Origin of the sequence: Pontibacillus salipaludis, from assembly GCF_014642405.1 — a bacterium.
In the GTDB taxonomy this organism is placed as follows: Bacteria; Bacillota; Bacilli; order Bacillales; family BH030062; genus Pontibacillus; species Pontibacillus salipaludis.
In genome coordinates, this window is record NZ_BMIN01000024.1 from 1 (window position 1) to 55476 (window position 55476).

A 55476-nucleotide genomic window follows, 5' to 3' on the forward strand; every position below is an offset into this window, starting at 1 on the left:
GAGCCAAGATCAAACTCTCCATAAAGTTAGAGTTTGCCTAGCATCAAATAAATGATTACTGGCTTTAAAAAATAATTTAAAGACATTGACGTTACATGTTGTTTCGTTCAGTTTTCAAAGATCAAATGTTTCTTCTGGTGGGCCTGAGTGGACTTGAACCACCGACCTCACGCTTATCAGGCGTGCGCTCTAACCAACTGAGCTACAGGCCCATATTAATAATGGAGCGGGTGATGGGAATCGAACCCACGACATCAGCTTGGAAGGCTGAGGTTTTACCACTAAACTACACCCGCATATAAAGTTTTCCGATGGTCGGGAAGACAGGATTCGAACCTGCGACCCCATGGTCCCAAACCATGTGCTCTACCAAGCTGAGCTACTTCCCGCAAAAGAAAATGGCGCGCCCGAGAGGAGTCGAACCCCTAACCTCTTGATCCGTAGTCAAACGCTCTATCCAATTGAGCTACGGGCGCATGTTGTTTTTTGAAGCGACAAGATTTATTGTATCACGTCTGTTTTATCAATGCAAGAACTTTTTTAAATTTCTTTGTGACTTCAATGGTGCGGTCGAGAGGATTTGAACCTCCACGGGGTGAACCCCCACTAGGCCCTCAACCTAGCGCGTCTGCCATTCCGCCACGACCGCTCATCAATCATGAGCTTTAAACGCTTGATAGCGAAGATCGCTTGCATTAATAATGGTGCGGGTGGAGGGACTTGAACCCCCACGTCGAGAGACACTAGATCCTAAGTCTAGCGCGTCTGCCAATTCCGCCACACCCGCACGGTGTGTATAAGTGGTGAGCCATGGAGGATTCGAACCTCCGACCCTCTGATTAAAAGTCAGATGCTCTACCAACTGAGCTAATGGCTCTTCATATTAATGGCTGGCCCAGCTGGATTCGAACCAGCGCATGACGGTACCAAAAACCGTTGCCTTACCGCTTGGCTATGGGCCAATATAAGTGGCGGTCCGGACGGGACTCGAACCCGCGACCTCCTGCGTGACAGGCAGGCATTCTAACCAACTGAACTACCGGACCAAAAAATAAATGGTGACCCGTACGGGATTCGAACCCGTGTTACCGCCGTGAAAGGGCGGTGTCTTAACCACTTGACCAACGGGCCAGGTAAGAAATGGCGGAGAAGGAGGGATTTGAACCCTCGCGCCGCTTACGCGACCTACACCCTTAGCAGGGGCGCCTCTTCAGCCACTTGAGTACTTCTCCACTGGCTCCAACGGCAGGATTCGAACCTGCGACCGATCGGTTAACAGCCGATAGCTCTACCACTGAGCTACGTTGGAATAAGAATTAATGAAGTATTTGTTTTTTCGGCTCGTTTTGTTTCGCCGACAATTAAATACTTTATCAGATGTTGTTTTTGTTTGCAAGGATTTTTTTAAAAGAATTTCAATCGGCTTGAATGAGTTCTTTTTGTTTTCCTTTGCGACTTTTATATGTTACAACACTTTTTAATGAGTGTCAATAACATCCCCGAAAAAATTAAAATCACTTATTCGGTTAAAGTGCCGTATCGATGACGGCTATAATAATTTAACACGTGGCTCGTCCAAGGTCAATACATTATTCTATCTTTTTTAACTTCCCTTTGCATTTTCCACACCTATACTTCGATGTATTCACCCTTTTCATACGTTTATAGCTATGCCCACACTCCTTGCATTGATAGATATGGTTAGGCTCTCTGTATTGGGAAGGCAATGCCTTACAAAATCGCGGAGACCCCGTTCTCTTTAATAAGGCTCTAAATTCTGGATCACGATGTTGATATCCTTTCCCTTCTATATGAAGGTGATAGTGACATAACTCATGTTTGATTATCCCTTCAAATTCTTCTTCACCTAACTCTGAAAGGTATTTAGGATTCAATTCTATTCTCCTGTGAGCTGGTAAGTAGCGACCTCCCGTTGTACGCAGACGGTTGTTCATCATTACTTCATCATGATACGGCTTACCAAACCATTCTCTTGAGATCCGATCTACCCATCTCACTAACGCTTTATTTTCCATAGTTTCCCCTCCTTTATCACATATAGGCGTTTGTATGCATAACATGAAAGTAACGCTTTATACCTTTCTCAATGACAACATGGCTTTTTACATATTAACAGAAAGGTGGTGTCCTTTATGCCTGGTTGGTTACAGCGACAACTGATGAAAGCATACCAGGAAAAGAATTCTTATCAAATCAAGATGCTTAATCAGTGTTGGTATTTCTATAGAAAAAAACACTGCTCGTAAGCAGTGCTTTCTTCTATTATTCAGCAGGCCCTAACATCGATAAGGCAATCCGCTCTTTTTTCTTATCTACATCTTCGACCCATACGGTTACTACGTCTCCAACCGCCACAACATCTAATGGATGTTTAACAAAACGCTTAGCAAGTTTAGAGATATGAACCAAACCATCTTGTTTTACTCCAATGTCTACAAATACGCCAAAGTCTACGACATTACGCACTGTACCTTGTAACTCCATGCCTTGTCTTAAATCTTCCATTGAAAGAACGTCTTTCTTTAATAAAGGAGTTGGTAAGTCATCACGAGGGTCACGGCCAGGCTGAACTAAAGCTTCTAATATATCTTGGAGTGTAGGAACACCAATCTCTAGTTGGCTAGCAGCCTCGTTTACATTTAGGTTCTTAACCTGGTCATTTAGTTGATCTGTTCCTAGGTCTTCTACAGAACATCCCATTTTCTTCAGCAATTCTTTCGTAGCTTTATAACTCTCAGGGTGAATAGGTGTACGATCTAAAGGTTCATCCCCATCAGGTAACCTTAAGAAACCTATACTTTGCTCATATGTTTTAGCTCCAAGGCGAGGGATTTTCTTTAGCTGATTTCGGTTTGTAAACTTCCCTTGCTCTTCTCTTGCCTTCACAATATTATTCGCAACCGTTTTGCTAAGGCCTGATACATATTGAAGCAGAGAAGGAGAAGCCGTATTAGCATTCACACCTACCTGGTTCACTGTTGTCTCCACAACGAAAGTTAATGATTGATTTAATTTCTTCTGAGTAACGTCATGTTGGTATTGTCCTACACCAATACTCTTAGGATCAATCTTTACTAGTTCAGCTAGCGGGTCTTGCACACGGCGAGCAATAGATACAGCACTCCGCTCTTCTACTTGTAAATCAGGAAACTCTTCACGCGCTAATTTAGAAGCTGAATATACGCTTGCTCCTGCTTCATTTACGATCATGTATGCAATATCTAATTGATTGTTTTGAATCATATCAGCGATAAATTGTTCCGTTTCTCTAGAAGCTGTCCCATTGCCGATCGCAACTAGCTCGATTGGGTATTCCTTCATGAGTTGAAGAATGACTTTCTCTGCACCTTTTTTATCGTTTTTAGGAGGCGTCGGGTAGACGACCTTAATTGCTTGTACTTTCCCAGTTTCATCTACAACAGATAGTTTACAACCTGTTCGATAAGCTGGATCGACTCCAAGCACAGCACGCCCTTTTAATGGAGGTTGTAGCAATAAGTTCTTTAGGTTCTTCGAAAAGACATCAATGGCCTGTTCTTCTGCCCTTTCAGAAAGAGATGTGCGCACTTCTCTTTCTACAGAAGGTTGAATTAACCTTTTATACGAATCTTCAATTGCTTCCTTCCATAATTGGTTGGTTTCACCCGCTTGTTTCGGAACGAGCTTCCTGTGTAAGTAATCCAATACTATATCTACAGGGGGGTGAATTCCTACTTTAAGCACTCCCTCTTTCTCACCACGGTTAAGAGCAAGAACGCGGTGTGATGCGATGGATCGTACAGGTTCTGAATAATCATAGTACATTTCAAAGATACTTTTCTCATCCAATTCTTTATCCTTATCGGCAGACGCAATTGTACCTTTTTCAAATGTTTTGGTTCTGATGTAGTCCCTGTAAGAAGGTTCATCCGAAATCCATTCAGCAATGATATCATTCACTCCTGCAAGCACATCATCAATCGTATGTAATTCGTGTTCTTCTGAAAGATATTGCTCTGCTTCATTTGATAAATGAAGCATTTCATGGTTCCAGATTGCAAGCGCCAAAGGCTCTAGCCCTTTTTCTTTTGCAACGGTCGCTTTTGTCCGTCGCTTTTGCTTATATGGTCTATAAAGGTCTTCCACCTTCTGTAACTGTTGAGCTTGAAGAATTTCTGAACGTAGCTCCTCTGTCAATTTCCCTTGCTCTTCAATTAAACGAACAACCTCTTCTTTCCTTTTCGAGAGATTTTGTCCATATTCCCACTTTTCTTGAATGGTATTGATCTGCACCTCATCCAAGCCGTTCGTTTGCTCTTTACGATATCTGGCAATGAAAGGGACCGTGTTTCCTTCATTGAGAAGTGAGATGACTTCTTGGATTAAAGAAGATTTTATTGAGGTTTCTTGTGCCACCCACTGTATAATTTGAGCTTCATCGTTCATATAAGTTCCTCCTATTCCTTTTGACCCTATTCATCTATTTTACCAAACTCAATCGCTATTTCCTATTTCACCCTGAAAGAGCTTTCTAGGCACAAAAAAACCTTGTCCTCTTACAGTCTGTAAGGACAAGGTTTTTAACCATATTTCATCGCAATAAAAGTTGTATCATCATCGTATTTGACTGGTTGTTGTTGTTTGAATGAATCCATAATTAGTTCTAGGTTCTTGGATACGAATGTGTTTGAGGATAGTGTTCGTTCATTTACTCCATCAGAAAACATAAAGAAAAGCATACCCGGATGTAACGAGTCTCGCTTAACGTTATAAGGCCTTGGGTAGCCAGACAAATAACCTGCTACAGGTATGTTTCGTTGCTTCTTCCCATGGGCAGGGACAACGACAATACCTATATTTCCAATCGAGGTAAAGGAATAAGTTCCTTCAGAGAAATCCATTCTTAGTATACCAAGCACAGCTCCGCGTTTATCCCTTAAAGTATCATTAGCCTTGTTGATAATGGAATCAATAGACCCATTCACATTTTCTTCGATGACTTCCATAACAGCTTTAGACGATTCGCGAGCATACTCACCGCTACCGAGCCCATCTGCTAACGCGCAAATGAACCCATCCTCTGTCTGCTGATAGAAGTAACTATCACCGCAATAGTAATTCCCTTTTTTAGGCTGTTGAAATACTTTTAAATCAACTTTCGGTTCCTTCGTCAATAGTAAGACTCCGACTCATCTGTCTGCAAGGCTTCTTTCAACTTACGAAGAGCGCGTCGCTGCAGTCTGGATACGTGCATTTGCGAAATGCCTAACTGTTCTCCGGTGTCTTTTTGACTCATGTTATCAAAGTAGGTACACCTTAGAATTTCCTGTTCTCTTTCCGTCAGAATTGGAAGTACTTTCTCAAGTAGCATTTGTTGGTCAATCTGATCAAAGCCTTTCTCAGAGTTCCCAATTAGGTCTAAAATTGTTACCGTACTACCATCGGAATCTGCTTCGATTTTTCGATCTACAGATAGTGCCTTATAGCTCTTACCCATCTCCATTGTTTCTAGTACTTCCTCTTCTGAAACGCCAATATAATCAGCAATTTCAATTACAGAAGGAGAACGTTGGAGATCTGTTGTAAGCTCTTCTGCGGCTTTTTTAATTTTAGGACCAAGTTCCTTGATACGACGCGGGACGTGCACACTCCACGTTTTGTCTCTGATGAATCGTTTAATCTCGCCAATAATAGTTGGGATGGCGAATGATTCGAATGATTTTCCAAACGAAGGATCATATCTGCGGATAGCAGCTAGGAGTCCTAACATTCCGACTTGTACTAGATCTTCGTGAATGGAACTGTTTTTAGAGTACTTTTTCGCGATGGATTGAACGAGATCCTCATATTGAAGTACAATCTTTTCTTGTACAACTTCATCTTCAGGGGTTTCCTGTAAGTGTTTGATCCATTCGTAAACCTCACCATCACGTTTATTGTGTGGTTGAGATTTGGTCGTCATTAAACCCCACCTCATTTTCATGAAGATATTTCGTCATTAGAACGATAACTCCATATTTATTATTGATTTCCACTTTATCCATTAGTGCATCGATTAAGAAGAGTCCAAAGCCGCCTTCTCTCAATTCTTCAATTGAGTCTTCTTCTTGGTAAGGGCCTGTATCTTCTTTCACTTTCTTCAGATCAAAGCTACCACCGTGATCAGCCACCATAACTTCTAAACGGTCCTCATACACTCCAAAACCAAGTGTGATTTCACCTTCGCCCGTTTCATTATAAGCGTGCTTCACAGCGTTCGTAATCGCTTCAGAAATTCCTACTTTAAGATCTTCAATATCGTCATAAGCAAATCCCATACGATTGGCGATGCCCGAAATACTTAGTCTTACAACGCCAACATATTCTGCTTTGGCAGGTATCTTGATTTCAATAAAGTCAAATGTCTCTGTCATTACATTCCACCTCGTACCGTAGAATCTGTTTCAATATCAATGATCTCTGTTAACCCTGTAATTTCAAATAAACGGTATACGCGATCATTCATTTTCACCAACGTTAACTGGCTATCATACTCTTTTGTTGATTTGAGAGCACTGATAAATACTCCAAGTCCTGTACTATCCATGTAGGAAACCCCTTCAAGGTCAACCTTCACGACAGCCTGGTCTTCTTGCGTTAAAGGAAGCAATGTTTCTTTTAATTTTGGTGCTGTATATGCATCAATTTCACCGCTTAGAGTTACGGTTTTTAATTTTTCATTATCATCTACATTAATATTAAGATTCATATTTCCTAAGCCTCCGTTTCTTTTTTCTATATCACGCTATAAAAATTTACCCGTTCTTATTTTGAACTAAACGTCACGTCTTATGATTACCATTGTAAAGTCGTCCCTTAACTGGAAATCCTGCAGTCTTTCAAAATGTTGATAGACTTGCTCCGTAATCTCCTGAGCGGGTAAGTGCTTGTACTGGTGTATAACATCTGAAATCTCATCTCTTTCAATGAAACGCTCACCAGCCCGACACTCAGTCACGCCGTCTGTTAATAGGACAATCATGTCACCTGTTTCTACAAGTGTTTCGTACTGCTTGTATGTCGCACTACGATCCACACCTAATACAAGACCCTTCGCTTCTATCTCTGAGAATTCATCATTCTTAGCTGAATAGTAAAACCCAGGTTCATGACCTGCGGATGAATAATAAAAATGATTAGAGGCTTGATCATATAAGCCATAAAACATTGTTATAAACATACTTGGGTCCACATTTCGTTCAACAACCCAGTTCATACCTTCTAATATCGAACTTGGGTACATCTGTTCATCAGGAAAACTATCCATAGAGTACTTAATCATGGACATGCACAATGCTGCTGGAATCCCTTTTCCGATCACATCCGCTACAGCAATTCCAACTGATCCTTTTTGATCCTGAACGAAGTGGTAATAATCTCCGCTCATTTGTTTGGCAGGATGACTTGTTACACCTATATCCAGTCCCTCTAAGTTTGGCTTCGTTGTAGATAACAGGGTATCTTGCATGTTGGCAGCAACTGAAATCTCTGATTGCAGTTCATACTGTTTCTCCCGTAATGCTTGATACTCTTGATAAGCCAGCCCATAAGAAATCATTGTTTCTAAAAGAAAATTCATTGAATTCATAATGTTATCAGGGATATCAGGGTATAGCTCCGACAAGGCTTGTACGTGCACATCTACAATTTCATCAGGTGATATATTCTGTTGGATTGAATGCTTGCTAAATTGTTCAGCACGATAAAGAGCTTGCTCATTTTGAGTCTCAATATATTGCTTTAACAAGTCCTTATAGCTACTAAGATCCATTTTTAAGGTACTCATCTTGATTTCCTCCTTTAGCGGAGCCATTTCACAACTCTCACTTCAGTCCCTTCCCCCTGCCTTGATATTACATCAAAATCATCCATTAAACGTTTGACACCTGGCAATCCTGCACCAAGTCCACCGGAAGTTGAGAAGCCATCTTCCATAACCTGGCTGACATCACGAATTCCAGGGCCTTCATCCATGGCTACGATTCGTAAACCACGTTCATTAATATCTTCGATTGCTTCAAAACAAACCTTACCTGTTCCAGCATATAAATAAATGTTACGGGCAAGCTCAGAGATAGCCGTTGCTATACGAGCCTGATCCACTGTACCAAAGCCAATCTTTTTGGCAATATCTCGCCCGAGTTGCCGGGCACCTACAATGTCCCATTCCTTTTTAATGTTCACACAGGATTGAAAGTCCATTCACTCACTCCTCCAATTCCTGTCGAAGTTTGATCAACCCTTGTTCAAGATCTAAAGCAGTTGGGACGTCTTGTAAGTGAATCCCTAAGTCAATCAGGGTCATTGCCACTGCAGGTTGTATACCTGTCAGAACAACTTTTGCACCCATTAAATCAGACATCGATACGACATCGCCCAGCACTTTTGCAATGAACGAATCAATAATGTCTACAGACGTCAGATCAATGACAACCCCTGTTGCACCACTTTCGTGAATCTTACTAAGAAGATCCTCTTGAAACTGTATAGCCGTTTGATCATCTAAATCGATCTGGATAGAAATTAGTAAATAATTGTGAAGTTTTAAGATGGGTATTCTCATGTTCATCACTCCCTATCCAAAGAGTCTACTAACTCTTCTATTTCATTGTTCTTACTTTGGATATCTTCAATTCGTCTATTCGTTAACTCTAAAGCTGATTCAAACCCTTTTTTCAGTGAGCTCTTTGTCGGGAACTTGCTCAGGTCGATCCCTAAGTTCACAATCGTTTGAGCAATCTCTGGTCGAATACCTACTAATATACAAGTAGACCCAATTAAACGAACAGCTTCCGCCGCTTGTATAATATGATGGGCAACCATTGTATCTACAACAGGAACACCCGTAATATCAATCAAAACGACGTCCGCATGGTGTTTAATAACACCGTCTAATAAGTTTTCCATAATTAACTTAGCTCGTTCTGTATCGATCGTCCCGATTAGAGGCATGACTGTGATGTTTTCCATAACGGGGATTAGCGGAGCTGATAATTCTTGAAGAGCAACTTTTTGTAGGGAGACGATGTTTTCCCAACTACCAGAGTATTCGTTAACGAGTTGGTTAATAACGGGGTCGACCCACTCATCCACTTTGCCCAATACCTCAGAGAAGTACTGTGTATCAACTTTTGTGGATTGTCCTAAAATATAGTTAATGGTTACACGCCTAAAGGCTTGCATTCCATCAGTTAAATAACTTAACGGCCATCCTAAGTTAATGAGCCGCTCTGCAAATCCTTCAATATCGTTCGTGGCCCCTTGTTTCTCAAGACTTGTAAAGATAACGTTTACAAACTCTCGATTCGTACTCTCAAACAATTCATCTGAGATCGAGGATGTGTAGTCGTGTTTCCGGTGCTTCTCTACCTCTTCAAGCCACATTTTAACAATGTCATTACTATTGTTAAGTACTATTTCCTTCAAATTCGCTTCCATCTCGGGACCCCCTATGATTCCTGTTCCATTTAAGTCAGAATTACATCCATTGTCACACTTTTGTATAAGCTATGCAAACAACTTTGCTTGGTCGTTCATCATTATTTTCAAAAAGCGTTTATCCATTCCACTGTAACACCAACGGTTGAATACGGCTACTCTGAACACTCTCTCTTCATTAAGATTTTTACAGATAATAAAATAAGCTACTCGATTTCGAGTAGCTTATTTTTAAAAGTCAATGAGCCCTAAACTGATTTGTAATGCTTCATCAACCCTGCTCATCATAGCTTCATCTAAATGGGTTATCTTGTCTGTAAGCCTTTGCTTATCAATTGTTCGAATCTGCTCTAACAATATGACTGAATCCCGCTCAAATCCATATCGTTCAGCATCAATTTCTACGTGTGTGGGTAATTTTGCTTTTTGTATTTGCGCAGTAATAGCCGCCACAATAACAGTGGGGCTGAAGCGATTACCAATATCATTTTGAAGAATGAGGACTGGGCGGACGCCTCCCTGTTCTGAGCCAACGACCGGGGAAAGGTCAGCAAAGTAAACGTCGCCTCTTTTTACGATCAAATCTTTACACCCCGCTCACTAAGCGTTCGCAGGTAGTTTCTGCCTCCTCTTCAGCTTGAAAAGCTTCTGAAGCAATGTTTAGATTGATCTTTGCCATTTCCATGTAGCCCTGACGCATCGACTCACGAATATGACGTTTTTTACGCTCCCGCAAATACATTTTCGTTGCCTGGTAAATAAAATCGCTCCGATCACCATTTTCGAGTTGTACCATACCATCTAGCTCTTTTAATAAATGCTGTGGTAATTTCACTACAATTTCTTGTGAACTATCGGACACTAAAATGCACCTCCACCATCAACTAAGCACCTTAATCGGTTCATTTCTTTCTCAATCATACCACCAGATCGTGAGCATTGCAAAGGCTCATTGACGATTTTTACCTAATTTACGCTTTTTTCTGTCAAATTTCACACATCTGCGTCGACTTTACACAGGTCCATACCTTTTTCCATTTGAAAACGTTATCCCATTATAAACATCTATTACTTCTTTATCTTTTAGAAAGACTCTTGGAACGCGCTCACTCATCATACATGGAATTTCGTAATTGATTGTGTCTAGATAGTCAGCTATTTCATCAACCTCAATTTCTTCTTTCCCTTGCTTCCCGATTAGCGTCACCTGAGTCCCCACCGGATAAGCTTGATCCAGCTCCACCATGCATTGATCCATGCAAATACGACCTATAATAGGCATACGCTTCCCATTTATAAGCACTTCTATACCTTGGAGCTTTCGAATCCAGCCGTCAGCATACCCAATAGGAATTGTTCCGATCCACTCCTCCTCAGATGTGGTATAGGTCGCTCCGTAACTGATTGACTCGCCTGCAGGTACTTTTTTGGTATGCACCAGCTTACTATGAAGAGAAAAAGATGAGGACAGCTCAATTGGCCTTATTGCTTTAACTTCTTTGGAGGGGTATAACCCATACATACTTATGCCAAATCTGACGATGTGATTCATCTTTTCTGGGAATCGCATACTTAAGGCACTATTACCGGTATGAACTTCAATAGGCTTATCCCAAAGAGATGTAAATGTTTCCATTAAGGCGTCGAAACGGCGCTGCTGCTCTTCTACATAACTCGTTTCCTCTTCGTCTGCGGTTGCGAAGTGAGTAAATACACCTTTTAATAAGAGGCCATCTCCCTTACATTCCTTTAGGACTTCCTCTAACTCATGAGTCTCCCGAATGCCAATACGCCCCATTCCTGTATCGAGCTTAATATGAAAAGATACAACTTGATCCATGTTCATAGCTTTTATTTCACGTAGCCAGTCTGCTTGGAAGGCTGTAAGCGTTATGTCATATTGAGCCGCAACAGTGACATCTTCGGGCCTAGTCCATCCCATTACGAGAATAGGTGCTGTGATGCCAACCTCTCTTAAACGAACCGCTTCATCTAATAAAGCAACCGCCAAACCACTAGCGCCACCCTCTAAAGCCGCTTTGGCTACTTGCACGTCTCCATGTCCATATGCATTTGCTTTTACCACAGCATAAACTTCGGTCTTTTTCGGCAATTGTTGTTTTAAATTCTGGATATTGCCTTGAATGGCATCAAGCTGAACTTCTATCCAGGAGTCCCTATAATACTGCGCCACAAAGACAGCCCCCTCTCGCATTGTGTTTAGTCTTTATTATTGAATGTTCCATTACGCGTGTCAAATTGGAGTAGGACTTGTGACACAGCCTCCTTACAAACCAAAAGCAGACTCATATAATGGAGCGTCTGAGTCTGCTGGTGGATATAGGGACATTATTTCACTACTTTTCCTTGAACGGATTGAGCAACCTGAATCATTTCTTCTTTCGTAAGATCTTCACTAGCGAGGTAGAAGTTCATCCCTTCATGGCTCCACTCTAGTGTTGATCCAGAAAGAGCCCCCATGGTGAATCCTAAGTCTACAATTTCACCGGAAACTTCAACAGGGACAGTGGCACTAGCTGGATAAGATGTCCATGATTCTTGGATTAGCGTATACGATTTATCTCCTTTAAAGCTCAGGATCACTCGTTTGCCATTTTCCATATCAACTTCTTTTTGCTGATCGAGCTCTGCATTTCCAACGCTCGCTTCTGGATATAGAACCGTAAATGGTGTTGGCTCGTTTTCTACTCCATCAGCCATTACCGGGACCCCAAGAGCTCCGCTTGTCATATTCTTCTCCGTCGTGAAAGCATCATCACTGAACTTTGGATTCAATTCGAAAGAAGAGAATTCGACTTCTACGAGCGGTTTACGATCTTTGTCTAGCACTTTCACCATCACAGGCGTTAAACTCTTCTTATCAAAATAGATTTCTTGGTAAGGTAGATTTTTACTATTTTGATAGTTTGTCTTCGTTTCAAATACATAATACGTTTCTGTTGTCTCAAAGCTAGCATCCTGATCCTTCACTACATCAGCTACAAGTGAGTTATACAAGTAAGGCTGGCTGCTATTGTTTGGCCAATCACTTTGGAACTTAAAGCTCTTATTCAGGGCCGGTGTTAATACGTACACGCCGTCTTCATTTTTCAAAATGATTTGACTGTTTTTCTCATCTTGTTCGTTATTTAGCAGTACACGGTAGTAGTCCTTTTTCTTATGCCATACATCAATTTTATACTTTTGCTCTTCTTCGCCTGTCTTCAATGTCATCGTCGCTTCTGTTTTATAGCCACTCATTTCTTCTAGCTTCTTCTGTAAGGACTGGACAACGTCTTCTTTTGACTTCTCCCCACAAGCTGATAGTACGAGCATAAGCGAGGCGACGATCCAGAGCCAATATCTCTTCTTCATAATTACAACTCCTTTGTCTCATTTGAATGGACAAAGGGAACGCACTCACCTTACTCAAAAAGATGTGTACGATACGTTTTTGAAAGACCGTCAATAAGATCAGTAGCTAACAGGTCATACGTTGAATGGGTGTCTTCTGTTAATAGGTCAGCCGTGGATCCATGCAGAAAGACTCCATTATTCAGCGCTTCTTCGATCGATTGCGGTTGCATCACCATGGCGAGCAGCATGCCAGCAAGAACATCTCCGCTCCCGCCTTTTGCTAACCCTACATTTCCGGTTGTATGAACCCACTGATTCCCTTTTGGAGTGGTAACAAGGGTGAAAGCCCCTTTCAATACAACGAAAACGCCATAACGAGATGCAAACTGCCTGGAACACTGAAAAGGCTTCTGTAGTAATTCAGGAACCTCAACACCTAGTAAGTGAGCCATCTCTCCTGGGTGAGGAGTGAGAATAGTTGGGGACGAACGGGATGCCAGATGAGGTAAATAGGCTTTTAAGGCATACAATCCATCTGCGTCGATGAGAACAGGTGATTCTGCCTGTTTGAGCACTTCTTCTAAAAGCTTTTCCCCTTCTTGGTGCCGCCCCATTCCCATTCCAATGGCGATTCCGTCATAGGCAAATTCGATTCCATCTACAGAGTTGATTTTCCCAGCTTGTTCTTCCAGGGCGATAAATGTAGCTTCCGTTACAGACGATGCAAGGATAGAAATAACATCTTTTACAGTCGCTACTGTCAGAAGCCCCGCTCCCGCTCGAAGTGCTGCCCTTGAAGTCATGGTGACAGACCCAGGCATTTGGAGAGCCCCACCGATTACGAGGCCTTTTCCATGGGAGCCCTTATGAGCAAAAGGCTCTCTTTCTGGTAAACTAGCTACTACATCCTCTTTTGTCCATACACTACATGATTCGGGCTTACTTCGCAGAAGGTGATCAGGAAGACCTATCTCAACAGTTTTCCATTCTCCATAAAAAGGAGCTGTATGTTGTAAAAAAGCTGAGACTTTCGGGTACTGAATAACCATCGTATAATCAGACTGAATCGCTTCTTCAAATGATATCCCTTCATCTGCCGGAATTCCGCTTGGGAGGTCAACTGAAATGACTTTCGCCTCTAGCTGATTCACATACGGAACGATCTCGTCATATGGGGAACGAAGTGGTCCCTTTACGCCGATCCCAAGTAAGGCATCGATGATGACGTTTTTCCCAGAACTAAAGGTTCTCAATGAATTCAGATCTTCAAACGTATGATAGCCATACCCAAATGCTTCATAGATCTTCCGGTGGGTTAACGCATCCCCCTGAATGTCTTCATCACTCGGAATCTGCAACACCTCTACACTGTAGCCTCTTTGAAGCAGTGTACGAGCAATAACGAACCCATCTCCCCCGTTATTGCCTTTCCCAACGAGAATGAGTATCTGATCTTTTGAAGACACTTGCTTTTCAACCTGTGTAGCTACAGCTCGGCCAGCATTCTCCATTAGAATGTGACCTTCAAGCCCCAATTCTTCCATAGCGTAACGGTCCGTATCGTACATTTCTTTTGCGGTGACAATGTGCAAATCGTTCCCTCCTACCCGCACTAAAATCATATGAGACAAAGTATGCGATTATGCAGACTAGCCTGACAAGCTTTTTTATTCTTCTATGACAACCTGAGCAATAGCATTGCTTTTGCTATGTGCAATGGATAACCAAATCTTGAAAGGAAAGTTCTTCACATCTATTTCAGGAGCACCTTGATCCGTTCGTAGAACCGAGATATCTAAAAAAGAGTACTCCTTCCCAATCCCTGTTCCCATTGCTTTAGCAAAAGCTTCTTTAGCTGCAAATCGCCCTGCTACAAATTCAGCTTGTCTTTTCGATGCGGTTATATTTTTTAGCAACTCTTGTTCCTTTTCTGTTAATATTCGTTGTAGAAAGCGTTGATTAGACTCAAGACTTTGTTCTATTCGTCCAATCTCTACTAAATCAACACCAATTCCTTTAATCATCCATACCACCACTTTCCTATATGTATTCATAATAACCCTTTAGGATTTGATCATGCAGTTTGTAACATGAATGTACTGGTTTCATTGTATAATGAAATAAGCTGATATCAACTTATTTTAAAGTAAGGAGAACTGATTATGTTTTTTCGAACAGAATCCTTTCAAGACTTCATTCGCTTCTATCCAATCGTAGCTACCTTAATCGGTATTCACATCTTCCTGTGGTTGACCGGAGATCTTCTGCAAATCTCCTATTTCGTTCAATTAGAGCGCTTAGGAAACGGAAATAATTTAGCCACTGCCGACGGGGAATATTGGCGACTTATTACACCGATTTTCTTCCATGCGGGACTAGCGCACATGATATTTAATTCATTCTCTCTCGTCTTATTCGGCCCTGCCCTTGAACAGATGCTTGGGAAAGGAAAGTTCTTGTTAGCCTATCTTGGGGCTGGCTTTGCTGGTAATGTTGGCACCTTTTTACTCGGACCGGATTATTATCTACATGTTGGAGCATCAGGAGCCATATTTGGGCTTTTTGGCGTCTACCTTTATATGATTTATGCTAAAAAGCACCTCATCGATCAGGCCAATGCTCAGATCGTTTTAACCATTACGGTAATAGGGCTTGTGATGACATTCATCCGCCCAAACATTAACATTTACGGGCATATCTTCGGATTGATTGGAGGGTTAGCCCTCGGACCGATTGTAACTTCTGGGGCTCAGACGTTTACGATGAGCTTTTCTCGTTCTAGACGAAGAGGATCGGACTCCGATATCGGATTCGATCCAAATCGGTGGAATAAAAGACGAATCCCATGGCGAAGATTTCTGCCTAAATTCATTTGGGGGATGCTTGTTATCCTCATTATCGCAGGCTTGTTTGGACGATTCTTCTAGAAAATTAACCATAAAAAGGCTCAGAGCTTATTACTTGGCTCTGAGCTTATTTTTTTACGAAGCGCTACAAGTGCTTTTATTTGTTTTTTCGAATGTTGGTTCTTAGAGACTCAATCGTTTCTTTAAAAAGCTCAAGTTCTTTTTCTGTGAGAGGCCGATCTCCATAACGGACTTTCTGATAAAGATCCGCGTCACCACCTGGTACGCCAAGCCGATTAAACCATTCTTCAATCGTTTCAGATGGGGCACGTCCATTTCCGGTTTTGGTAGCGAAGGCTTCGAAGTTATAGAATAGTTTCCTGGCTTCATCATTTGGGGCACTTCGGAATAAGCGTTTAAAAGAAGAAGACCAAGAAGATTTTCTTTCTGCCGACAGAGTCGAATAAGTAACAGAACGTTCCTCTTCATACGTGTCCTCGCTAGACTCAATCTTTTTATTCCTCATTCGGATAGCGACAACAATTCCGATTACCACAATAATGAAGAGCGCCCCCCAATATAACAAATCAGATAGATCCGGAGCGACGCCAGGGGCAGGTTGGTCTTCCCCTACTTTATTTTCCTCTAGCCCCATATCCGCGGGTTCGATTTCATCGACCCTTTCGTTCCATTCGTCTCCTAAACCAGTCCAGCTAAACAAGAAGAGAATACCCCTTACAATTAAAGCAAAACCTTGCGCAATGAGAGCACCTCCCCCGGTAAAACCGGCTCGAAAAAGATCATAGATGAGAAAGACTCCAACAGCCACCCCTACGAACAGTCCCATTACTGTCGTGGTTCTGCTATATACAGAGTTCTTGTTAGCTTGAGCATCAACACTCAGGACATGACTCCATAAATACCCAAAGACAAGAACCACTAATTGAAGGGCTGCCATATAGTAGACAGATTCCTGGTTAAAGAAAAGAACGTTTAAAATAAGGAAGATGAGCGACGCCATGAGTAAAGCTTGTTCATTGCCAAGCTCAGGGTCTCGCTCATGAACGATAAAACGCCATGCCAAGTAACTACTTAACAGAATGGAAAGGATAAGGTTAAACGGACTAAAATAGGAGGTTACAAGTGCAGTCAACGGAACATAAAAAATAATGATGATAGAACTTGTAGTGAGTTTTAACCCAAGAGACAAAAGCAATTTTGATACCACAACTACGAGCAAAAAGCTCCAAAATGGTAAAGGTTCATTAGGATAGAACAAGAAGTAAATAGGCCCCAACAATAGATAAAAAATCATTGCTTCGCCCATCCATAAGTAGGTTTTCGCAACAGAGGTTCTACGATTGTCCATAGACACCCTCCTTCTCTAACGGATCCTGAAGCGTTGCAAAGTCTCCCTGGTCCTGAACCGCATACACACGGAATTTTTGCCTACTCCATTTATGCGCATACCGCCTCACTTCTTCGCTTTGGCTCCCTAATAAAAAGACGGTTTTCGGCTTGTATAGTTGTTGATCAAACCGGTGAAGCACAACAGAGAACGATATCACGAGCTCTCTTGCTTTAATACGCGCAATGAATTCTAGCGCTTTTTGCAAATGTTCCTTTCCATTCCCCTCAGGTAAATAATAAAAAGGAGGTGTTCCTATCTTGCGAGCATTTATATAGAGTTCAAAAGGATATCCTTTCTTCGTGGCCAACTGACACATATAAGCAGCATAAGAAAGAAGCGCTTCAATGTTAGAGGCCACATTCAAATGCCCACCTGGTGAAGGATCCGTTAAATTAATGACGATACTCCACGTATGGTCCCAATTCTTCTCAAGAACTTTTGTCTGCAACGTTTGCTTTCTGGCTGATGCCTTCCAATGAATGCGATGAAAAGGATCCGAGCTTGTATAATCCCTCGTCCCCATAGGGCTAACTGGGTCTTCAAACGGAGATAGCCGTGCTTGTTGAGATCCAAGCGTCATATGATTACGCTCCTCAATCCCGTAAACAGGCAAAGGTTCCGGATAAACAATGAACTCAAGCCGGTGAAAGGGTAAATAGTACAGGAAGATTTCGTGAAAGTTTAAGAGATGCGGAAAGCTATAATGGATATCTCTTAAAATCGTTACTCCCCGGCGCCTGGCCTCAAATGGGACATACCATTCTGTTTTACCTCTTTCCACAACGGTAAGAGGAACCTCGTACCTCGTCCATTCATCTCCCTGACTTACAACGTACTTCTCTCCTTGAACTTCAGAGCCAACTTTAAATTGAAATCGACCATTTATAATAGGCAAGCGTGATTGGTTTTCAAATGACAGAGGAACTTCTATGCGATCACCAGGAAACATCTTATAAGCGTGCTTCTCATTTTGAAACGTTAACCCTTTTCCGATCAGTCGGTCATAGATCAAACTAAATGAAACGAAAGCCACAACAGCCCCAATCATGATAAAGGCCGCTGAGCGATTAAATACCAAGCTCGTAAATAAGAGGATAAGGCTAAAGGCGAGAACTTTATCATAACTTTGCGTTAAACTTGATCCGAGTTCTTTCCTCCACTGCATTATGTACGTGCTCCTGATTCAACCGGCACCTCAATGGCGTTCAATAGGTCTTTCACTACATCTGTTGGTGTCTTTTGAATAGAGGCTTGCATCGATAAAATGAGTCGGTGTTCGAACACGTATGGAACTAAACTCTTCACATCTTCAGGACTCACATACGACCGACCACGGAGGTAAGCCCGCGCTTGGCTTGCCCTCATTAAAGCGAGCGCTCCTCTTGTACTAATGCCTAATTCAATATCCGAGTGATCTCTAGAACTACGAATTAAACGAAGCAAATAGTCATTCACCACATCTGCAATATGTACTTCCTTCACTTCTTCTTGCATACTGACTAAATCTTCAGGTATTAAGGCCGATTCGAGTGTATCGAGCGGCTCTTCAGTCAAATAGGCTCTCATGATGTCTCTCTCTTCTTCTTCACTCGGATACCCCATATCCACTTTAAATAAAAATCGGTCAAGCTGAGCCTCCGGCAATGGAAACGTTCCGTGGTTGCTTTCAACTGGATTCTGGGTTGCAATGACTATAAAGGGACTTTGAATCGAGAATGTTTCCCCATCAATGGTTGTTTGGTGCTCTTCCATTACTTCTAGTAAACTGGACTGAGTTTTAGGCGTCGCCCTGTTAATTTCATCCGCTAACAATACATTTGTCATCACTGGCCCTTTGCGTAGCTCAAACTCTTGCGTCTTAGGATTAAAGAATTGAATACCCGTTACGTCTGAAGGCAGGACGTCTGGCGTAAACTGAATCCGGCTAAATGTTCCATCTATTACTTTAGCGAAACTCTTAGCAAGCTTAGTCTTACCAGAACCCGGAACACTTTCTAAAAGAACATGCCCACGCGCAATCATACCGATCAACAACAACTCAACAACTTCACGTTTCCCATATATCACACGACCAATTTCATCGATCGCAACATCGACCTTCCTTTTCTCCACCACAATAACACTCTCCCCTGAACAGTATGAAAATTCTCATAACTATACTATAACAAAATTACCCAATTACCAAACAAAGCCCCCTCCGCATCCCTTTAGCGCAATAACGCTTCTCAGCAATGACGCGTGTCTGGCACCCTGCAATCCTTTACAGTACTGGTGCGTGTCTGGCACGCTTTAGTTAACTAAAGCAAGTATGCAAAAAAATCCCCACTCAAATGAGCGGGGATTTTGGAGATCTTAGGAATTATTGCGGTTTGAGTTTTGGTATTTACGGTTACGGTTGCCTTTGTTCTGGCCTTGTGAACGGGATTTGTTATAACCACCGCCAGATTTGCCATTACGGTTGTAGCCGCCTTTACCTTTTGGTCCGCCACCGTTACGGTTATAGCGTTTACCGCCACCGCCACGTTTTTGTTTATCTTTGTGAGCTTGCTTCGTACTAACTGGCGCAAGGTAGCTTAGTTGTACAGGTACGTCTTTACGCTCTTTCGTTAGCATTTTAAGCGCTGCTGCAATTACAGATACAGAATCATGCTGTTCTAGTAATTCAGCTGCTGTGCTCTCATATGACTCAAGGTTATCAGATTCAATGGATTGAACAAGTTTCTCAATCGCGATGTTCTGTTGACCTTTAAGAGCTTGATCATTTGATGGAATTGGAAGACGATCAATCTTACGACCTGTAGTCTTCTCAATTAGGTTAAGGTGAGCCATTTCTCTTGGTGTGATGAAGGAAACAGCGTACCCTTCCTTACCAGCACGACCTGTACGACCAATACGGTGTACATAGCTTTCAGGATCTTGAGGGATATCGAAGTTGTATACGTGTGTAACACCTGAGATATCCAGGCCACGAGCTGCAACGTCTGTTGCTACTAGTACTTCAACCCCACCACGTTTGAATTTCTTCAGAACGCTCATACGCTTACCTTGTGTCAGGTCACCATGAATTCCTTCAGCACGGAAACCGCGGGCACTTAATCCTTCTGTAATTTCATCAACACGCTTCTTCGTACGAGCGAATACGATCGCTAAGTCAGGCGTGTGAATATCAAGAAGACGTGTTAACGTATCAAATTTCTTACCATCATTTACTTCGATGAAGTACTGATCGATCTTCTCAACCGTCATTTGCTTCGCTTTAAGCTTAACTGTTTCAGGCTTCTTCATCATGCTCGTTGCAATTTCATGAATCTCTTTTGGCATTGTGGCTGAGAACAGTAATGTTTGGCGCTGCATTGGAACAGCTTTAAGAATATCTTTGATATCTTCAATGAAGCCCATGTTAAGCATTTCGTCTGCTTCGTCTAATACAGCTGTGTGAATATTGGATAGCTGAATCGTTTTACGACGAATGTGGTCTAATAGACGACCTGGTGTTGCTACAACAATTTGAGGTTGTTGTTTAAGGGAACGAATCTGACGTCCCATATCTGTACCACCGTAAACAGGAAGTACTTTTACACCTTTATATTGTCCGTACTTATTTAACTCTGTCGCTACCTGCATAGCTAGCTCGCGAGTAGGCGCAATAACTAGACCTTGAATCTTCTTCATATTCTCGTCGATCTTCTCGATCATTGGAATACCGAAGGCTGCAGTCTTACCTGTACCTGTTTGCGCTTGACCGATCACGTCTCTTCCATCCATCGCAAGAGGAATTGTCTGCTCTTGGACTGGTGTAGCTTCCTCAAAACCCATCTCTTGGACGGATTTTAAAACTGATTTGGATAAACCTAATGAATAAAAATTTGTCACTTCGTTTTTCTACTCCTTTTTTGTTCTCTCTAGTTATGCCAAAGAGAAGCACGTAAAAAAAGCCATCCTCACAGCTGGAAGAGGGCTTTCGGTACGAGTTGATTTATACTCTATTCTACCACACTGTTTTCAATCCGGCAATTCATGCAAGTTTAAAGTATCCTTACCTTTAGATCAATGGTAAAATAAGATAAACGCTAACGAACTCGGATGGAGGTGGATACAATTGAACAAACCACCATTTAACCCCTATATCGCCATCGTCATCGGAGTCCTCTCCGTATCTACTGCCGCCGTCTTTGTTAAATTAGCTGCGACAGCTCCAGCGTCTATAATCGCTCAATATCGCTTACTATTCGCCGTACTTCTTATGGCTCCCTTTGTGTTAACCAAGCATCGCAAAGAATTTAAATCCATCACCAAACGAGACTGGATCTTATCTATAGCAGCTGGTGTCTTCCTTGCTTTTCATTTTATCCTATGGTTTGAATCTTTAAACTATACCTCTGTTGCAAGTTCTGTCGTATTGGTGACATTACAGCCAATATTTGCTTTTATTGGCACCTTTTTGTTCTTTAAAGAAAGGTTTACAGCTGGTGCTATCCTTAGTATGCTAATTGCAATTACAGGTAGCGTTGTCATCAGTTGGGGAGACTTTCAGATAAGTGGGTTAGCCTTATTAGGTGATATATTAGCACTACTTGGGGCAATGATGGTCACGGGGTACTTCTTACTCGGACAGACCGTAAGAAAACGCCTTTCCCTAATGACCTACACATTTGTTGTCTATGGAATCAGTACCATTACATTATTTATTTATAACATCATTTTACAAAATCCATTTTTCGGGTATCCAAGTCAATATTGGATGATTTTCTTAGCCTTAGCAATCATTCCTACATTTTTGGGCCACACTTTATTTAACTGGTCACTAAAATGGCTAAGCACATCAACCATTTCAATGAGTATCGTATTTGAACCCGTAGGGGCCTCTCTTCTAGCTTACGTCATTCTCGGTGAGACGATTTCGTGGACGCAATGGCTAGGAGGCATGATCGTCATCGTTGGATTAAGCTTATTTATATATAGTACCTCTAAGAAATCCAAACAGATTTCTATTAAGGAAGACATATAAATAACCATATAGTATATAAAATAATTTCATCAGAAAAATTTTTAAAAGCAGGTGAACGCATGAATATTCAACTCATGACAGATGGAGGAGCAGATCTTCCAAAGGACTTACTGGATCGTTATAACGTTCATTTTATCCCTCTTAACATCCATTTTGGAGACGAGCAGTTCCTAGGCGGGGTAGACATCGACTCTGCTACCTTTTACGACAAAATGAGACAAGCTGAAGAGCTCCCTCGTACATCAGCACCAAGCCCATATGCTTTTTATGAAGCATACAAAGCTGTAGACCCAGAAAAGCCAATTCTTATGATTTCATTATCAAAAGAGTTAAGTACAACGTATGAGAATGCTCTCTTAGCGAAAGAGATGCTTTTAGAAGAAGAGCCGGAACGTAAGATAGAAGTCATCAATTCGCGTTCTGCAACTTCAGGTATGACGCTTTTAGTCGATGAAGCCGGAAAACGAATTGAAGAGGGCTATACGATCGAAGAATTAACAGAGCACATGCATGAACGCGTGAGTAAGTTAGCGACTCTTATTTTACTCCGCACAGTTGAGAACTTAATGAAAAGTGGTCGTTTAAGTCGTTTTAAAGGCGCGATTGCAAAGACGCTTAATATTAAGATCTTAATGCATGGCAGTCCTGAAGGGACAATTGAAGTGACTGAAAAAGTGAGAGGAAATAAGAAAGCCGTCCGTCGTTTTGTTGACCAAATCGGAGAGTACTCTAAAAACTTTGAGGATAAAGTCATCGCGATGTCTTACAGCACTGCAGAAGACAAGGCAAAGCAACTCCTACAAGAAATGAAGGATCGCTACTCCTTTAAAGAATCTGTACTTGTAGAAATGGGCCCTCTTATTGCGACCCATGCTGGTGAAGGCGGCTTTGTGATCTCCTTCTTTAAAGATTAAATGAACGATTGAAACCTTAGTGAAATAAGGACAGATTTTGTTACAGGAGAACTGTTATCTCCACAAAAAGGCGCAGAGCCTATAGCTCTGCGCCTTTCGTTTATATGAAGCCGTTTACCCATGATAAGCCTGGTAGCTTGGTTTTGGAGAAAGCAAAGAGAAGATCATTGCGATCAATGGGAATAGAATCATAATCCACAAGATCCCTTCATAACCACCGAACCAATCAAAGTAAAGCCCAAATGGAAGAGGACCAAAAGCAGAACCTAAAACCATAATCGTTTGAGCTAATCCTTTAATACTACCTAAATGCTCTCGACCAAAATAATTCGGCCATACAATACTTAACACGATGCGCTCAAAACCGTTCACAAATCCCCATATGATTCCGTAAAGAATGACTCCAGTTGTAGAACTGACCTGCAATAATATAAATAAAGCAATGATATGTCCAGCAAACGTGATCGCTAACACATAATGCACGGAAACCCGGTCTACTAGGTAACCGACCACAAACGTAACCGGGAAGCCTATAACAGCCATCAGCGTAAGGACGATCGCAGCAATCTCATCGGATAATCCTTTTCCTTGAACAATCGAAACTAAATGGAAGGTAACGCCCGTATTCACAAGCGCAGGGACACTCACACAGAACAAAATAAGCCAAAAAGCCCTCGTTTTCATCGCCTCTTTAAGAGTCCAGTTCTCCTCACTTACCTCTACGTTCGGATTTTGCCGAAGGTCGTTATGCTTTGGTGTACCATCCGGAATCTCACCTATATCCTTCGGTTGATTCCTAACTAAGAAAATCGCAAGAGGCACAAAAATGACCGCCAAGGCTACGCCCCAAATCGTCCAAGTAGTACGCCAGCCAAAATCATTAATAAGCCAAGTATTCAGTGGTGGCAGTAAGGCAGAACTTAAGAATCCACCAATAGCCATGAAGCTTAATGCCCTGCCCCTTTTTCCAATAAACCACTGAGGTACAAGCGTATTCGGAATAAGTGTCATAGACCCTTGTCCAAACAAACGGAGCATAAAGAAGCCAATGAACATCATAATGGCCCCTACCATCACACTGTTCCAGAAGCAAGCGATCGCCAAAAGAAGACCCACCACCGTCATCATCACGCGTTGCCCCACACGATCCACAAATCTCCCTACCATGAAGAGCGTTAACCCGGCGATCAGCGTGGCAGTAGAGTAGAGTCCAGAAACAAATGAACGAGAGTAATCAAAATCAGCTATGTAGCTCTCAATAAATATTGAAACCGAATAGGTCTGTCCTGGACCAGAAAAGAAGACACTTAACCCCGCAATAAATACAATGACCCAACCATAATAAAACGGGGTTTTAACAGGTGCTTGTCCTGTCTGATTTTGTGCACTCATGATGCCTCACCCTTCCATCCATAATCAATTTCACCTCTCCTTATGGTAGGGGTTTCCATATAGTAATGCAAAACATAACCCCTGTAGAACAACACAAAAAAGCCTCCGCATAGGCTTGGAGGCCTTTTACACTTTAAATCCTTTAATGAATGAACCGATCCCTTTCATAAGGGGGCTAAACTGATTCGCCGTATTCGCCATTTGCCCCATGGTAGATAGCATCTTATCTAGATCAAGCTGTCCGTTTTTATCTTGAAAATACTGCATCATACCCGGCGGCTTCTGTTGCTGTCCATATAACGGGGATTGTTGCTGCAGGGAGTAATAAGGATCCCACTGGTTCGGTTGAGGAGGTTTAGCAAATTGTTCATATGGATTTTGGTAGCCTTGGGGTGCCTGATATGGAGAGCCTTGCGAGACGGGAGGTTGACCCGGATAATATTGCCCCTCCCATGGCATATTCATTGGAAAAGGACCATGTGGAGTGTTCGGGAACCTTTGATCATTAGGATATCTTCGCCTCATGACCTGCACACCTCCTATATTTTCTTCTTTATCCACTCATAGCCTATGTAAAAAGAAAGGAAATGTGAAATGTAACGGACTCTTTTTCTATATAAAAAAAGAAGAGGTCTCCCTCTTCTTCTACATTCATCATTTATTCATTAAGGTCTACAGCCCCTTGTCTAAAATAAGAAGTAACTTCATCAATGTTCAATAATTTCTTCAACTTACGCTTTTGATACCCTAAAACCAATTCATCGCCAACATAAGTAGCGGGTGTTCCATATACACGTTTCGCTCGCATTTGTTTGTAGTGTTCCTTATCGGCTGAGATATTCTTCTCCATATACGGAATATCCCAATCTTCCATAAAACGTTTCACATTTTCACAATGATGGCATCCGTCACTCGTATATACTACTACTTGTTGATCCGCCACGATGAGCCCCCTGTCGTTAGTCCCTTAAAGACAACATATATTTCCAAAAACTTAACGTCCATTAGATTCTAATTGAATTTACCCGTATAAATTGAAAATAAACATCTTTTTTGCAACTTTATGTCGAAAATATTAAATTCTAATTTCAACTCGCGTTTGCACAGGTTCTATGTACCCATACACATAAGAAAGAAGTAGCCTATCTTAAGAAGAGACAGGCTACTTTATCAAGAAATGTGCGCATCTCTACGCAAATAATTGTTTAACATCGGTTTCGCCACTTAGTAAATCAAAGCTCTTTCCGATGACGCTATCCTCTGTTAGGACATAGGCTAATACGTTCCCTACATCTTCACGAGGAATGTATCCCATTTCTAAATGCTCGCTCATCTGAACTTTTCCTGTTCCTTGTTCGTTTGTCAGCCCACCTGGGCGTACAATGGTGTAATTCAAGGAAGTTGTACGAAGGTACTCATCTGCACGTCCTTTCGCATACAAGTAGTGCTTCAATTCTTCAGGCCCTACTTCTGGTCGGTCAGCAGCGATCGAACTCAACATGACAAATCTGGAAACGTCCTTACTTTCAGCAAGGTTCATAGCCTTTATTGCACCTTCCTGATCAATCATGATCGTCTTATCAGCGCCCGTATTCGGACCTGAACCTGCTGCAAAGATTACAGCATCCACTCCGTCATATGCATGAGAGAAATCTTTCTCTAAGTCCCCTAAAACCGTTTGGACATTGCGCTCTTCAAAATAAGGAACTTGATCTTTATCACGAACCATCGCAACCGGTTCATGGTTGTAGTAATTCAATTTATCAACGACATGTTTACCAACTTGACCATTTGCTCCAATTACAAGTACTTTCATTTAAGATCATCCTCCTTGTGCAAAGTCTTTACTCCTATTTCCCATGCTTTCTAGATCCTAAACAAGGTGATGCTTTTGGGACTCTTGGGGCAGGGGCCGTGCTCTTGGACTTGAGCCACTCGGTCTGGCCCCGCTCTCAACTTGAGCCGTGCCGCACTGACTTGAGCCCGTATACCTCGACTTGAGCCGACTTCCGCCTATCTTGAGCCAGTCCTCCCCCAACTTGAGCCGGACGCTCTCAGCTTAAGCTGGTCTGCGCTCACTTGAGCCGGTATTTTGAAGGCTTGAGCCGTTCTCGTCTCAGCTCGAGCCAGTTTAGACCGCTCTTGAGCCGTTCTCCCTCGACTTGAGCCACTCGGTCTGGCCACGCTCTCAACTTGAGCCGTGCCGCACTGACTTGAGCCCGTATACCTCGACTTGAGCCACCTTCCGCCTATCTTGAGCCGGTTCTCACACAACTTGAGCCGGACGCTCTCAGCTTAAGCCGGTCTGGGCTGACTTGAGCTGTTATTTTGAAGGCTTGAGCCGTTCTCGTCTCAGCTCGAGCCAGTTTAGACCGCTCTTGAGCCGTTCTCCCTCGACTTGAGCCACTCGGTCTGGCCACGCTCTCAACTTGAGCCGTCCCGCACTGACTTGAGCCCGTATACCTCGACTTGAGCCGACTTCCGCCTATCTTGAGCCGGTCCCCTCCCAACTTGAGCCGGACGCTCTCAACTTAGGCCGGTCTGCGCTCACTTGAGCCGGTATTTTGAAGGCTTGAGCCGTTCTCGTCTCAGCTTGAGCCAGTTTAGACCGCTCTTGAGCCGGTCTACCTCGACTTGAGCCACTCGGCCAGAGCCACGCTCTCAACTCAAGCCGTTAGCTGCTTCACTTGAGCCGCGCTCTCTGAACTTGAACTGCCGCTCCCCTCAACTCGAGCCACAACCCAACTCACCCCATCCACTCCCCCAAACACAAAAAAGCCTATCCCCATAGGGGACAGGCTTTTCATAGAATACTTATAATTCATCAGCATATTTCCCTAATTGTTTCAGCATAGGGATCAATTGCTTCTTCTCGTCGTCAGTTAGGCCACCTGTAATTTTCTCGATTTGTTTCCAGTGGCTTGGGAAGATGTCATTTAATAATTGGCGACCTTCTTCTGTAATCACGGCATATGTGATTCTGCGATCTTTTGGACAAGGCTTTCTTTCTAGTAGTCCTTTTTGTTGCAGTTTATCGACCACATAGGTAATGCTACCGCTTGCTAATAAGATTTTGTCACCAATCTTTTGTAGGGGTTGGTCTCCTTGATGGTAAAGCAACTCTAATACACCAAACTCTGTCGGGTTTAAACCATGAGTTTGGATGTCTTCTTTCACTTGATCTGAAATCGCTCGAGCCGCTTTGGAGAGCACAACAAACAATTTCAGCGATGGATCTTCTTTTTTCTCTTGATAGTTCTGTGATTGATCCATTTCACTCAGCCTTTCTATTAATGGTGCATTAGTATAAAGTATAGCGACCATTTCAATTTATTGTCAATCCTTCTTATGTAGGTTTCCTTGACCTTTTTACTCTTAACAAATCTGTGGCATAATGAAGAATGAAGCTAGTAGCACTATATCACACTCTTAGAAAGCGGTGTATAACAAAATGGTAGAAGATACGGGAGAACGAGTCATCCCAGAATATATGAAACCATCAAATGGAATGTTACTTGAGCATATGGCACGCTATCAATTTGCATTACCCTACGTAACAGGTCGTGTGTTGGATTTATCATGTGGATCAGGTTATGGGACGCACATGATGATTAAAGATCGAAAAAACGAAGTATCCGAAATGATCGGTGTGGATATAGATTCTGATATTATTCAATATGCGAGAGGAGCTTACCACCATCCAAAGTCTAACTTCCAAGTAGCGGACGCGACAGATCCGGATTTACCCGAGAAGCTAGGAACTTTTGATACGATTGTAAGCTTTGAAACATATGAACATATAGAGGAAGAGGAGAAACTTCTGCAAAACTATGAGCGTCTACTAAACCCTGGTGGTACTCTTATTGTCTCTACACCTTTTGGCGAAGGACGAGGAGTAGACTGTTACTCACCGTTTCACGTCCACCAGATTACGCCAGAAGAGTTTCGTCAACTGTTCACAAACTACGAGGAAGTACAATTCTATTACCAAAAAGGGGTACTGGTTGAACCCCCTCGTAAAGAAGTCCATTACCCTTTAGGCATAGCTGTGTGTAAGAAAGCAAAATAAGATAACTAGTTTGCAGTACTCCTATTCAAAAGAAGCATTAGATGATAAGTTGATGCGATTTAGAAATAGGAGTACTTTACTAAGGTAAATGAATTCTTCGTTAATCTTTCGGTTTCTCTACCTCAACCTCTTCCTTTACTTCTTTCTTCTGGCCATTCGCCTCCACTTTAGCTACAACTACATAAGTACCCGCCTCATCAAAAGTATGTTGAATGGAATAAAGTCCATTCCCTTGCTTTTGAGACGATTTGTTATTTGTGGGGTCTTCCCCTTTTCTTCCCCATGCAAAGGTTACTTTATTAGCTTCATCTACCAACTGATCCCCTTGTGTTACCTTCACTTGCAGTGTAGAGATCTGCTCTGTCGTTAACTCTTCTGGAACGGTAAGGATTTGGGCTTGAATCGGACCGTCTGAGCTCGCTACCGATTCTTCCTTACCTGATCCGCAAGCTGCCAAGAACACTAGAAGAAGCAGAATGCCGCTTATGTGGAATTGGTTCTTCATGAATCTTCTCTCTCTTTCTCCTTATTGTTAGGTTTGATGAAAAATCATACGGAGGTGGTTGGGGAGAACCTTAATGTCTCCTGGTGTTTTTAAATAGATTTCGCCGTCCGTATCTACATCTTGTTCCTCTTCTGTTTCGATTTTTACTTCAGAGGCTTGTTTATGGAAAATCCCTTGTAAATCATCTGTGCTTTTTCCTGGCTGATCCATATTAATTAATTCTTTAAAGGTGGATAAGTTCGAGTTCTTCACGACTAAAACGTCAAGCTTTCCATCATTCACATGTAATGAAGGAATAGGAATGTAACGGGTTCCGATATATTGCCCATTCATAACAAGTGCCATGACTCCTTCTTCTTCATATACTTCTTCTTGATCAATGGTAATTTTATAATGAGAAGGTTCTGAAGCATTCATCGTTTTTACGGCACTAATGAAATAACTCAACACCCCAAATCGATCCTTCTGGTCTGGATCAATATTTAAAGATGTATCCGTTACAAGGCCAACGCCCCAGAAGTTTAAGAAATATCCTCCGTCTTGAATGTGCCCGACATCGACAGGCGCAACACGGCCGTCTACAAGAGCTTGTGCCGCTGCTTTTATATTTTGCGGCATACCAAGCATTCTGGTGAAGTCGTTACACGTCCCGCCTGGTAGTACACCTACAACTGGACGATTCTCTAATTCAGCAAGGGCGTTCACGCTGTCATGAACGGTGCCATCTCCGCCTAGTATATAGACGACATCTACTTCTTCCCCGTACTCCTTACATTTTCGCTTCAAATCATCTGGGCTCTTCGTTTGAATAACGCGTAGCTCCTCAACGTTCTGAGATAAAACCGGAAGCGCTACTGATAGCTTTTGGTTCATTTGGTTTGGTCCGGCATCCCCGTTGTACAAGAAGATCCCCTTGTCATACTGAATCATTTTCCTTCCCCCTATCATGAGCAATGTTCTATACGTATCATTTCCTTTTCTACGTCTAACGAAACCCGCCCAGACAGTAATAGGCGACAGTGAGAAAAATAATTCTCAATCCTTGCATTCTGGTGAGATTGGTTTCAGTATTTCAGACCTATAGGGAGTCAAAGCATAAGTAACCACTTTTTACAGCTGCTACTAATCTTCCGTTTCCATCTGGCTCGGAACCTTTTCTTTTAAAACCTCTATAAAATAACCAGGGTCATCTACAGTGAGGTAAATTCGATCTACCTTCTTCGTTAGACCAAAGACAAGGTGCGCGTCTACTGGTTCTTCAAGATGAATCGTCCATTGAGGGGGTTGAGCTTCAAATGAGGGTAATGTCACAGCAACAGACTTCTTATCCTTCTGATACTCCTTGGCTGTAACAGTCGCTTTCTCAATGTGTCGAACCGTTTGGTAAGGGATGTAGGTGAAAAATCTCAACCCTTTCTGGATGTGGATCCCTTTTTGATCAAGTACAATCGGAGATTTACGCATAGCTTGGTAATCTGCTATAACGAATAGCAAAGCATAGATATCTAGAATAGTTACGATCCAAGCAGCGATATGGCTCCATTGCATCACGATGAAGTGTAGACCAATGATTTCAATTAGGAGAGCATGAACCAACATGATAAAGATCCCCTGATAATCACTTTTCTTATGATAGGAAAACACAGTTGCATTTGTGTAACGGTGGATATTCTCCCGCTTTCCTGCAAACGTATAATAAAAGGCTGATAAATCGGTAATTAGAAAACCTAATACCTTCTGAGTCGATTTGACCTTCCCTGCCATACCAGCGAATGCGTTCTCTATCCCTTTATGGGCACTCATGGATAAATGATAATAGGCAAAGCGCTCTGCCCGAATCGACTGTCTGATTGTAGGCCACTGTTTTATCACCCATAAGAACAACAGGAATTCGATTAGGACAATAGAAGCTTCAAGAAAGATTACCGAGCGATTGACGAACCATAAGTGCTCTTTAGCATAGTCAGGTACCATCCAGTTTAAAGCAAGAAGTCCAGCAAACATTATCGGGACTAAAACAAGCAACGAAGGGCGCCTGCGTAACACAAAGAAATAGCACGCTATTGGGAAAACAATTAATAAATCGAATGCCGTTCCCCACACAGCCCAACTTGTTACCTTACCGACTAGCTCATATTTCTGAACGAGAAGATTAGGGAGTAGCAGCAGTCCTATAAGGAACAAAAGTCGAAACCAGGCAAACGGCTTCTTCTGCAACGTTTCACTCATACAACCCCTCCTTACATAGGTAACTTTATTATATCAGTATTTGGAAAAAAATGAGATTAAAAAAGCACTCCCTATAAAAGAGAGTGCTCTCATTACATCGCTTCTTTAATCCCTTTTTTCACAAGCCACCAGTTGGCCGGATAACTCGTTAGAAAACCTAAGATCATAGCGATCTGCATCATAAACCAGTAAGTCGCTTGGTCTGGTTTCGGCGGGGTTTGGAATAACACAAAGTGAACAATGGCCATCCAACCGAACATTCCTATCTCGAATGCAATTAAGGATAAAGTGTCTGCCTTAACTGCATCTTTTAAATTTCCTACTATACCTGCTTCTTGGTTCATTGGATAAATGGCAAATAACTGAAACAGAATTCCGAATAAGTAAGCTGCTATAAACTCAACTGTATAGTGAGCTAACAATGTCGAACCTGCCACTGTAAGGCTTGTAAAAAATACGATTGGCACCCCTACGGCATCCCCTAACGTACACCCACTTGAACAGTGACTCGTTGACATAAACACTTGGGCTCCCATACCGCGATTATCTTCTCGGTCTACATCTTTAGCCTTTAATCGACCCCACTTATAATAAGACCAAACCGCAAATGGGCCGAGAAACCAGCCATTAATCGGCCATACTACGTTCATAATAGCCATCATCTGTGGGTGACGAATGACGTCTATGATAATAATAACCGAAGAGATCAGTCCGATTCCTAAAGCAATCCATGAAATTGTTGCTAGCACATTCATCACCTCTTGAAAATCGATTTTGTAATCATCGATACCCCCAGGAGGTGTGAACATAAACCTTCTATTCTCAATCATTCTGTTACATCATTATTCCGCCATCTACATGAAGGGTGTGGCCATTCACATAATCAGATTCATCTGAAGCCAAATATAGATAAGCGTTCGCAATATCTTCAGGTTTACCGAGTCTCCCCATAGATACCCCTGCTTTCATCTGTTCAATTACCTTCTCCGGAACATGCTCCACCATTGCCGTTTCTGTAAATCCTGGTGCTACAGCGTTTACGTTAATCCCTTTTCTCCCAAGTTCTTTGGCCCAAGTTTTCGTCAATCCAATTAATCCTGCTTTGGCAGCAGCATAGTTAGATTGCCCTACATTTCCATGGGTTCCTGTTACAGAAGAAGTATTTATGATCTTACCTTTTCCTTGTTTCACCATATAAGGCATCGCAGCCTGCGCACAATGAAAGACACCCGTCAGATTCACATCCATTACTTCCTGGAACTGTTCTGTAGTCATTTTAGACAACATGGCATCCCTTGTAATCCCAGCGTTATTTACAAGAATATCGATTCTCCCGTACGTTTGAATCGTCGCATCCATTAGGTCATTCACACTTGAACGATCTGCCACATTCACCTTAACAAAAGTAACGTCAGCTCCGTCCTTCCGTAATTCTGCCTCCTCTTTTAATCCGGTCTCATCATCGAAATCAGCAAGAATGACTTTTGCACCTTCTTGGACAAATCTTTTAGATGCTTGTAGTCCAATCCCTTGTGCAGCTCCTGTAATTATAGCTACTTTTCCATCTAGCCTCATTGCCTACACCTCTCCCTTTTTCTAATAAAATCGTCAGTAATAGTCCAGGGTGATTCATCTTGATGAAATAGAAATGATGAGTGATTGTTGAGTGTACCCACCGATTTCCTTTTTTTCATCTTACCATCAACTTGTTATATTTTGTAAGTGTTGTGCCGAGATGAAGTTTCTCTAAGCGATCCTTGGTCCATAGGTGTGGTTAGGCAATATTTTTGCATGAGGCGAGTGTTTTCTCTGATAATAAATAGAGATGATGAACAAATATGAGGATGGTGCACTTTGACTATAAAACTAAGCGTACTGGATCAGTCACCTGTCTTAATTGGGCAAACTCCAGCGGACGCCTTTCAACAAACAACAGAACTCGCAAAACATGTCGATCAGTTGGGGTATCATCGCTACTGGGTATCGGAACACCATAGCACACAAAGCTTAGCTGGTTCTGCTCCCGAAGTATTAGTAGCCCATCTTGCAGCAAACACCCAAAACATTCGAGTGGGTACAGGGGGAGTCCTTCTTCCACACTACAGTTCTTATAAAGTAGCCGAAGCGTTCCGGGTACTCGAAACCCTATATCCAGGTCGAATTGATTTAGGTATTGGCCGTGCGCCAGGCGGGATGCCTAACGTCAATTATGCCTTAAACGACGGTTCGTATCCGAATGTCGAGGAATACCCTAAACAAGTAAAAGAATTAATGGCTTATTTACACGGCCAAGACCCTTATAGCCTGGACGTGCGCGCCACGCCACAAACAGAAACCACTCCGCCTATCTGGATGCTCGGTTCAAGCGGAACAAGTGCCAGACTAGCCGCAGACCTTGGTGCTTCTTATTCATTTGCCCATTTCATTAATGGCTTTGGTGGCACGCGAGCAATGGATCGCTATTCGAACCACTTCACGCCATCGATTCAACAAGAAGAGCCCCAAGGAAACGTATCTGTTTTTGTTGTGTGTGCTGAGACGGAGGAACGGGCTGAATATTTAGCGTCATCCTTAGATGTATCGATTTTAAAAATCGAACAAGGGGCAAAACGCGATGGCTTTCCTTCTCCTGAGGAGGCCAGTCAGTATCCTTATTCTATCTTCGAAAAAGAGCGAGTCCGTGAAAACAGGCAACGTATGATTGTTGGCAACCCTGAACAAGTAAAAGAAAGAATCGAACACCTTGCTCGTGCCTATAATGTGAACGAAATCATTGTTAATACCATTATCAATCCATTTGAAGAACGACTTCGCTCTTACGAATTGCTCGCGAAGGCCTTCAACCAATAAAAAATCCCCCTTCCCAATTGGCGAAGGGGAATTTTTTTATCCCTCTTTTATATGTTTCTCATAAAAGTAAAACGGTGCCTTGCGCTCTGGAGTGCTCCACTCCCCTATGTAGGTATAGCCAGCTTTTTGAAACACACGTTGAGCAGCTGGATTCAAGGAATACGTATCTGTTTTTAAAAATTGAATCCCTCTCATTCCTGCTAATTGTTCAACGTAGTGATAGAAAGATTCAGCAATCCCCTTCCCTCTCACTTCTGGGTCGACAGCTAGCCTTTGTGTTAGCAGTACACCCTCTTCCTCTGGCTTTGACCACGGTAAGAGCGAATAATGCTCAGGCTCTTGTTCATTAAAACAAGCAACTCCATAGACACCATCTCCCTCTTCATAAACAAATAACCGCCCCTGTTCAACGTCATTTTCATAATCGGAGTAAAGAGGGTATGCTTCATCCCACTGATCGCTACCTGTTGCTGCCATTAATAGTTTTGAAGCTTCTACAATTTCCATGATGCGCTCTAGATCTTCTCTTGTTGCTTGTCGAATCACAATGTCATTTCCCCTTCATTTCTTGTTTCTTACTATTTAATCCCCTCATGAGTATTAAATCAAGCCCAATGCAAGCCGATATATAAACTATGTGTGAAATTACGGAATAAAGGGGTTATGTCATGCAGAAGAAAACACTTTTTATATGGATGATTGGGTTGTCGCTGTTGTTAAGCGCTTGTTCACAAGTAAGTCAATCCAGTAAAGCAGAAGAAAAGAAAACAATTGGCCTCTTGGTCACGGATAGCGGACTTGGAGATAATTCATTTAGCGATTCAGCTCTTCAAGGGCTAGAACGGGCACGTGACGAGTTAGGGGTTTTTTTCAATTATAAAGAACCGCTTACTGGGAATTACGTCGGTTATTTAGAAGATCTCGTCAAAGAAGGACATGACTTAATTGTAGGATTAGGGTTTGAATCACAGGAAGCTGTTGAAGAAATGGCTAAGAAATACCCGGATCAGAAGTTCCTACTTATTGATGCTGTATCCTCGCAACCAAACGTTACCTCCCTCACATTTAAAGAAGATGAAGGAAGTTACTTAATCGGTCTGATTGCCGGTATGCGTACCGAATCAAACCACGTTGGGTTTATCGGAGGAATGGACATTCCTGTTGTAAAGAATTTTGAGAAAGGGTTCAAAGAAGGCGTTCAAAACGCAAATCCAGACGCTACTATATCAGTGGATTACATAGGGGATTTTGACAATGATGATAAAGCGGCTGAACTTGCAGAGAAGCAAATTGCTGATGGAGCTGACCACATCTTCCCTGTAGCAGGGTATGCGGGTGTCGGTGCTTTGAAAGAATCTCAAAAACAAGGCGTTTACTCGTTTGGCGTTGATAGCGACCAATACTTTTTAGCTGAAGAGTCTATCGTTACTTCAATGATGAAACGCATTGATGTTGCTTTGTTTGATATTGCTAAGCAACTTAAAGAAAGTTCCTTCGAACAAGGGAATCATATTCAACTAGGATTAAAAGAAGAAGCAGTTGGCCTAGCTCCCATTCGTATTATAAAACTGACCAACACACAACGGGATACCCTAGAGGAAGCCATGAAGAAAGGGGGCAACGAGTAAGATGTCTCTTCGTAAACGGATTTTATTACTATCCTCCATCCCCCTCATATTAAGCTTAGTGCTTATTGGTTATGTCATTACTCAGATGGTACAAGTACAAGAATCGTCTTCTCAAGAGGTTGAACTTCTCCTAGATGCTGAACATCTGAACGGAAGTGTTGTGACGCTTCAGCAATCATTAAATAACTTTGCCAACAACCCCTCGGAAGCCAGCAGACAGGAGTCAACCGACTTACTAGAATCGGTAAATACCGAGATTGTTGCATTACAAGACCAGTTAAAGAACGCAGAACAAAAGAAATGGTTCGACCAGCTTGAATCAAAGTACGCGTCTTTAAAAAGCAAATCAGAACAGTACCTGGCCTCCAATGACACAAATGAGATTAGTCGACAAGCTGCCAGGGCTGGCGGAATTTTAAATGACGCCTTTATGATCAATTACACAGCCAACCAATGGCACGAGAGTCAAATACAAAGCCGAAAGAATGAAATTGAACAACTCATTCTGATCACTCTAATTGCAAGCGGAGCATTGATTCTCTTGTCCGTATTGTCTTCTTGGAGGATGTCTGTTCAAACAGCCAACCCTATTCGAGAATTGGCTAAGAAAGCTCGAACGATTGCAAGTGGAGATTTAACTGTGCAAGTTGCTATGACAAAGCGTAAGGATGAAATTGGACAATTGGCCTCTTCCTTTAAGGAAATGGTTGACCACTTAAAGGAAACCATCCAATCGATCGAAACGATGGGGAAAGAAGTGCAAGAATTCAGTTTGGGACTAAAAAGCAACATTGATACTCTATCAGAAAGTTCTATACAAGTTGCAACGTCGACAGATGAGCTAGCACAAGGCAGTCAATCGATCTCAACAGATATCCAAGATGCCTCATTCTTAATGGAAGAAATGCATAACGGGTTTCAGCAAAATGTAGAAGCTAGCCGAAATGCAAGCGCACAAAGTAAAAGCGCGCTCCAAAGCGTTGAAATCGGACAGCGATCGATCGAGAACCAACAAGACCTACTAAATAAGAGCATTGTAGCCACAAGGTCGATCGAACAATCTGTTCAATCCTTTGTCCAGTATACAAATGAAATTCACCAGACATCTCAGCTTGTTAATGATCTGTCTGAGCAAACTAACCTTCTCGCTCTTAACGCAGCGATTGAAGCTGCCAGAGCAGGGGAACACGGTAAAGGTTTTGCGGTTGTAGCAGAAGAAGTTCGTAAACTCGCCGATCAATCCAGAAACGCAACGGAACAAATCTTCGGCATGGTTGAGCAAATTCAAAAAGGTATACAAATCGTTGAAGAAGATACAAACAGATCCACATCTATTTCTACGAAGCAAGAAGAAACGATGAATGAGTCTAAAACAGCGTTCACTTCTATTCATGAACATGTGACGATGATCCATACGGAATTACACCAACTCGTAAATAATATGGACGCCTCCTTCAATCAGAGCGAGCAAGTATCATCGAGCATGCAAAGCGTAAGCGCCATAACAGAAGAAACGGCTGCAGGAACTGAGGAAATCTCTGCTTCTACTGAAGAACAACAACGCACCTTTACCAACGTACAACAACAATCTGTTCAACTACAGACAATGATTAACCAACTAGAAGAACAACTCAACCAATTCAAACACTAACACGCTTTAGCACTCTACAGAAAGAACGCGTGCCAGACACCCTTTAGTATACTAAAGGGTGTCTGGCACGTTTTTGTTTATCTTCTTGTGGGATAAGTAGGTTTTTCAAGGGAGGTGATATCTTCGTCGAGGTTCATCATTTTCTCTTCTAGCATTTTCTTTGCGTCCTGTACTCCCTGGTTGTAGAAATGTGGAGAGATCTCTTTCTCAATGAACTGAAAGAACTGATCAGCTGCAATGGTTCCGATCTCTTCTCCTCTTTCCATTTCAAAGTATCCTTGAATCTTAGATCGTATTTGCTCCCGTTCTTCTTTCTTTAATGATGGCTTCATTGGCTTCGCTCCCTTTAAGAATCATTGGCTATTAGCGGATTAGACGATACTGATCCGACAACGCACGTTGTTTTAGTAGGGTTACCAGGCTTATGATGGACAAGCACTTGCTTAAAGCCTGCTTGCTCTAAAAATGAGCGAATTTGATCTCCTATGATGACCGTTGTCTGGTCATTCGCCCCTTTCTCATGAGGTTGGAGTGCTACAGAAATCCTGCCCTTTTCACTCATCTGTTTACGCAATGCGTTTAACGTCCCAACCGGGTCTTCCCAATACGTAATGTTATTAATAGCCAGCACTTTATCTATTGTATCATGTAGTTCGGTCACTTTTTCTGCATACCCTTTCACTAACTTAACTTGCCCTCGTTCTACTCCTTTTTGATTTCGGCGCTTTGCCTCTTCGACCATTGTTTCAGAAGGATCAAGGCCACTCACACGCACTCCTTCATACGTGTCACAAAGCTCTTTCACACAATACCCTGGTCCAAAACCAATCTCTAGCACATGATCCGTCGATTGAATATCCAAGAAAGACATGGCCCATTTATTGATATCAGCATTTTGCTTATACATCATCCACCCCACTACTTTTCCAACAAATCCTGAGGGTTTTGAAAACTGAGAGAATAAAAATCCCATAGTTGTTCGCTCCTTTTTTATCGATCCTTCCTTTCCATTCCCCCATTTCCATACCTCTTTAACAACTTTTCTCCACATTAGCTGGACAAAATGGCATATTTCAGACCCATCCTTCATGAATTAAGTAGTAGGATTAATTTCAGACGGAAGGTGGAATCATTATGTATTATCCATCACCACAACCGCTTTATCGCGACGGGCAACGTAACGCCAACCGCTTCCTGACCGTGACAGGTATTGGTTCAGTCAAGCTTGAGCCGAATGTCGCCAATATTAAGTTAGGTGTTGAAACGCAAGATGAAGAGCTAACAACGGCTCAACAAACGAATGCACAAACGCTTGATCAAGTGATTGATTCTCTCATCCAAATTGGCATTACAGAAGAAAATATTCAAACCGTCGACTACTTCATCTTCCCCCAATATGACTATATTGATGGGAAACAGCAGTTCAGGGGCTATGAAGTCACTCATCTCATTAACGTAACCATTGAAAATCTAGAACAGACAGGTGAAGTCATCGATACAGCTGTGGCTAACGGAGCAAACCGAGTCTCAAACATCTCTTTTACCGTTCAGGATCCTCAGTCTTATTACCAAGAAGCACTAGCCTCCGCATTAAAAAATGCCAACACGAAAGCTCAAACAATCGCGCAGACGATGAACCTTCAAATTGACATGACACCAATCTCTATCGATGAACAGCTGCCACCTTCTCAAGCTACACCACAAACCATGGTGAAATCTGAAGCTTTCGGAGCTACAAGTACTCCTGTACAACCAGGGCAGTTAGAAATTACAGCACGGGTTGAAACCAAATACCAATACGTTTCGTAAAGAATGTAGATCCTTAGCAAGATGGTTACCGGTAACATGTAAAGGGAACGAACAAGACAGGTAGACGCTTGCTCAAGTTATGATTATACTAAACACCGCACCTACATCTATTGGAGGGAACATTTTTGAAAAAACATGAACTACTCAGTAAAGTACTCCGAACCTTTGCACTATCTCTGCTTGTCGCAACGGTCGGTTTGTATATGGGGCAATGGGTTCCACCTGCATTGTTTCTCCCACTTGTAATCTTAGAATTTATTTTACTAATCTCTGTTTTCTTTCTGCGTAAAGCGAAGAAAATTGGGTACGGCTTTCTGTTTCTGTTTACATTTATATCAGGATTAACTTTGTACCCAGCCATTTCTTATTATATTAGTTCCATTGGAGCCACTACGGTCCTTATGGTACTTGGAGTTACAACCGTAATCTTCATTGTATTGTCCCTTTATGCGTGGAAGACGAAACGAGATTTAAGCTTCCTTGGCGGCATACTCATGAGTGCGCTACTTGCCCTCATTCTTGTATGGCTAATCCACATCTTCTTTAACTTAGGCAGCGCAGCTATTCTTGTCATAACGTTGATTAGTGTTGTTATCTTCTCAGGGTTTATTATCTACGACATTAACAAGATTAAGAACGGTCACTTTAACGAGAAGGACGTTCCACTTCTTGCATTGAACTTGTATTTAGATTTCATTAATCTATTCTTAGACCTGCTACGTCTTGTGAAGATATTAAAAGATGACTAGAAAAAGTTAGTGGCGAAAAAAACGAGTATGAATCCTTTAATTAAAGGATTCATACTCGTTTTTGCTTTCTATATAATTTCAAAGAATTGTAGAACTCTTTATAAATTAGCAATTATAACCCCTGCCACAATAAGCATGCCGAAGAACACAATAAAGAAAGCAGCTATTCCTCTCTTTATTGTGTTCTTTTGATAATCTTTCAGCTTCTCCTGGTCCCACTCATCAATTCGCTTTGCGCGAGCCTTTACTGAGACATGAATAGCTGGTATAAAAATGACTAGAATAGCTACCATCGTCCATCGAAAAGCCCCATCTGTAAAGAAAGGTTCCTCATCTTGGGCCAGAAGCATCTGCATACCTATCACAATCACCATCAAGCCTTCCGTCAACAATGCCGTTTTCCGTTCTTTATAGAACTGTTTCTCCCCCATCTTACCTTTCTCATATTCCGCCAACCGCTTCATATCCTTTGAAAAGGCAACCTTGCCGGTGAAGTATCTATATCCTTCAATCATAAATGCCAGGATAACCATAATCCATAAGACTAAATAAAATACCTTGGGACTCGAAGCGAAGAAAAACACAATTAAAAAGAGAATCATCAAAGGAATGATAATCATATAATTGTTTCGAATTTGTTTCTTTCTTAACTTCTGCAACTCTGCCTTTGTCACCATCAACCGCCCCCTCTGTTCGGCTACCTCTATTTACGGTTTAAGAAGGAAAACGTTTCGTACTCTATTCGAACATGTGCCCCACCCCGAACAGAGTAGCGAAGAATACAAGGGCAACCGCTAATAATAAAGCAGCCAACCTCACCTGACTCTCTCGTAAAGGATCGGGATCTTGATACGTATTAGGATTTTTACGCAGTCGAGCAAACAAACCACTCACAAAGATGGTACCTAACAGAAAGAACTTCTGCGATTCTCCTCCTGGTACTTCCCCCGGCTTTTCGTTTATGATGATCAGCATAAACACAAAAGCGACTGGAAATCCTTTCACAACCTTCCACCCAAACCGCTTCATTACGCTTTCTTCTGAAGATGAAAGGGACGCTTCTACTGAAGCATCCGTTATTAACTGAAGAAGACCTAACAAGAGAATACCTATGTACAACATATAGAATGATAGTGACAGAAACGAAACAGCCGCCATCAATGCTCCAATTCCTAGAAAAACAGAAGCATTCACCCACTTATGATGCCTCTCAAAGATTCCTAACACCTCAATGCCTCCTTACAATTGCCCATAAAAAAACACACAAACGCGGAGTTTTTTCCATTTTACTCCACATTTGTGTGTTTGAAAACCAACCATTTCGGTTATTTAAACGTGCTAGCTAAGAAACCTTGTACTTCCTCAGGCGTCTTCGCATCTGCACTATGAAGATGAGCGATCTTCTGACCGTTTTGGAATACAAGAATACTAGGAATCCCCATAACTTCATACTCCTGGGCAACATCAGGTAACTCATCACTGTTAATCTCGAACCATTTATAAGCATTGTACTCTTCCACAATATCACCAATAAACATATCCATACGCTTACAATCCGGACACCAATTCGCAGAGAACTTAATAATAACCGGCTCTTCCCCATTTATAAGATCTTGAAATGTCTTCATCTCACGAATAAACTCCACTAAAACAACCTCCTTGAAATACTCTCACCCTATTTAAACATATCCCAACCAGAATCGAAACACATGAGCACATTCATGTAAGTTGGATTACAGTTAATACTTTTATAATAAATGTATAATGGAATAAAGAAAAGCACAGGCGGGGTGCCCAGGGCCGTACGGATAAGACAGCTTTTCGGAAAAGGCGATTAGCCTTTGGAGAAAAGATGACTTATCGCGCTAGGCCCTCCCCGCCGGAGCTAGACACCAAAGAAAAGCACAGGCGACTGTTCAGCAGAAGAGGAAGTTCGGTTAAAACCGGCACGTCCTGTGCCAACACCGAACTGACCTGCATCCTGCAGGCCCGCATAAGCAAGCTACCGTAAGTCTGCGTAGCAGACTGCAGGTAGATTGCTTATGACGCTAGGGGCTAGGAGCCGGAGCTAGACACCAATGAAAAGCACAGGAGGGATGCCCAGGGCCGTACGGATAAGCAAGCTACTGTAAGTCTGCGCAGCAGACTGCAGGTAGTTTGCTTATCTCGCTAGCCCCTAGCCCCCGGAGCTAGACAAAAGAAAAGCACAGGCGGGGTTGCCCAGGGCCGTACGGATAAGCGAGCTACTGTAAGTCTGCAGAGCAGACTGGAGGTAGATTGCTTATCGCGCTAGGCCCTCCCCGCCGGAGCTAGACACCAAAGAAAAGCACAACCCGACTAATGACCAAATCTACTTCGAACGCCGAAGTCCAAGTACCGCAAAGCTCAACCATAGACAAAAAATATTATCTAAGAAACAAGGGGGATTATACTTGAAAAAATTTATAAGCTTTTTTCTATTCACACTTCTTCTATCAGCTTGCAGCAATGCAGACGGAGAGAGTAATAGCAACACCCAATCCTTACAAGACACCTCTTTTGAAGAGATCGAGGCTCAAGCTTCAGAAACCACTGTACGCCTACATATGTGGGGAGGCGATGAAGGTATTAACAACTATATAGACGAATGGGTCGCCCCTCGCTTACAAGACCAATACAACATCAACTTAGAACGTACTTCGATGGACACAGTCAACATCCTGCAGAAACTTTACTCTGAGAAACAGGCAAGCAAACAGGATGGCACGATTGATGTCATTTGGGTAAACGGGGAGAATTTTAAAAATGCGAAAGAGAACGAACTTCTCTACGGGCCCTTCCGTGATCAATTGCCCAACTTTACCGATTACTACGAACAAGAAAATCTTGCTTTTGATTACGACTTCGGCACACCAACAGAAGGCTATGAAGCACCTTGGGGGAAAGTTCAGTTCGTTTTCTTATATGATCAAGAAAAGATCGAACAACCACCTGCAACATTCGAAGAGCTTAAGACGTGGATTAGCAACAACCCTGGGGAATTTACCTACCCCAATCCAGATGACTTCTCTGGCAATGCTTTCTTAAGACACCTTCTCTATAAAGGGGCAGAAGATACCGATACACTCATTGAAGAGCCATTTTCTAAGGAGTTAGCAAGTGAAGCCGGTTCATACATGTGGTCTTACTTGAACGATATTCAATCGGATTTATGGAGAGATGGGAAGCACTACCCTGCTTCCTTAGCTGAATTAGACCGATTATACAGTAAGGGTGAAGTGTCGATGACGATGGGGTATAACGAGGCGCGCGCTGAACATATGATCGAAGATGGAATTTTCAAAGAGTCCACTCGTAGTTTCGTGTTAGATTCAGGGTCAATTGGAAACACTCACTTTCTAGCGATCCCTTACAATAGCCCAAATAAAGCAGGGGCAATGACAGCGATTAACTTCCTATTGTCTCCAGATGCTCAAACGGCAAAGCTTGAGCCTACCTATTGGGGCGATAACACACCAATCAGCTTAGATAAATTATCAAAAGAGGACCGCCAAGCTTTTGAATCATTAGACCGCGGGGAGAGCGTCCTGTCAAACGAAGTATTAGACAAACGCTTCCTTCCAGAGGCCGATGCCCAATATGTAGAGTGGATAAAGGAGAATTGGAAAGATGAAGTTATCAGAGACAAATAAGGCTTGGGTTCTCCTAACTCCGGCCTTACTTTTTCTCAGTCTACCAGCCTATGGTTTATTTTCAGCCATTTGGACCAGCTTACATGAAAATGGTTCATTCACAACCAAGCATTATAGAGTACTCTTCCAACAAGAGGCGTTTTGGGAGTCTGTTGGCTATAGTGTTCGCATTACCTTAATCGCAACAGTGCTCTCTTTATTACTTGGGTTGCTGCTCACAAGAGCCTTCACCTCTATTATCCAGAGTACAAAAGGAAAACTTAGCATTTGGCTCCCTATGTTGTTTCCTCATTTTGTGTGGGGATATATTGTTCTCCTCCTTTTTGAGCAGAGCGGTCTTATCTCCCATTCACTTGTCGAAATGGGATTGATTAGCAGCACATCATCTTTTCCTATTATGACCAATGATCAAAATGGAATTGGGATCATTCTTACCTATGTAGGAAAGGAAACTCCTTTTGTTGTCTTAATGCTGCTGCCGATCTACGCGAAACAGCAAACTGGATATAAAGATCTCGTCCAGACTTTAGGCGGCGGGAAGTGGGCCGCATTTAAAGATGCAGAGTGGCCATGGGTGTTCCCGGTTCTGCTTGAAGCGGGTATTATCTTATTCGCCTTTATTTTAAGCGCCTACGAGGTACCGTTCTTACTCGGGGCTACGTTCCCTGAGATGATCTCCGTTTTAACCTACGATTGGTTTTATTCAGGAGATTGGAATGAACGCCCTCTAGCTTTTGCTTCAATGATTATAACTAGCATTTTAATCGGTATCGTAAGCTTTATCGCCTTTTCGGCTATGAACCGAAAACGGATGCTCCTTACGAAAGGACAGGATTAGTATGAATCAACTTAGCAAACAGAAAAAAATACAGTTTTGGGCGCTCACGTTGCTCTTCTTCATCCTTCCTGTCGTATTTCTATTGTTAAAGAGCACCGTGTTGAACTTTGGTTTTGGCCGAAATGAAGACATTGAATTTTCCTTTATAGGCTGGGAAACGCTCTTCTCCGAAAGTCAGTTAATTCACGCAACCCTTGTTTCTTTAGGTATAGGAGCTCTTGTCGTGTTCCTAAATTTGAGCATCGGTCTCTTAGCCGGAAAAGCGCTCGCTTTCTATTCTTTTAAAGGGAAATCAGTAATCGAATCGCTCTTCCTCTTGCCTTTAATTGTTCCTTTATTGGCAATTGCGATGGGCATTCACGTCGCCATGATTCGTATTGGCCTCTCAGATACGTGGATAGGAGTCGTACTTATTCACCTCGTACCTACTATTCCATACAGCATCAAAATGTTGCAAAGTGGCTACGCTTCGATAGGGACTGGAATGCTGCAACAAGCTCAAGTGCTTGGTACAAATAGGTGGCATCGCTTCTTTAGTGTTGAGTTGCCCCTCCTTATGCCCTCGATTAGAAGTACAGTTTTTCTAATCTTTGTCATCAGCCTTAGCCAGTATGTCATTACAGCCATTATTGGAGGTGGGAATGTCGTTACGCTCGCCATGATCTACTTCCCTTTCTTAGATTCAGCAGGAAGTACGGTACTTGCAGCGTTCTCAACCTGGTTCGCTTTGCTTCCAATCTTATTCTACCTTTCAATGGAGCTTTTACTATCGCTCCTTCCGTATCAAAATCCTTGGAGGACTCGTTTATGACATCATCGTTTATTACTGTAGAGCAAACATCGAAATCATTTCATAAAGAAGCGATTTTCCAGAACCTCTCTTTCACATTAAATAAAGGAGACATCTTAAGTATCGTAGGACCCTCAGGAAGCGGTAAGACAACCCTTCTTCGATGCTTAGCGGGTCTTGAATCGTTTTCGACAGGCACGTTTGTTATTAATGACAAAGACGTAACAGCCCTAGAAGCAAATAAACGCCCAGTAAGCTTAGTATTCCAACACCCATTATTGTTTCCACACATGACCATTCAAGAGAATGTAGCTTACGGTTTAACCTTTCAAGGAAGGAAGAAAAAGGAAAGGTTGCGTCTCGCACAAGAGTTGATCAACCAAGTTGGCCTTGCCGGATATGAGAAGAGTTTCCCCTATGAATTATCAGGTGGCCAGCAACAGCGCGTATCCTTAGCTAGATCTTTAGCGATCTCACCAGATCTACTCTTACTCGACGAGCCTTTTAGCAGCTTAGATGTGCGCCTAAGAAATGAGATGCGAACTTGGGTAAGACAACTTTTGAAAGACCAGGAGATTACGGCAATCTTTGTGACACATGACAAAGAAGAAGCTATGCAAATGGGAGACTATGTAGGCGTCTTTGAGAATGGCCAGTTCCAACAAATCGGTGAGCCAGAACACGTCTACCACTCTCCCTCTAACGCTTTTGTTGCAGATTTCTTTGGAGACCATTTAATCGTGGACCAGGAAACATTCATTCCTGTTCAATCGCTTTTCTTATCAAAAACAAAACCAAAACAAGTTGCTTCCGTTTGGAAAGGCGTTATGAAGAACAAATTGCACGTTCACGGTCACACGCTTTATCAAATTTTCATAGAAGACTTACATCAACACGTCACCGTTTCAAGCTCAATAAGACTCAATACCCATGAGAGGATCTACGTATCAGCACACCCCGATTCCGTTCAAACGTTTATAAATTCACAGCAAAGGAATGGGTAATATGACACAACTAAAAAAATGGATGAAACCGGCAATTGTACTCATCCTATTTGGTATTGCCGCATATATTGTTCGGTTTGAGTTCAATTTAGGGAAAGATGAGATCAGTACATTTGTAAAGTCCTTTGGATGGTGGTCGCCTTTTATCTTCTTTCTCATTTATGCGCTCGGCCCTATCGTCTTCTTCCCTACATCGATTCTTTCGTTGGTTGCAGGATTCGTGTACGGGGTGTGGCCTGGATTTCTCTATATTTTATTAGGAGCAACCGGGGCTGCAGCGACCGGATATGTGATGGGTCGCTTCTTTGGGGATTCACTCGTCAAAGTACAAAACTTCTCATGGTCAGAACAATTATTTACAAAGATCGATCAAAATGGATTTCTATACGTTCTCATTCTTCGCCTTACTCCAATCGTTGGATTCGATCTCTTAAGTTATGTAGCAGGAATTACCCGGGTTAAATTCCGATCCTTCATTCCAGCATCCATGATCGGGATGTTTCCAGGAACGCTCCTTTACAGCTATTTAGGAGCAAGTCTTGGTACCGGTAATATAAAACAAATTATGTTAGCTGTCTCTCTTCTTCTTGCGCTAATGGCCTTCACCTTTCTGTTTCGAGACCGGATTAAAAGGTGGCTTGGCTTTACAGGATAGAGGGCGCAGGAGGTGTAACCATGCTTGACACACATGCTAGAAAATATGTTCAACCTTCGATTGAGCACACATCGAAGTGGTTAACTAAGCTAGGTTTAACTGCGAATCAAGTCACGACAATCGCGTTTATCATTGGTATTGCTTCAGGCGGAATCTATGCCCTTGGTTTTCCAATCCTTGCTGTTGTTGCCCTTTGGCTTTCTGGCTTTTTAGATGCAGTAGATGGAACGATGGCCAGAATGACAAAGCCTTCTTCGTTCGGAACAGTAATGGATATCACATTTGACCGAATTGTTGAAATCAGCATTATTTTAGGAATAGCTTATCTTCACCCTGAAGTAATGTGGCCCCTTCTTCTCTTAAGTGTCTCCATCATCTTCTCCATGACCATCTTCCTTACAGTTGGGGCTGTGTCAGAGAAGCAAGGAATTAAATCTTTCTACTATCAAGCGGGCGTAGCAGAGCGTACAGAAGGTTTTATCTTCTTCAGCGTCATGATGCTATTCCCCTCAATCCTGATGTGGACGACACTCGCTTTTTTCGCTATTGAAGTCTTTACAGCTATGCAACGCTTTTTAGAAGCCAAACGAATCTTGTCATAAAAAGGAGAGATGTACGATGAAACAGTACGACTTAATCATAATAGGTGGCGGGGCAGGTGGTCTTACCGTTGCTTCAGGAGCCGCTTCTTTAGGAGCCGAAGTAGCCTTAATCGAAAAACGCGAAGACTTAGGAGGCGACTGCCTCCACTTCGGATGTGTGCCTTCTAAATCTCTCATTGAAGCCGCAAACGAAATTCACCACGCACGAAGCGTATCCAAGTACGGCGTACACGCCTCAGGCGAAGTTGATTTGAAAGCGATCAATCAACGCGTCAAAGAATCAATCTCTCACCTCCAGGAACACGATAGCATCGAACGCTTTGAAGAATTAGGAATTGATGTCTTTATTGGGGGAGCATCGTTTCGAAATGATCATGAAGTCGAGATCGAGAACCACGAGGAGCCTCTCTTTGGAAAACGCCTCGTCATTGCAACAGGCTCTAGACCTAACGTTCCTCCAATCGAAGGGTTGAACGAAACAGGTTACCTTACAAATGAAACCGTCTTTGACCTTGAACAACTACCGAAGAAAATGGTCTTTATTGGCGGAGGTCCGATTGGTCTTGAGATTGCACAAGCATACGCCCGCTTAGGTTCTGAAGTCACAGTCCTTGAAGCAGGTCCAGGTGTGCTTGGCAAAGAAGATCAAGATATTCAACAGAAAGCCCAGGAGATTCTAGAGCGAGAACTCACGATTATCACGAATGCAAATGTAGAGAAAACATCTCGTTCTGGTGGGCAGAGTTATGTTCACTATTCGGTTAACGAAGAAGAGCACAAGATCGAGGCAGATCAAATCTTCCTCGCGACAGGACGCAAACCAAATACAGACTCTCTAAAACTGGATCAGGCCGGAGTGGAAATGAATGAGCGCGGATTTGTAAATGTTGATGAGACCCTTCGCACAAATGTTGGTCACATCTTTGCGATCGGGGACGTAAACGGCACACCACCATTTACTCATGTAGCTGGTTACGAAGGGAAAACAGTGGTACAAAATGCTGTGTTTGGCCTAAGTCGGAAAGCTTCTTATGATTTAATACCGTGGAACACATACATTACACCTGAAGTATTCCACCTTGGCTTAACCCAAAAAGAAGCACAAGAAAAACATGACGGGGTTCTTCTCTATCATACCGATTTAGCTGACGTTGACCGCTTCGTTGCTGATCATAAAACAGAAGGGTTTATAAAGATTATTACTGATACAAAAGGTCATATTCTAGGAGCTCACGCGATTGGCAAAGGTGCAGGTGACTGGATGCAAGTGGCTATTCTGGCTGTTGAGAAAGGGATGAAAATTGGTGAACTTTCAAGTATGATTTACCCTTATCCAAACCACACAGCTGCCATAGAAAAAGCAAGCAACGAATACTGGAGAAGCAAGTTGTTTAGTGGAGTAGTCCCATCCATTACCGAGAAGTATATTAAGTGGTTCAGATAATAAAAAGAGCTGCCGATGGTTACACATCGAGCAGCTCTTTTGCTTTTTCAGCGTTAACAGAGAAACGAATGTTCTTTTTTAGATAACCTTCTTTCTTAAGACTACTAATAATGGAACTTGTTGTTTCCCTTGTAGAACCAATCATATTAGCCAGATCCTGGTGAGTGAGTTTCATCTCAATCGACTGCCATTCCCCCTTGCGACGGCCTGTCTTTTCGCTAAGCATCATCAGTAAAAAGAGCAACCTGTGTTTCACGTCACTTAATGCAATCTTTTCACTGAAACTGTATACCTCTTTCAAACGAGTAGATAAAATATCTATAAGCTTAAGGGCGATTTTAGGGTTGGATTCGATAAACCCTTCGAAATCCTCGTGACTAAGCGTACAAACGTAGGAATCTGTCATCGCCTCTGCATAAACTTGATCATCTGTAAGGGAAATGCTTGAGGTTTCACCGAAAATGTTTCCATCCACTAAAATATCAAGCGTAAATTGCCTTCCTTCTCCGTTCATGCGGTAGAGTCGTACTTGCCCTTTCTTCAACAAGAATAACGATTCAATGGGCTGGTCAGGAGACGTAAGAATAGTACCTTTCTTAATCGGTTTCATCTCACTCATCTCATCAATTACCATGAGCTCATCTTTCGGAAGCTCATCTAACAGACTAATTTGGGAGAGCATTAATAACTTATCCATGCTTTTCACCTCTTTATGTAAAGTGAAGCCTTTATAATATGACAGGAACAACGCCCTCAAAAAATACAAAGGTCTAGTGTTCCTTCTCCATTATAGATGAATTACATGAGTATTATCCATCCTACAGAACCCCCCCTCATGTTTTCTATTTCGTTTAAACCTATTGGGAAAGGGTACTACCCGAGTAGAATGTAATATACCTTACATCTTGTAACTTGTATAACCGCTATGATGAAAGAGAATCACAATAAAGGAGGAATTGAATCATGGCAGAACAAAAATTTCATGTAACCACAAACTCCAAAGGTATGAAAACTGAAATTAAAGCAGACGAGCACACATTTGTTATAGACGAACCTCAAAAAATGGGAGGCACAAATGAAGGAGCTGATCCTCTTTCAACCCTCCTTGGCTCCTTAGCAGGCTGCGAAACCGTGGTCGCAAACATGGTTGCCAAAGAAATCAACTTCGATTTAGAAAGCATTGAATTTACTATTGATGGCTCCCTTGATCCCCGCGGATTAATGGGGGATGAGAACGTTAGACCTTACTTCCAAACCGTTACCGTTCATGCATTGGTTCACACAAGCGAATCGCAAGAACGAATCAATGAACTTCAACGCATTACAGACAAACGCTGTCCCGTTTACACGACATTGAAAGCCGCTGGGGTTGAACTAACACCTAACTGGGAAAAAGCCTAAAATAACTCAGGAAGCCGCCTTTTTTAAGGCGGCTTTTTCTGTATAAATCATCACCCCTCCCCCTTCTCTAGGCAAACGTCCATTTTTAATGAATTCGCGGAAGAACCCAACCAAATCCGGGTCATCTGCATATTGTAGTAGAGAAGTCAGATCTTGAAGGAGGGATTCAAATGAGTGAAGGATACGGCACAGGTTTCGCGCTCGTCGTGGTTCTTTTCATCCTACTCATCATCGTAGGAGCATCGCAATTTGGAGGACACGGTGGCTACGGTTACTAAGTCTAATGAAAAATGACTGAATCTCTTAAGATCATAAAGGAGGAAGATGTTATGTACGGTTATGGTGGATACGGTTGTTGTTACGGTGGCGGCTACGGCGGTGGCTACGGAGGAACATTCACACTTATCGTTGTACTATTCATCCTACTAATCATCGTAGGCGCAACAGCATTTAGGTATTAAGAAATGAAAAGCGCAGGCGACTGTTCAGCAGAAAAGGAAGTTCGGTTAAAACCGGCACGTCAATAGCCAACACCGAACTGACCTGCATCCTGCAGGCCCGCCTAAACAAGCTACTAGATTTAAAACTAAAATAAGAGGTCATCCACAAAAGGATGACCTCTTATCTATATAACCCTAATACTCAACTTTCCCTAATAAATAAGCAACCAATAAGCCACCAATAAACGTAATCAAGCAAAGAATTAGATCACCCGGAAACCCCGGAAAGACAACAAAAACAGATCCAATCACAAGACCGATTACGGTTGCGTACGTATGAGATGGGAAACGTTTGAACAAATAACGGATTGCCTTACTACTTATTAGAAGACCAACCGCTACACCGGCTCCAATTAGAGCGATGCGGCCGATTTGAAGCTGGGATACAGCTTGTATAGCCGTTTCATAAACTCCCACTAAAAGTAAAAGGAAAGATCCACTGATACCTGGTAAAATCATAGCCATACTTGCCATCCAACCTGAGAAGAATAACGCAATCATTTGCCCGGTGGACAAGCTCCCTTCCCATGCTTCTGGCTCTCCTGTCTCAAGAAATGCCATAGACGCGACGAGCGCAGCAAAAACAAACAGGAACACCATGTGGCTCCCTTTAAAGTTTTCTTTATAATTAGCTTGATGTAACAGGAACGGAATAACTCCGATAATTAGTCCAAGAAAAAAGTAAAGGGTCGCTTGTTCGTGGTGTTCAAACAAGTACTCGATCAATTTACTTAGCGAAACAATCGAGATTCCTACTCCAAGCCCCAAAGGAATAAGAAAACCTATATACTTCTTCCACTCCCGACTAAAAACGCCTGAAATCGCTTCAATCAACCGGTCATAAATCCCCAGTAGGACAGCAATCGTTCCCCCACTTACACCTGGGACAACGTCGCTTGCTCCCATCAACATTCCTCTATAAATGTTTCTCCACTCCATAAATCTCTATCTCCTTTAAATCACAGGTTCCTTTTGACAATGCTTGGCCAGTTCAGAAGCAATGTCTCGTATTACGTTAAGGTCTACTTCATGATACCCCTCATCTTTAATTCCATCAATTATATAAACAGCAAATTTCCAAATATCCTCAATGATCTCACCTTCATTTACAAGAGCTGTTTTATATAATGCTTCTAACACTCCGTTCATGACAGAAACATCATTTTTCCCATATAAACGGATCTGGTAAAAGCTCTTATAAAGATATTCACTATAAGGCTTTGGCTTGAGTACAATTCTTAAATTTTCCTCATTATCTGTATAATAACGAAATGGTTTGTATTTATGTCCTAATTCAGCTAATAAAGACCCGATTCGGTTAATGCAATTAATGGCCGTATGGGGGTCATTTATTCCAGGAGATATAGCTCTAAGAGCAATCTCCACTAATTTTTGTATTGAGAACTCAATATCCTGTAGACTCGTTCGTTCCTTCCCTACAATCATACAATTCAAACCAGTACTCTCATTTATGTCCGCTTCTTCTTCGTTTGTCCGATAAGAAAATAAAGGGATGCCCTTCTCTACGTAATCGCCAACCTGTACGTGCATCCAAGCCGTTATGTTGTTTTGCTTTGCCCATTGTATAAATGCTTTAAACTCAATATGCTGCAAATAACCAGAACGCTCGACATATACCACGCGGTTAAGATCAGATTGAACTTGTTCTACTTCTTTTTGGTCCCACTCCTGAAAAACATCATATTGCTTCTCTGAGAAGGTCCTTCCAATTACATCATATGTTTCATGTTGGATTTTACCTATTAAATTATTCACCTGCACCCAACGAGTTGAGTGATGGATGAATACAACAAAGAATCCAAGTGTCGTAATGGCCACTAGAACGGTAAGGAACGGACTAGCCAGAAGACGTTCTTTATCTTTTGTAAGAAGGAGTAAATTGCAGAGTGTATAAATAAACCCAAACACATAAACACCTAACACGTGCTGTGTTGTTCTGTCACTCATAAAATCCTGTAAGGTTCTTGGAGAAAACTGCTGTGAGTACGTCGTTAATACAACCATAATGGAAGAGAAGCTAATGGTCGTCATCGTTAAGATTGATGTAATCAGAGCGGTGTACAGAGACATCGCTACACTTCGATTGGTCAGAAATATAGATGGAATAACTTTTGCAAAATCCTCAACGAAAAACAGGTCAGCTAGCGTTGTTACCCCAACTGCTATAATCGACAAAATGCTGTACACACTTGGGAGGAACCAATAACTATTTCGTATACGTAACCACCACGCTGTATTTCTCATATGTAAACCCCTTTCTATTACCAATAATATATTGTACGGAGGCCTAAAAAAATCCCCCCTGTATCTACACTTGAACAGGGGGACATGAATTTATCCTAATGCAACATCTAGAGTCATCATAACGGCAAAGCCGATCAGCAGACTAATAGAAGCGATCTCAGTATTCCCTTTTTCCTGCGAGCCTGGAATAATCTCTTTTGCAACAACAAAAATCATCGCTCCGGCCGCAAAGCTTAGCGCGTATGGAAGAAGAGGTTCAATGTAAATAACCGCCGTTGCACCAATTAAAGCGCTTATTGGTTCAACCATACCAGAGAATTGCCCAAAGAAAAAGCTCTTCTTACGTGACATCCCTTCCCGGCGTAGCGGCATAGATACGGCAACGCCCTCCGGGAAATTCTGAATCCCAATCCCAATACCAAGCGCAACAGCACCAGCTAGTGCAGCTTCTGAGAAGGAAGAAGCTAGTGCACCAAAAGCTACACCGACCGCTAACCCTTCCGGAATATTGTGAAGCGTCATTGAAAAGACTAGTAAGGTCGTCCGTCGTTTATTATCATTCGTATCAATATCATGCAAATATGGGTAATTCTTAAACATTGGCAACAATTTATCTACTAATAATAAGAAGAATCCTCCTAGCAGGAATCCAACAACTGCAGGGAACCACTGGGGAACTGCCTGGTCTGCTGCCATCTCTATTGCTGGGGCAAGTAAAGACCAATAACTGGCTGCAATCATAACGCCTCCCGCAAAGGCAAGCATACTGTCCATAAATTTCTGATTTGTACCTTTTGAGAAGAAAACAAGGGCCGCGCCGGCTGCTGTCATCCCCCATGTGAATAATGTAGCAATGAGAGCTTGCATAACAGGAGCCATTGATTTAAATCCTTCATATATTGCTTCAAATGCTGTAATCATGTCTGTTTCACCTCTTTTTATTACTATATCCTGTCGAAATTTGCGCATACGCAAATTTTATTGTCGAATTCATTTTATATGGTTTTATGAAAGAACGTCAACGTTTACGAGTCGAACGTTCTCAAACAAAAAAGCAGCTACGAGGACGAAGGCCCTAGTGCTGCTTTCTTATATTCGTTATTACGTAGTTGTGGCTCAACCTATAGGAGTACCCCGTATTTCATCGCTACTTAATGATGATTATGATACAGAAGGAAATATAGGGCTTAGCTTACTTACAGCGCCTTACAATCGTCGCTTCTTTATCTGGTTCAATGCCAACGCGCATATCCGTATCTTCTCTTGACTCAAACCACTTTCTGGTATCTTCGATTGTTTCTTCTAACTTTCGGAACGTAAGACCTTTCTCTCTGGCTTTCTTGTTCGAAGCAAGAATAAAGCCGTGAGGATGATCTTCTGAGACAGGAATCCAAAGTGGTAGGTCAGAGGACGGTTTTGCCTCGTTATCTAACAAGCACTGATCACTAATCCACTGATCTTCCGCATTCGGATTTTGTTTAATGAGTGCGTCGACGAACTTCTTCATTGTTAATTCTTCATCATATCCGACCGCATTGTATGTGCCGGTTTCCTCCTGTTCAGCCATTTGGATGATCCATTTTGAAAGGTCACGGGCATCAATCCACTGTATAGGACGATCTTGTTTACCCGGAACGAGTACTTCCCCTCCGCGGCCAAAACGCATGACCCAATAGGTGAAACGATCTGTCGGGTCATGAGGGCCTACGATGATGCCAGGTCGTATGTTAAGAACCTTGCCCGGCATAACTTCTTCAAGCTTCTTCTCGGCTAAAGCCTTCAACGGACCATAGGTTTCGGCATTTACTTCTTCTGTTGTTTCGTCCTCTAGTTTTCCAACGGGATAGGTTTCGTCTACGTATTTCTCGTGGAAATCGCGGTATGCAGAGATAGAAGAAATAAAGATGTATCGCTTTACTGAATCCTTTAACAATTCAGCCGTAGCTGTTGCCTGACGAGGTGTATAACCTGATGCGTCGATGACTACATCCCATTCTCGCCCCTTTAATGCCTCTAAATCATCAGAACGGTCCCCTTTTAGCTTTTCAACATCCGGGAATAAATCCTGGTTCGTACGACCACGATTAAACAAGGTCACCTCATGACCGTTTTCTAATGCTGCTTCTGTTAAATGGCGCCCAACAAAAACCGTTCCACCTAAAATTAATATGCGCATAGTAGCGCCCCCTTTAGTTCATGATCAGAATATGTAAAAGGTTTTCCTTTTCCTTATACATTCGAAACGCACCTGCTCAATTCCTCTTCCATTGGATGTGCTAGAGGGGATAATCGAGTAGGAGGAGGTGACTAACCTCCGTCCTCTCACACCACCGAGCGTACGGACCCGTACTCGGCGGTTTCCCTAAGTTTGACGTAGAAATTTATATCGATGAGATAAACTACGAAGCCCT

61 protein-coding genes and 12 tRNA genes are annotated in these 55476 nt (G+C 42.3%); 20 read left to right on the forward strand and 53 right to left on the reverse strand.

Features of this window, described 5'->3' with window-relative positions; all coding sequences use genetic code 11:
- Positions 1-135: 135 nt before the first annotated feature.
- The 13 genes from IEW76_RS18835 to IEW76_RS18895 form a co-directional block, all read right to left on the reverse strand.
- Positions 136-212 (reverse strand) — tRNA-Ile (locus IEW76_RS18835).
- A gap of 10 nt (positions 213-222) precedes the next feature.
- Positions 223-296 (reverse strand) — tRNA-Gly (locus IEW76_RS18840).
- A gap of 16 nt (positions 297-312) precedes the next feature.
- Positions 313-389: transfer RNA gene (locus tag IEW76_RS18845), tRNA-Pro, on the reverse strand.
- A gap of 10 nt (positions 390-399) precedes the next feature.
- Positions 400-476, reverse strand: a tRNA-Arg gene (locus IEW76_RS18850).
- A gap of 86 nt (positions 477-562) precedes the next feature.
- Positions 563-649 (reverse strand) — tRNA-Leu (locus tag IEW76_RS18855).
- Between the two features lie 53 nt (positions 650-702).
- Positions 703-787, reverse strand: a tRNA-Leu gene (locus IEW76_RS18860).
- Between the two features lie 14 nt (positions 788-801).
- Positions 802-877 (reverse strand) — tRNA-Lys (locus tag IEW76_RS18865).
- Between the two features lie 10 nt (positions 878-887).
- Positions 888-962, reverse strand: a tRNA-Gln gene (locus IEW76_RS18870).
- 7 nt (positions 963-969) lie between these two features.
- A tRNA-Asp gene (locus IEW76_RS18875) sits at positions 970-1046 on the reverse strand.
- Between the two features lie 10 nt (positions 1047-1056).
- Positions 1057-1131: transfer RNA gene (locus tag IEW76_RS18880), tRNA-Glu, on the reverse strand.
- A gap of 10 nt (positions 1132-1141) precedes the next feature.
- Positions 1142-1232: transfer RNA gene (locus tag IEW76_RS18885), tRNA-Ser, on the reverse strand.
- Positions 1233-1234: 2 nt separating this feature from the next.
- Positions 1235-1309: transfer RNA gene (locus IEW76_RS18890), tRNA-Asn, on the reverse strand.
- A gap of 280 nt (positions 1310-1589) precedes the next feature.
- Positions 1590-2036 carry a SprT family protein gene (locus tag IEW76_RS18895; RefSeq protein WP_188655948.1) on the reverse strand — a complete coding sequence of 149 codons (447 nt, stop codon included), beginning with the start codon at positions 2034-2036 and terminating at the stop codon, positions 1590-1592.
- A 117-nt stretch (positions 2037-2153) separates the two neighbouring features.
- On the opposite strand from IEW76_RS18895, the gene cmpA reads away from it, so the two are divergent.
- The gene (gene cmpA, locus IEW76_RS18900; RefSeq protein ID WP_156969217.1) at positions 2154-2267 is read left to right on the forward strand and encodes a cortex morphogenetic protein CmpA; all 114 of its coding nucleotides are present in this window, start codon (positions 2154-2156) and stop codon (positions 2265-2267) included.
- Between the two features lie 16 nt (positions 2268-2283).
- Here the strand turns inward: cmpA and IEW76_RS18905 are convergent, their stop codons facing one another.
- The 15 genes from IEW76_RS18905 to acpS form a co-directional block, all read right to left on the reverse strand.
- Positions 2284-4446 carry a Tex family protein gene (locus IEW76_RS18905; protein WP_188655949.1) on the reverse strand — a complete coding sequence of 721 codons (2163 nt, stop codon included), beginning with the start codon at positions 4444-4446 and terminating at the stop codon, positions 2284-2286.
- Positions 4447-4580: 134 nt separating this feature from the next.
- Entirely contained in the window at positions 4581-5174 is a 594-nt protein-coding gene (locus IEW76_RS18910) for a SpoIIE family protein phosphatase (RefSeq protein WP_188655950.1), read from the reverse strand.
- Positions 5171-5962: an RNA polymerase sigma factor SigB gene (gene sigB / locus IEW76_RS18915; RefSeq protein ID WP_188655951.1), complete on the reverse strand. Its 792-nt coding sequence runs from the start codon at positions 5960-5962 to the stop codon at positions 5171-5173. The genes IEW76_RS18910 and sigB overlap by 4 nt, the downstream gene beginning before the upstream one ends.
- Positions 5934-6413, reverse strand: coding sequence for an anti-sigma B factor RsbW (gene rsbW, locus IEW76_RS18920; RefSeq protein WP_036786609.1), 480 nt, complete (start codon positions 6411-6413; stop codon positions 5934-5936). The genes sigB and rsbW overlap by 29 nt, the downstream gene beginning before the upstream one ends.
- On the reverse strand, positions 6413-6748 hold the full coding sequence (locus IEW76_RS18925) for an STAS domain-containing protein (RefSeq protein WP_036786611.1): 336 nt from the start codon (positions 6746-6748) through the stop codon (positions 6413-6415). The genes rsbW and IEW76_RS18925 overlap by 1 nt, the downstream gene beginning before the upstream one ends.
- A gap of 66 nt (positions 6749-6814) precedes the next feature.
- Positions 6815-7825 (reverse strand): PP2C family protein-serine/threonine phosphatase, encoded by a 1011-nt coding sequence (locus IEW76_RS18930; protein ID WP_188655952.1) that lies wholly within the window; start codon positions 7823-7825, stop codon positions 6815-6817.
- Positions 7826-7839: 14 nt separating this feature from the next.
- On the reverse strand, positions 7840-8241 hold the full coding sequence (locus IEW76_RS18935) for an anti-sigma regulatory factor (protein WP_036786615.1): 402 nt from the start codon (positions 8239-8241) through the stop codon (positions 7840-7842).
- A 4-nt stretch (positions 8242-8245) separates the two neighbouring features.
- Entirely contained in the window at positions 8246-8602 is a 357-nt protein-coding gene (locus IEW76_RS18940; RefSeq protein ID WP_255688851.1) for an STAS domain-containing protein, read from the reverse strand.
- A gap of 5 nt (positions 8603-8607) precedes the next feature.
- On the reverse strand, positions 8608-9477 hold the full coding sequence (gene rsbRA, locus IEW76_RS18945; protein WP_188655954.1) for an RsbT co-antagonist protein RsbRA: 870 nt from the start codon (positions 9475-9477) through the stop codon (positions 8608-8610).
- Between the two features lie 231 nt (positions 9478-9708).
- Entirely contained in the window at positions 9709-10059 is a 351-nt protein-coding gene (gene ndoA / locus IEW76_RS18950) for a type II toxin-antitoxin system endoribonuclease NdoA (RefSeq protein WP_036786621.1), read from the reverse strand.
- 4 nt (positions 10060-10063) lie between these two features.
- Positions 10064-10273: an antitoxin gene (locus IEW76_RS18955; protein WP_255688859.1), complete on the reverse strand. Its 210-nt coding sequence runs from the start codon at positions 10271-10273 to the stop codon at positions 10064-10066.
- 216 nt (positions 10274-10489) lie between these two features.
- Positions 10490-11671 carry an alanine racemase gene (alr, locus tag IEW76_RS18960; RefSeq protein WP_229721307.1) on the reverse strand — a complete coding sequence of 394 codons (1182 nt, stop codon included), beginning with the start codon at positions 11669-11671 and terminating at the stop codon, positions 10490-10492.
- A gap of 155 nt (positions 11672-11826) precedes the next feature.
- Positions 11827-12852 carry a LolA family protein gene (locus tag IEW76_RS18965; RefSeq protein ID WP_188655957.1) on the reverse strand — a complete coding sequence of 342 codons (1026 nt, stop codon included), beginning with the start codon at positions 12850-12852 and terminating at the stop codon, positions 11827-11829.
- A gap of 50 nt (positions 12853-12902) precedes the next feature.
- Entirely contained in the window at positions 12903-14426 is a 1524-nt protein-coding gene (locus tag IEW76_RS18970; RefSeq protein ID WP_188655958.1) for an NAD(P)H-hydrate dehydratase, read from the reverse strand.
- Between the two features lie 75 nt (positions 14427-14501).
- Positions 14502-14858, reverse strand: coding sequence for a holo-ACP synthase (acpS, locus tag IEW76_RS18975; protein ID WP_188655959.1), 357 nt, complete (start codon positions 14856-14858; stop codon positions 14502-14504).
- A gap of 138 nt (positions 14859-14996) precedes the next feature.
- Here acpS and IEW76_RS18980 point away from each other — a divergent pair, with 138 nt between their 5' ends.
- Positions 14997-15761, forward strand: a complete 765-nt coding sequence (locus IEW76_RS18980; protein WP_188655960.1) for a rhomboid family intramembrane serine protease — start codon at positions 14997-14999, stop codon at positions 15759-15761.
- A 76-nt stretch (positions 15762-15837) separates the two neighbouring features.
- On the opposite strand, the gene IEW76_RS18985 is transcribed toward IEW76_RS18980, so the two are convergent.
- From IEW76_RS18985 to cshA, 4 genes are all read right to left on the reverse strand, one after another.
- Positions 15838-17049: a DUF4129 domain-containing protein gene (locus tag IEW76_RS18985; RefSeq protein ID WP_188655961.1), complete on the reverse strand. Its 1212-nt coding sequence runs from the start codon at positions 17047-17049 to the stop codon at positions 15838-15840.
- Positions 17036-18256 carry a DUF58 domain-containing protein gene (locus tag IEW76_RS18990; RefSeq protein ID WP_188655962.1) on the reverse strand — a complete coding sequence of 407 codons (1221 nt, stop codon included), beginning with the start codon at positions 18254-18256 and terminating at the stop codon, positions 17036-17038. Before IEW76_RS18990 ends, IEW76_RS18985 begins: the two co-directional genes overlap by 14 nt.
- On the reverse strand, positions 18256-19206 hold the full coding sequence (locus tag IEW76_RS18995) for an AAA family ATPase (RefSeq protein WP_229721308.1): 951 nt from the start codon (positions 19204-19206) through the stop codon (positions 18256-18258). Before IEW76_RS18995 ends, IEW76_RS18990 begins: the two co-directional genes overlap by 1 nt.
- Before the next feature lie 237 nt (positions 19207-19443).
- Positions 19444-20964 carry a degradosome RNA helicase CshA gene (cshA, locus tag IEW76_RS19000; RefSeq protein WP_308422095.1) on the reverse strand — a complete coding sequence of 507 codons (1521 nt, stop codon included), beginning with the start codon at positions 20962-20964 and terminating at the stop codon, positions 19444-19446.
- 226 nt (positions 20965-21190) lie between these two features.
- Between cshA and IEW76_RS19005 the strand changes: the two genes are divergently transcribed.
- Both IEW76_RS19005 and IEW76_RS19010 read left to right on the forward strand, forming a co-directional pair.
- A complete protein-coding gene (locus IEW76_RS19005) occupies positions 21191-22099 on the forward strand; it encodes a DMT family transporter (RefSeq protein WP_188655963.1) in 909 nt (302 codons plus the stop codon).
- Between the two features lie 59 nt (positions 22100-22158).
- On the forward strand, positions 22159-23013 hold the full coding sequence (locus IEW76_RS19010) for a DegV family protein (RefSeq protein WP_188655964.1): 855 nt from the start codon (positions 22159-22161) through the stop codon (positions 23011-23013).
- Positions 23014-23127: 114 nt separating this feature from the next.
- On the opposite strand, the gene IEW76_RS19015 is transcribed toward IEW76_RS19010, so the two are convergent.
- The 5 genes from IEW76_RS19015 to IEW76_RS19035 form a co-directional block, all read right to left on the reverse strand.
- Complete coding sequence (locus IEW76_RS19015; protein WP_188655965.1) at positions 23128-24405, reverse strand: MFS transporter; 1278 nt, start codon at positions 24403-24405, stop codon at positions 23128-23130.
- A gap of 126 nt (positions 24406-24531) precedes the next feature.
- Complete coding sequence (locus IEW76_RS19020) at positions 24532-24930, reverse strand: YppG family protein (protein ID WP_188655966.1); 399 nt, start codon at positions 24928-24930, stop codon at positions 24532-24534.
- 133 nt (positions 24931-25063) lie between these two features.
- The gene (locus tag IEW76_RS19025; RefSeq protein WP_188655967.1) at positions 25064-25348 is read right to left on the reverse strand and encodes a glutaredoxin family protein; all 285 of its coding nucleotides are present in this window, start codon (positions 25346-25348) and stop codon (positions 25064-25066) included.
- A gap of 246 nt (positions 25349-25594) precedes the next feature.
- Entirely contained in the window at positions 25595-26221 is a 627-nt protein-coding gene (locus IEW76_RS19030; protein WP_188655968.1) for an SDR family oxidoreductase, read from the reverse strand.
- A gap of 998 nt (positions 26222-27219) precedes the next feature.
- On the reverse strand, positions 27220-27678 hold the full coding sequence (locus IEW76_RS19035; protein ID WP_188655969.1) for a MarR family winged helix-turn-helix transcriptional regulator: 459 nt from the start codon (positions 27676-27678) through the stop codon (positions 27220-27222).
- Between the two features lie 178 nt (positions 27679-27856).
- On the opposite strand from IEW76_RS19035, the gene IEW76_RS19040 reads away from it, so the two are divergent.
- The gene (locus tag IEW76_RS19040; RefSeq protein WP_188655970.1) at positions 27857-28474 is read left to right on the forward strand and encodes a class I SAM-dependent methyltransferase; all 618 of its coding nucleotides are present in this window, start codon (positions 27857-27859) and stop codon (positions 28472-28474) included.
- A 100-nt stretch (positions 28475-28574) separates the two neighbouring features.
- Here IEW76_RS19040 and IEW76_RS19045 read toward each other — a convergent pair whose 3' ends face one another.
- The 5 genes from IEW76_RS19045 to fabG all read right to left on the reverse strand — a co-directional run bounded on the left by IEW76_RS19045 (position 28575) and on the right by fabG (position 32783).
- Positions 28575-28979 (reverse strand): FixH family protein, encoded by a 405-nt coding sequence (locus IEW76_RS19045; RefSeq protein ID WP_188655971.1) that lies wholly within the window; start codon positions 28977-28979, stop codon positions 28575-28577.
- Positions 28980-29006: 27 nt separating this feature from the next.
- Complete coding sequence (locus IEW76_RS19050; protein ID WP_188655972.1) at positions 29007-29909, reverse strand: YegS/Rv2252/BmrU family lipid kinase; 903 nt, start codon at positions 29907-29909, stop codon at positions 29007-29009.
- 192 nt (positions 29910-30101) lie between these two features.
- Complete coding sequence (locus IEW76_RS19055) at positions 30102-31208, reverse strand: hypothetical protein (RefSeq protein WP_188655973.1); 1107 nt, start codon at positions 31206-31208, stop codon at positions 30102-30104.
- A 92-nt stretch (positions 31209-31300) separates the two neighbouring features.
- The gene (locus IEW76_RS19060) at positions 31301-32038 is read right to left on the reverse strand and encodes a DUF4396 domain-containing protein (protein ID WP_229721309.1); all 738 of its coding nucleotides are present in this window, start codon (positions 32036-32038) and stop codon (positions 31301-31303) included.
- A 4-nt stretch (positions 32039-32042) separates the two neighbouring features.
- Positions 32043-32783, reverse strand: a complete 741-nt coding sequence (gene fabG, locus IEW76_RS19065; protein ID WP_188655974.1) for a 3-oxoacyl-ACP reductase FabG — start codon at positions 32781-32783, stop codon at positions 32043-32045.
- Positions 32784-33068: 285 nt separating this feature from the next.
- Here fabG and IEW76_RS19070 point away from each other — a divergent pair, with 285 nt between their 5' ends.
- Positions 33069-34058 carry an LLM class flavin-dependent oxidoreductase gene (locus IEW76_RS19070; RefSeq protein WP_188656000.1) on the forward strand — a complete coding sequence of 330 codons (990 nt, stop codon included), beginning with the start codon at positions 33069-33071 and terminating at the stop codon, positions 34056-34058.
- Between the two features lie 36 nt (positions 34059-34094).
- Here the strand turns inward: IEW76_RS19070 and IEW76_RS19075 are convergent, their stop codons facing one another.
- Positions 34095-34604, reverse strand: coding sequence for a GNAT family N-acetyltransferase (locus IEW76_RS19075; RefSeq protein WP_188655975.1), 510 nt, complete (start codon positions 34602-34604; stop codon positions 34095-34097).
- A gap of 122 nt (positions 34605-34726) precedes the next feature.
- On the opposite strand from IEW76_RS19075, the gene IEW76_RS19080 reads away from it, so the two are divergent.
- Both IEW76_RS19080 and IEW76_RS19085 read left to right on the forward strand, forming a co-directional pair.
- Positions 34727-35686 carry a BMP family lipoprotein gene (locus IEW76_RS19080; protein ID WP_188655976.1) on the forward strand — a complete coding sequence of 320 codons (960 nt, stop codon included), beginning with the start codon at positions 34727-34729 and terminating at the stop codon, positions 35684-35686.
- A 1-nt stretch (position 35687) separates the two neighbouring features.
- On the forward strand, positions 35688-37337 hold the full coding sequence (locus tag IEW76_RS19085) for a methyl-accepting chemotaxis protein (RefSeq protein ID WP_188655977.1): 1650 nt from the start codon (positions 35688-35690) through the stop codon (positions 37335-37337).
- Between the two features lie 77 nt (positions 37338-37414).
- Here IEW76_RS19085 and IEW76_RS19090 read toward each other — a convergent pair whose 3' ends face one another.
- The gene (locus IEW76_RS19090) at positions 37415-37669 is read right to left on the reverse strand and encodes a DUF2164 domain-containing protein (RefSeq protein ID WP_188655978.1); all 255 of its coding nucleotides are present in this window, start codon (positions 37667-37669) and stop codon (positions 37415-37417) included.
- Between the two features lie 14 nt (positions 37670-37683).
- Positions 37684-38310, reverse strand: a complete 627-nt coding sequence (locus IEW76_RS19095; protein WP_188655979.1) for a class I SAM-dependent methyltransferase — start codon at positions 38308-38310, stop codon at positions 37684-37686.
- Positions 38311-38471: 161 nt separating this feature from the next.
- Here IEW76_RS19095 and IEW76_RS19100 point away from each other — a divergent pair, with 161 nt between their 5' ends.
- Positions 38472-39146, forward strand: coding sequence for an SIMPL domain-containing protein (locus IEW76_RS19100; protein WP_188655980.1), 675 nt, complete (start codon positions 38472-38474; stop codon positions 39144-39146).
- Positions 39147-39271: 125 nt separating this feature from the next.
- Positions 39272-39895 carry a Bax inhibitor-1/YccA family protein gene (locus IEW76_RS19105; protein WP_188655981.1) on the forward strand — a complete coding sequence of 208 codons (624 nt, stop codon included), beginning with the start codon at positions 39272-39274 and terminating at the stop codon, positions 39893-39895.
- A 98-nt stretch (positions 39896-39993) separates the two neighbouring features.
- On the opposite strand, the gene IEW76_RS19110 is transcribed toward IEW76_RS19105, so the two are convergent.
- The 3 genes from IEW76_RS19110 to IEW76_RS19120 all read right to left on the reverse strand — a co-directional run bounded on the left by IEW76_RS19110 (position 39994) and on the right by IEW76_RS19120 (position 41523).
- Positions 39994-40572 carry a hypothetical protein gene (locus IEW76_RS19110; protein WP_188655982.1) on the reverse strand — a complete coding sequence of 193 codons (579 nt, stop codon included), beginning with the start codon at positions 40570-40572 and terminating at the stop codon, positions 39994-39996.
- Between the two features lie 61 nt (positions 40573-40633).
- Positions 40634-41122: a hypothetical protein gene (locus tag IEW76_RS19115; RefSeq protein WP_188655983.1), complete on the reverse strand. Its 489-nt coding sequence runs from the start codon at positions 41120-41122 to the stop codon at positions 40634-40636.
- 98 nt (positions 41123-41220) lie between these two features.
- Positions 41221-41523: a thioredoxin family protein gene (locus IEW76_RS19120; RefSeq protein ID WP_188656001.1), complete on the reverse strand. Its 303-nt coding sequence runs from the start codon at positions 41521-41523 to the stop codon at positions 41221-41223.
- 804 nt (positions 41524-42327) lie between these two features.
- On the opposite strand from IEW76_RS19120, the gene IEW76_RS19125 reads away from it, so the two are divergent.
- The 7 genes from IEW76_RS19125 to IEW76_RS19155 are packed head-to-tail and all read left to right on the forward strand — an operon-like array spanning position 42328 to position 48899.
- A complete protein-coding gene (locus IEW76_RS19125) occupies positions 42328-43566 on the forward strand; it encodes an ABC transporter substrate-binding protein (RefSeq protein ID WP_188655984.1) in 1239 nt (412 codons plus the stop codon).
- The gene (locus IEW76_RS19130) at positions 43544-44404 is read left to right on the forward strand and encodes an ABC transporter permease (RefSeq protein ID WP_188655985.1); all 861 of its coding nucleotides are present in this window, start codon (positions 43544-43546) and stop codon (positions 44402-44404) included. The genes IEW76_RS19125 and IEW76_RS19130 overlap by 23 nt, the downstream gene beginning before the upstream one ends.
- Position 44405: 1 nt before the next feature.
- Positions 44406-45215, forward strand: coding sequence for an ABC transporter permease (locus IEW76_RS19135; RefSeq protein WP_188655986.1), 810 nt, complete (start codon positions 44406-44408; stop codon positions 45213-45215).
- Entirely contained in the window at positions 45212-46198 is a 987-nt protein-coding gene (locus tag IEW76_RS19140) for an ABC transporter ATP-binding protein (protein ID WP_188655987.1), read from the forward strand. The genes IEW76_RS19135 and IEW76_RS19140 overlap by 4 nt, the downstream gene beginning before the upstream one ends.
- Before the next feature lies 1 nt (position 46199).
- Positions 46200-46853, forward strand: a complete 654-nt coding sequence (locus IEW76_RS19145; RefSeq protein ID WP_188655988.1) for a TVP38/TMEM64 family protein — start codon at positions 46200-46202, stop codon at positions 46851-46853.
- 20 nt (positions 46854-46873) lie between these two features.
- Positions 46874-47455, forward strand: coding sequence for a CDP-alcohol phosphatidyltransferase family protein (locus IEW76_RS19150; RefSeq protein WP_188655989.1), 582 nt, complete (start codon positions 46874-46876; stop codon positions 47453-47455).
- Positions 47456-47471: 16 nt separating this feature from the next.
- Positions 47472-48899, forward strand: coding sequence for a dihydrolipoyl dehydrogenase family protein (locus IEW76_RS19155; RefSeq protein ID WP_188655990.1), 1428 nt, complete (start codon positions 47472-47474; stop codon positions 48897-48899).
- Positions 48900-48918: 19 nt separating this feature from the next.
- Here the strand turns inward: IEW76_RS19155 and IEW76_RS19160 are convergent, their stop codons facing one another.
- Positions 48919-49596 carry a Crp/Fnr family transcriptional regulator gene (locus tag IEW76_RS19160; protein ID WP_188655991.1) on the reverse strand — a complete coding sequence of 226 codons (678 nt, stop codon included), beginning with the start codon at positions 49594-49596 and terminating at the stop codon, positions 48919-48921.
- A gap of 266 nt (positions 49597-49862) precedes the next feature.
- On the opposite strand from IEW76_RS19160, the gene IEW76_RS19165 reads away from it, so the two are divergent.
- The 3 genes from IEW76_RS19165 (at position 49863) to IEW76_RS19175 (ending at position 50761) form a co-directional block, all read left to right on the forward strand.
- Positions 49863-50300, forward strand: a complete 438-nt coding sequence (locus tag IEW76_RS19165) for an OsmC family protein (RefSeq protein WP_188655992.1) — start codon at positions 49863-49865, stop codon at positions 50298-50300.
- Positions 50301-50470: 170 nt separating this feature from the next.
- Positions 50471-50578, forward strand: coding sequence for a YjcZ family sporulation protein (locus IEW76_RS19170; protein ID WP_084599696.1), 108 nt, complete (start codon positions 50471-50473; stop codon positions 50576-50578).
- A gap of 51 nt (positions 50579-50629) precedes the next feature.
- Positions 50630-50761 (forward strand): YjcZ family sporulation protein, encoded by a 132-nt coding sequence (locus tag IEW76_RS19175; RefSeq protein ID WP_084599704.1) that lies wholly within the window; start codon positions 50630-50632, stop codon positions 50759-50761.
- A 174-nt stretch (positions 50762-50935) separates the two neighbouring features.
- Here the strand turns inward: IEW76_RS19175 and IEW76_RS19180 are convergent, their stop codons facing one another.
- The 4 genes from IEW76_RS19180 to IEW76_RS19195 form a co-directional block, all read right to left on the reverse strand.
- On the reverse strand, positions 50936-51739 hold the full coding sequence (locus IEW76_RS19180) for a DUF368 domain-containing protein (RefSeq protein WP_188655993.1): 804 nt from the start codon (positions 51737-51739) through the stop codon (positions 50936-50938).
- Between the two features lie 15 nt (positions 51740-51754).
- Positions 51755-53065 (reverse strand): DUF2254 domain-containing protein, encoded by a 1311-nt coding sequence (locus IEW76_RS19185; RefSeq protein ID WP_188655994.1) that lies wholly within the window; start codon positions 53063-53065, stop codon positions 51755-51757.
- A gap of 90 nt (positions 53066-53155) precedes the next feature.
- Complete coding sequence (locus IEW76_RS19190) at positions 53156-53965, reverse strand: ZIP family metal transporter (RefSeq protein ID WP_373286020.1); 810 nt, start codon at positions 53963-53965, stop codon at positions 53156-53158.
- Positions 53966-54257: 292 nt separating this feature from the next.
- Positions 54258-55241, reverse strand: coding sequence for an NAD-dependent epimerase/dehydratase family protein (locus IEW76_RS19195; RefSeq protein ID WP_188655996.1), 984 nt, complete (start codon positions 55239-55241; stop codon positions 54258-54260).
- Positions 55242-55476: the final 235 nt, after the last annotated feature.

What these genes read in the sequence shown, in the direction of transcription:
- fabG (WP_188655974.1), bottom strand. Translation starts at nt 32,783, where the DNA reads ATGAGGCTAGATGGAAAAGTAGCTATAATTACAGGAGCTGCACAAGGG.
- IEW76_RS19045 (WP_188655971.1), bottom strand. Translation starts at nt 28,979, where the DNA reads ATGAAGAACCAATTCCACATAAGCGGCATTCTGCTTCTTCTAGTGTTC.
- IEW76_RS19155 (WP_188655990.1), top strand. Translation starts at nt 47,472, where the DNA reads ATGAAACAGTACGACTTAATCATAATAGGTGGCGGGGCAGGTGGTCTT.
- IEW76_RS19180 (WP_188655993.1), bottom strand. Translation starts at nt 51,739, where the DNA reads ATGGAGTGGAGAAACATTTATAGAGGAATGTTGATGGGAGCAAGCGAC.
- IEW76_RS19020 (WP_188655966.1), bottom strand. Translation starts at nt 24,930, where the DNA reads ATGAGGCGAAGATATCCTAATGATCAAAGGTTCCCGAACACTCCACAT.
- IEW76_RS19030 (WP_188655968.1), bottom strand. Translation starts at nt 26,221, where the DNA reads ATGAAAGTACTTGTAATTGGAGCAAATGGTCAAGTTGGTAAACATGTC.
- IEW76_RS19035 (WP_188655969.1), bottom strand. Translation starts at nt 27,678, where the DNA reads ATGGATCAATCACAGAACTATCAAGAGAAAAAAGAAGATCCATCGCTG.
- IEW76_RS19145 (WP_188655988.1), top strand. Translation starts at nt 46,200, where the DNA reads ATGACACAACTAAAAAAATGGATGAAACCGGCAATTGTACTCATCCTA.
- IEW76_RS18985 (WP_188655961.1), bottom strand. Translation starts at nt 17,049, where the DNA reads ATGGACAATCGTAGAACCTCTGTTGCGAAAACCTACTTATGGATGGGC.
- IEW76_RS19135 (WP_188655986.1), top strand. Translation starts at nt 44,406, where the DNA reads ATGAATCAACTTAGCAAACAGAAAAAAATACAGTTTTGGGCGCTCACG.
- IEW76_RS18930 (WP_188655952.1), bottom strand. Translation starts at nt 7,825, where the DNA reads ATGAGTACCTTAAAAATGGATCTTAGTAGCTATAAGGACTTGTTAAAG.
- IEW76_RS19055 (WP_188655973.1), bottom strand. Translation starts at nt 31,208, where the DNA reads ATGAGTGAAACGTTGCAGAAGAAGCCGTTTGCCTGGTTTCGACTTTTG.
- sigB (WP_188655951.1), bottom strand. Translation starts at nt 5,962, where the DNA reads ATGACGACCAAATCTCAACCACACAATAAACGTGATGGTGAGGTTTAC.
- IEW76_RS19160 (WP_188655991.1), bottom strand. Translation starts at nt 49,596, where the DNA reads ATGGATAAGTTATTAATGCTCTCCCAAATTAGTCTGTTAGATGAGCTT.
- IEW76_RS18965 (WP_188655957.1), bottom strand. Translation starts at nt 12,852, where the DNA reads ATGAAGAAGAGATATTGGCTCTGGATCGTCGCCTCGCTTATGCTCGTA.
- IEW76_RS19010 (WP_188655964.1), top strand. Translation starts at nt 22,159, where the DNA reads ATGAATATTCAACTCATGACAGATGGAGGAGCAGATCTTCCAAAGGAC.
- IEW76_RS18935 (WP_036786615.1), bottom strand. Translation starts at nt 8,241, where the DNA reads ATGGACTTTCAATCCTGTGTGAACATTAAAAAGGAATGGGACATTGTA.
- IEW76_RS19185 (WP_188655994.1), bottom strand. Translation starts at nt 53,065, where the DNA reads ATGAGAAATACAGCGTGGTGGTTACGTATACGAAATAGTTATTGGTTC.
- IEW76_RS19170 (WP_084599696.1), top strand. Translation starts at nt 50,471, where the DNA reads ATGAGTGAAGGATACGGCACAGGTTTCGCGCTCGTCGTGGTTCTTTTC.
- IEW76_RS19150 (WP_188655989.1), top strand. Translation starts at nt 46,874, where the DNA reads ATGCTTGACACACATGCTAGAAAATATGTTCAACCTTCGATTGAGCAC.
- IEW76_RS19085 (WP_188655977.1), top strand. Translation starts at nt 35,688, where the DNA reads ATGTCTCTTCGTAAACGGATTTTATTACTATCCTCCATCCCCCTCATA.
- IEW76_RS19120 (WP_188656001.1), bottom strand. Translation starts at nt 41,523, where the DNA reads ATGAAGACATTTCAAGATCTTATAAATGGGGAAGAGCCGGTTATTATT.
- IEW76_RS19015 (WP_188655965.1), bottom strand. Translation starts at nt 24,405, where the DNA reads ATGAGTGCACAAAATCAGACAGGACAAGCACCTGTTAAAACCCCGTTT.
- IEW76_RS18980 (WP_188655960.1), top strand. Translation starts at nt 14,997, where the DNA reads ATGTTTTTTCGAACAGAATCCTTTCAAGACTTCATTCGCTTCTATCCA.
- IEW76_RS18905 (WP_188655949.1), bottom strand. Translation starts at nt 4,446, where the DNA reads ATGAACGATGAAGCTCAAATTATACAGTGGGTGGCACAAGAAACCTCA.
- cmpA (WP_156969217.1), top strand. Translation starts at nt 2,154, where the DNA reads ATGCCTGGTTGGTTACAGCGACAACTGATGAAAGCATACCAGGAAAAG.
- rsbRA (WP_188655954.1), bottom strand. Translation starts at nt 9,477, where the DNA reads ATGGAAGCGAATTTGAAGGAAATAGTACTTAACAATAGTAATGACATT.
- IEW76_RS18895 (WP_188655948.1), bottom strand. Translation starts at nt 2,036, where the DNA reads ATGGAAAATAAAGCGTTAGTGAGATGGGTAGATCGGATCTCAAGAGAA.
- IEW76_RS19060 (WP_229721309.1), bottom strand. Translation starts at nt 32,038, where the DNA reads ATGATTGAGAATAGAAGGTTTATGTTCACACCTCCTGGGGGTATCGAT.
- IEW76_RS18925 (WP_036786611.1), bottom strand. Translation starts at nt 6,748, where the DNA reads ATGAATCTTAATATTAATGTAGATGATAATGAAAAATTAAAAACCGTA.
- acpS (WP_188655959.1), bottom strand. Translation starts at nt 14,858, where the DNA reads ATGATTAAAGGAATTGGTGTTGATTTAGTAGAGATTGGACGAATAGAA.
- IEW76_RS19090 (WP_188655978.1), bottom strand. Translation starts at nt 37,669, where the DNA reads ATGAAGCCATCATTAAAGAAAGAAGAACGGGAGCAAATACGATCTAAG.
- IEW76_RS19195 (WP_188655996.1), bottom strand. Translation starts at nt 55,241, where the DNA reads ATGCGCATATTAATTTTAGGTGGAACGGTTTTTGTTGGGCGCCATTTA.
- IEW76_RS19165 (WP_188655992.1), top strand. Translation starts at nt 49,863, where the DNA reads ATGGCAGAACAAAAATTTCATGTAACCACAAACTCCAAAGGTATGAAA.
- IEW76_RS19080 (WP_188655976.1), top strand. Translation starts at nt 34,727, where the DNA reads ATGCAGAAGAAAACACTTTTTATATGGATGATTGGGTTGTCGCTGTTG.
- IEW76_RS18955 (WP_255688859.1), bottom strand. Translation starts at nt 10,273, where the DNA reads ATGGTACAACTCGAAAATGGTGATCGGAGCGATTTTATTTACCAGGCA.
- IEW76_RS19140 (WP_188655987.1), top strand. Translation starts at nt 45,212, where the DNA reads ATGACATCATCGTTTATTACTGTAGAGCAAACATCGAAATCATTTCAT.
- IEW76_RS19100 (WP_188655980.1), top strand. Translation starts at nt 38,472, where the DNA reads ATGTATTATCCATCACCACAACCGCTTTATCGCGACGGGCAACGTAAC.
- IEW76_RS19130 (WP_188655985.1), top strand. Translation starts at nt 43,544, where the DNA reads ATGAAGTTATCAGAGACAAATAAGGCTTGGGTTCTCCTAACTCCGGCC.
- IEW76_RS19095 (WP_188655979.1), bottom strand. Translation starts at nt 38,310, where the DNA reads ATGGGATTTTTATTCTCTCAGTTTTCAAAACCCTCAGGATTTGTTGGA.
- rsbW (WP_036786609.1), bottom strand. Translation starts at nt 6,413, where the DNA reads ATGACAGAGACATTTGACTTTATTGAAATCAAGATACCTGCCAAAGCA.
- IEW76_RS19110 (WP_188655982.1), bottom strand. Translation starts at nt 40,572, where the DNA reads ATGGTGACAAAGGCAGAGTTGCAGAAGTTAAGAAAGAAACAAATTCGA.
- IEW76_RS18940 (WP_255688851.1), bottom strand. Translation starts at nt 8,602, where the DNA reads ATGAGAATACCCATCTTAAAACTTCACAATTATTTACTAATTTCTATC.
- IEW76_RS19050 (WP_188655972.1), bottom strand. Translation starts at nt 29,909, where the DNA reads ATGATTCAGTATGACAAGGGGATCTTCTTGTACAACGGGGATGCCGGA.
- IEW76_RS19040 (WP_188655970.1), top strand. Translation starts at nt 27,857, where the DNA reads ATGGTAGAAGATACGGGAGAACGAGTCATCCCAGAATATATGAAACCA.
- IEW76_RS18990 (WP_188655962.1), bottom strand. Translation starts at nt 18,256, where the DNA reads ATGCAGTGGAGGAAAGAACTCGGATCAAGTTTAACGCAAAGTTATGAT.
- IEW76_RS19175 (WP_084599704.1), top strand. Translation starts at nt 50,630, where the DNA reads ATGTACGGTTATGGTGGATACGGTTGTTGTTACGGTGGCGGCTACGGC.